The 57,671-nt window shown below is 48.3% G+C and carries 45 protein-coding genes and 1 riboswitch (2 of these 46 cut by a window edge); of the genes, 33 read left to right on the top strand and 12 right to left on the bottom strand.

The window, feature by feature from the left end; translation table 11 throughout:
* Window positions 1–704: the final stretch of a hydroxylamine reductase gene (hcp, locus tag POREN0001_RS03990; protein WP_040580657.1), read on the top strand. It extends 949 nt beyond the left edge of the window; 704 of the gene's 1,653 nt are visible here — the last part of the coding sequence; its start codon lies off the left edge, out of view; it ends in the stop codon at window positions 702–704.
* Between the two features lie 20 nt (window positions 705–724).
* A complete protein-coding gene (gene ric, locus POREN0001_RS03985) occupies window positions 725–1,471 on the top strand; it encodes an iron-sulfur cluster repair di-iron protein (RefSeq protein ID WP_040580619.1) in 747 nt (248 codons plus the stop codon).
* 28 nt (window positions 1,472–1,499) lie between these two features.
* On the opposite strand, the gene hcpR is transcribed toward ric, so the two are convergent.
* The 6 genes from hcpR to POREN0001_RS03955 all read right to left on the bottom strand — a co-directional run bounded on the left by hcpR (window position 1,500) and on the right by POREN0001_RS03955 (window position 7,049).
* Complete coding sequence (hcpR, locus tag POREN0001_RS03980; RefSeq protein WP_004333250.1) at window positions 1,500–2,189, bottom strand: nitrosative stress-sensing transcriptional regulator HcpR; 690 nt, start codon at window positions 2,187–2,189, stop codon at window positions 1,500–1,502.
* 107 nt (window positions 2,190–2,296) lie between these two features.
* Window positions 2,297–2,803: a threonine/serine exporter family protein gene (locus tag POREN0001_RS03975; RefSeq protein WP_004333340.1), complete on the bottom strand. Its 507-nt coding sequence runs from the start codon at window positions 2,801–2,803 to the stop codon at window positions 2,297–2,299.
* A 27-nt stretch (window positions 2,804–2,830) separates the two neighbouring features.
* Window positions 2,831–3,613 carry a threonine/serine exporter family protein gene (locus tag POREN0001_RS03970; RefSeq protein ID WP_004333257.1) on the bottom strand — a complete coding sequence of 261 codons (783 nt, stop codon included), beginning with the start codon at window positions 3,611–3,613 and terminating at the stop codon, window positions 2,831–2,833.
* A 102-nt stretch (window positions 3,614–3,715) separates the two neighbouring features.
* Window positions 3,716–5,080: an MATE family efflux transporter gene (locus tag POREN0001_RS03965; protein WP_004333274.1), complete on the bottom strand. Its 1,365-nt coding sequence runs from the start codon at window positions 5,078–5,080 to the stop codon at window positions 3,716–3,718.
* Window positions 5,081–5,124: 44 nt separating this feature from the next.
* A complete protein-coding gene (locus POREN0001_RS03960; protein ID WP_004333173.1) occupies window positions 5,125–5,526 on the bottom strand; it encodes a rhodanese-like domain-containing protein in 402 nt (133 codons plus the stop codon).
* A gap of 23 nt (window positions 5,527–5,549) precedes the next feature.
* Window positions 5,550–7,049 carry a potassium/proton antiporter gene (locus POREN0001_RS03955; protein ID WP_004333207.1) on the bottom strand — a complete coding sequence of 500 codons (1,500 nt, stop codon included), beginning with the start codon at window positions 7,047–7,049 and terminating at the stop codon, window positions 5,550–5,552.
* A 655-nt stretch (window positions 7,050–7,704) separates the two neighbouring features.
* Between POREN0001_RS03955 and POREN0001_RS03950 the strand changes: the two genes are divergently transcribed.
* From POREN0001_RS03950 to porW, 6 genes are all read left to right on the top strand, one after another.
* Window positions 7,705–9,147, top strand: coding sequence for a leucine-rich repeat domain-containing protein (locus POREN0001_RS03950; protein ID WP_004333299.1), 1,443 nt, complete (start codon window positions 7,705–7,707; stop codon window positions 9,145–9,147).
* Between the two features lie 45 nt (window positions 9,148–9,192).
* A complete protein-coding gene (locus POREN0001_RS03945; RefSeq protein ID WP_115321443.1) occupies window positions 9,193–10,632 on the top strand; it encodes a leucine-rich repeat domain-containing protein in 1,440 nt (479 codons plus the stop codon).
* Between the two features lie 31 nt (window positions 10,633–10,663).
* On the top strand, window positions 10,664–12,016 hold the full coding sequence (locus POREN0001_RS03940) for a saccharopine dehydrogenase family protein (RefSeq protein WP_115321442.1): 1,353 nt from the start codon (window positions 10,664–10,666) through the stop codon (window positions 12,014–12,016).
* 69 nt (window positions 12,017–12,085) lie between these two features.
* The gene (locus POREN0001_RS03935; protein ID WP_004333198.1) at window positions 12,086–13,759 is read left to right on the top strand and encodes a diphosphate--fructose-6-phosphate 1-phosphotransferase; all 1,674 of its coding nucleotides are present in this window, start codon (window positions 12,086–12,088) and stop codon (window positions 13,757–13,759) included.
* A 108-nt stretch (window positions 13,760–13,867) separates the two neighbouring features.
* Window positions 13,868–14,323, top strand: coding sequence for a hypothetical protein (locus POREN0001_RS03930; protein WP_147286687.1), 456 nt, complete (start codon window positions 13,868–13,870; stop codon window positions 14,321–14,323).
* A 16-nt stretch (window positions 14,324–14,339) separates the two neighbouring features.
* Window positions 14,340–17,609, top strand: a complete 3,270-nt coding sequence (gene porW, locus POREN0001_RS03925; protein ID WP_004333295.1) for a type IX secretion system periplasmic lipoprotein PorW/SprE — start codon at window positions 14,340–14,342, stop codon at window positions 17,607–17,609.
* 110 nt (window positions 17,610–17,719) lie between these two features.
* On the opposite strand, the gene POREN0001_RS03920 is transcribed toward porW, so the two are convergent.
* From POREN0001_RS03920 to POREN0001_RS03910, 3 genes are read right to left on the bottom strand one after another with little or no spacing between them, the layout of a single operon-like run.
* Window positions 17,720–18,706, bottom strand: a complete 987-nt coding sequence (locus tag POREN0001_RS03920) for a sirohydrochlorin cobaltochelatase (RefSeq protein WP_004333282.1) — start codon at window positions 18,704–18,706, stop codon at window positions 17,720–17,722.
* The gene (locus POREN0001_RS03915) at window positions 18,703–19,413 is read right to left on the bottom strand and encodes a precorrin-2 C(20)-methyltransferase (RefSeq protein ID WP_004333180.1); all 711 of its coding nucleotides are present in this window, start codon (window positions 19,411–19,413) and stop codon (window positions 18,703–18,705) included. Before POREN0001_RS03915 ends, POREN0001_RS03920 begins: the two co-directional genes overlap by 4 nt.
* A gap of 15 nt (window positions 19,414–19,428) precedes the next feature.
* Complete coding sequence (locus tag POREN0001_RS03910) at window positions 19,429–21,693, bottom strand: TonB-dependent receptor (protein WP_224208853.1); 2,265 nt, start codon at window positions 21,691–21,693, stop codon at window positions 19,429–19,431.
* 161 nt (window positions 21,694–21,854) lie between these two features.
* On the opposite strand from POREN0001_RS03910, the gene POREN0001_RS03905 reads away from it, so the two are divergent.
* Complete coding sequence (locus POREN0001_RS03905) at window positions 21,855–23,249, top strand: YihY/virulence factor BrkB family protein (RefSeq protein WP_040580613.1); 1,395 nt, start codon at window positions 21,855–21,857, stop codon at window positions 23,247–23,249.
* 215 nt (window positions 23,250–23,464) lie between these two features.
* Here the strand turns inward: POREN0001_RS03905 and POREN0001_RS09550 are convergent, their stop codons facing one another.
* The 3 genes from POREN0001_RS09550 to POREN0001_RS03890 all read right to left on the bottom strand — a co-directional run bounded on the left by POREN0001_RS09550 (window position 23,465) and on the right by POREN0001_RS03890 (window position 29,381).
* The gene (locus POREN0001_RS09550; protein ID WP_004333169.1) at window positions 23,465–24,781 is read right to left on the bottom strand and encodes a hypothetical protein; all 1,317 of its coding nucleotides are present in this window, start codon (window positions 24,779–24,781) and stop codon (window positions 23,465–23,467) included.
* Between the two features lie 23 nt (window positions 24,782–24,804).
* Window positions 24,805–27,585 (bottom strand): TonB-dependent receptor, encoded by a 2,781-nt coding sequence (locus POREN0001_RS03895; protein ID WP_004333314.1) that lies wholly within the window; start codon window positions 27,583–27,585, stop codon window positions 24,805–24,807.
* Window positions 27,586–27,860: 275 nt separating this feature from the next.
* Window positions 27,861–29,381 (bottom strand): tetratricopeptide repeat protein, encoded by a 1,521-nt coding sequence (locus POREN0001_RS03890; RefSeq protein WP_004333272.1) that lies wholly within the window; start codon window positions 29,379–29,381, stop codon window positions 27,861–27,863.
* A gap of 296 nt (window positions 29,382–29,677) precedes the next feature.
* Here POREN0001_RS03890 and POREN0001_RS03885 point away from each other — a divergent pair, with 296 nt between their 5' ends.
* From POREN0001_RS03885 to POREN0001_RS03760, 24 genes are all read left to right on the top strand, one after another.
* Window positions 29,678–30,706 (top strand): glycosyltransferase family 2 protein, encoded by a 1,029-nt coding sequence (locus POREN0001_RS03885; protein ID WP_004333226.1) that lies wholly within the window; start codon window positions 29,678–29,680, stop codon window positions 30,704–30,706.
* 75 nt (window positions 30,707–30,781) lie between these two features.
* A complete protein-coding gene (locus POREN0001_RS03880; RefSeq protein WP_004333222.1) occupies window positions 30,782–31,843 on the top strand; it encodes an agmatine deiminase family protein in 1,062 nt (353 codons plus the stop codon).
* Between the two features lie 5 nt (window positions 31,844–31,848).
* On the top strand, window positions 31,849–32,763 hold the full coding sequence (locus tag POREN0001_RS03875; protein ID WP_052296679.1) for a carbon-nitrogen hydrolase: 915 nt from the start codon (window positions 31,849–31,851) through the stop codon (window positions 32,761–32,763).
* A gap of 29 nt (window positions 32,764–32,792) precedes the next feature.
* Complete coding sequence (gene zupT / locus POREN0001_RS03870; RefSeq protein WP_004333306.1) at window positions 32,793–33,614, top strand: zinc transporter ZupT; 822 nt, start codon at window positions 32,793–32,795, stop codon at window positions 33,612–33,614.
* 202 nt (window positions 33,615–33,816) lie between these two features.
* Window positions 33,817–34,015: riboswitch (cobalamin riboswitch) on the top strand.
* A 578-nt stretch (window positions 34,016–34,593) separates the two neighbouring features.
* Window positions 34,594–36,066, top strand: coding sequence for a 4-hydroxyphenylacetate 3-hydroxylase family protein (locus POREN0001_RS03860; protein WP_040580609.1), 1,473 nt, complete (start codon window positions 34,594–34,596; stop codon window positions 36,064–36,066).
* A 23-nt stretch (window positions 36,067–36,089) separates the two neighbouring features.
* Complete coding sequence (locus POREN0001_RS03855; protein ID WP_004333297.1) at window positions 36,090–36,404, top strand: NifU family protein; 315 nt, start codon at window positions 36,090–36,092, stop codon at window positions 36,402–36,404.
* 80 nt (window positions 36,405–36,484) lie between these two features.
* Window positions 36,485–37,774 (top strand): acetyl-CoA hydrolase/transferase family protein, encoded by a 1,290-nt coding sequence (locus POREN0001_RS03850; RefSeq protein ID WP_004333217.1) that lies wholly within the window; start codon window positions 36,485–36,487, stop codon window positions 37,772–37,774.
* An 8-nt stretch (window positions 37,775–37,782) separates the two neighbouring features.
* A complete protein-coding gene (locus POREN0001_RS03845; protein ID WP_004333277.1) occupies window positions 37,783–38,898 on the top strand; it encodes a 4-hydroxybutyrate dehydrogenase in 1,116 nt (371 codons plus the stop codon).
* 49 nt (window positions 38,899–38,947) lie between these two features.
* Entirely contained in the window at window positions 38,948–40,306 is a 1,359-nt protein-coding gene (locus tag POREN0001_RS03840) for an aldehyde dehydrogenase family protein (RefSeq protein WP_004333231.1), read from the top strand.
* A 1,268-nt stretch (window positions 40,307–41,574) separates the two neighbouring features.
* A complete protein-coding gene (locus POREN0001_RS03830; protein ID WP_004333291.1) occupies window positions 41,575–43,476 on the top strand; it encodes an InlB B-repeat-containing protein in 1,902 nt (633 codons plus the stop codon).
* Window positions 43,477–43,965: 489 nt separating this feature from the next.
* Window positions 43,966–44,496, top strand: coding sequence for a transglutaminase-like domain-containing protein (locus POREN0001_RS03820; RefSeq protein WP_004333191.1), 531 nt, complete (start codon window positions 43,966–43,968; stop codon window positions 44,494–44,496).
* Between the two features lie 192 nt (window positions 44,497–44,688).
* Window positions 44,689–45,189 carry a hypothetical protein gene (locus POREN0001_RS03815; protein ID WP_040580642.1) on the top strand — a complete coding sequence of 167 codons (501 nt, stop codon included), beginning with the start codon at window positions 44,689–44,691 and terminating at the stop codon, window positions 45,187–45,189.
* Between the two features lie 394 nt (window positions 45,190–45,583).
* Entirely contained in the window at window positions 45,584–48,319 is a 2,736-nt protein-coding gene (locus POREN0001_RS03810; RefSeq protein WP_004333279.1) for a TonB-dependent receptor, read from the top strand.
* A gap of 281 nt (window positions 48,320–48,600) precedes the next feature.
* Complete coding sequence (locus POREN0001_RS03805; protein ID WP_004333344.1) at window positions 48,601–49,605, top strand: endonuclease/exonuclease/phosphatase family protein; 1,005 nt, start codon at window positions 48,601–48,603, stop codon at window positions 49,603–49,605.
* A gap of 763 nt (window positions 49,606–50,368) precedes the next feature.
* The gene (locus POREN0001_RS09260) at window positions 50,369–50,599 is read left to right on the top strand and encodes a 4Fe-4S dicluster domain-containing protein (protein ID WP_004333224.1); all 231 of its coding nucleotides are present in this window, start codon (window positions 50,369–50,371) and stop codon (window positions 50,597–50,599) included.
* A 20-nt stretch (window positions 50,600–50,619) separates the two neighbouring features.
* A complete protein-coding gene (locus POREN0001_RS03800) occupies window positions 50,620–51,705 on the top strand; it encodes a 3-methyl-2-oxobutanoate dehydrogenase subunit VorB (protein ID WP_004333337.1) in 1,086 nt (361 codons plus the stop codon).
* A gap of 171 nt (window positions 51,706–51,876) precedes the next feature.
* Window positions 51,877–52,068, top strand: coding sequence for a hypothetical protein (locus tag POREN0001_RS03795; protein ID WP_040580603.1), 192 nt, complete (start codon window positions 51,877–51,879; stop codon window positions 52,066–52,068).
* A 13-nt stretch (window positions 52,069–52,081) separates the two neighbouring features.
* Window positions 52,082–52,876, top strand: a complete 795-nt coding sequence (locus POREN0001_RS03790; protein ID WP_004333347.1) for a thiamine pyrophosphate-dependent enzyme — start codon at window positions 52,082–52,084, stop codon at window positions 52,874–52,876.
* An 18-nt stretch (window positions 52,877–52,894) separates the two neighbouring features.
* Entirely contained in the window at window positions 52,895–53,440 is a 546-nt protein-coding gene (locus tag POREN0001_RS03785; RefSeq protein WP_004333203.1) for a 2-oxoacid:acceptor oxidoreductase family protein, read from the top strand.
* A gap of 138 nt (window positions 53,441–53,578) precedes the next feature.
* Entirely contained in the window at window positions 53,579–54,934 is a 1,356-nt protein-coding gene (locus POREN0001_RS03780) for a T9SS type B sorting domain-containing protein (protein WP_004333206.1), read from the top strand.
* A gap of 132 nt (window positions 54,935–55,066) precedes the next feature.
* The gene (locus POREN0001_RS03775; RefSeq protein WP_004333342.1) at window positions 55,067–55,615 is read left to right on the top strand and encodes an RNA methyltransferase; all 549 of its coding nucleotides are present in this window, start codon (window positions 55,067–55,069) and stop codon (window positions 55,613–55,615) included.
* Window positions 55,616–55,852: 237 nt separating this feature from the next.
* Window positions 55,853–56,434: a Spi family protease inhibitor gene (locus POREN0001_RS03770; RefSeq protein WP_004333219.1), complete on the top strand. Its 582-nt coding sequence runs from the start codon at window positions 55,853–55,855 to the stop codon at window positions 56,432–56,434.
* A complete protein-coding gene (locus POREN0001_RS03765; protein ID WP_083797834.1) occupies window positions 56,379–57,194 on the top strand; it encodes a C10 family peptidase in 816 nt (271 codons plus the stop codon). Before POREN0001_RS03770 ends, POREN0001_RS03765 begins: the two co-directional genes overlap by 56 nt.
* A gap of 12 nt (window positions 57,195–57,206) precedes the next feature.
* Window positions 57,207–57,671, top strand: partial view of a hypothetical protein gene (locus tag POREN0001_RS03760; protein WP_004333175.1) — the 5' portion only. 159 nt of this gene lie beyond the right edge of the window; only the first 465 of its 624 coding nucleotides appear in the window; its start codon is at window positions 57,207–57,209; the stop codon falls past the right edge of the window.

Below are 57,671 nucleotides of genomic sequence, written 5' to 3'. Positions count from 1 at the left end.
AGGCGAATGCCTCTTACAAGGATCGTGTCTTCACGACGAACTCAACGGGCTACCCCGGCTTTAAGTACATAGAAGGCGATGAGCAAGGGAATAAAGACTTTAGTGAGGTCATAGCCTTGGCAAAAACCTGCCAGCCCCCTACGGAGATTGAGCATGGTACGATTGTGGGCGGCTTCGCGCATCATCAGGTTCTCAGCATAGCCGATAAAGTAGTGGAGGCTGTAAAGAGCGGAGCTATCCGCAAGTTCGTTGTGATGAGTGGCTGCGATGGCAGACAGAGCGGACGTAGTTATTTTACCGACTTTGCCAAGGCTCTCCCGCAAGATACGGTGATTCTTACTTCGGGTTGTGCCAAATACCGTTACAACAAGTTGCCTCTAGGGAATATCGGAGGGATCCCTCGTGTATTGGATGCCGGTCAGTGCAACGATAGTTACTCGCTTGCCGTGATTGCTCTCAAGCTGAAAGAGGTGATGGGGCTAGACGACATCAATAAACTCCCCATCGTCTATAATATCGCATGGTATGAGCAAAAGGCGGTTATTGTGCTCCTAGGTTTGCTGAGCCTTGGGGTGAAGAACATCCACCTCGGTCCTACGTTGCCTGCCTTCCTCTCGCCTAATGTGGCTAAAGTACTCGTCGATAACTTTGGCATTGCCGGTATCGGCACCGTAGAAGAGGACATTCAAAATCTCATTGCTTAACCCCTTTAACAGATATAATTATGGCTGGAATGAATTATAAGACCGCTACGGTTGGCGCTATCGCTGCTTACGACTACCGCGCCGTCCCCGTATTTCATCGCTATGGGATCGACTTCTGCTGCCACGGCGAGGAGCCCTTTATAGAGGCCTGTGCTAAGGCAGGGGCTTCGGTAGAAGAGGTGATTACAGCCTTGGATCAAGCACTCCAAGAGCAAAGTGAAGGATCTTATTCTTACGCTTTTAAGGAGTGGGACAAAGATCTTCTGATGGACTATATCCTCAAGGTACACCACCGATTCATCCGCAGAGAGGGCCCTGTAACGCTTCAGTTGCTAGACAAGGTGGCGAGCGTACATGGTGAGAATCATCCCGAATTGATGGAGGTGCGGAGTCTCTTTGCCGAGTCTTTGCTAGCCCTCGAAGAGCATCTCCAGAAAGAGGAGCAGGTACTATTCCCCTATCTATACGACCTCTTCGCAGCATTGGCGGGGGAAGGCACGTTGGGCTCTTTCCACTGTGGTTCGGTGGTTCACCCTATCGGAGTGATGCTTACGGAGCACGACGGCGAGGGCGAACGCTATCGCACGATTGCCGCTCTCACCAATGGTTATACCCCACCTGCGGATGCGTGCGAAAGTTATAAATTGGTTCTTCAGCGGATTGCTCGCTTTGAGCAGCAGCTACACGAGCATATTCATTTGGAGAACAATATTCTTTTCCCTTGGGCTATTGATAGCGAACCCGCATGTAATTGGGAAGGCCAATAGTTCGATTATATCTATATAATATGTGTGCTTACTCCAACCCTGCCATCCGGTGCGGTTGGAGTATTTCTATAGACTTACCCTCTACGCGGAGCAATCCCTCCTCTTCGAGTTGGGCGAGGCTACGTGCCAAGGATTGCCGGTTCACGCCAAAGCGATCCGCCAGCTCCTTCCACGACGAGTCTATTTGCAGTCGTTTGTTGCCCTCTTTTAGGTAGATTTGGAGCAGGTAGTCCGCAATTTTCCCTTGCAAGCTCCGTAGGGAGAGTTGGTAAATTTTGCCCATGAGGAAAACGCTGATATTGGAAACGATGCCGATAAAGTTCGTCATCAGTTGGGGCGATTGGTGCATAAGGTCTCGGAAGTCTTCCTTGCCCATCCTAAAAAGTATGCTCTCCTCGTTGGCCATAAGCGTTACGGGGAGGGCGTTGTCTTCGGCAAAAAGAAGGGCCGGAGCAACGATTCTCCCGGGTGTTAGCGTGTCCATCAGTAGTTGTTTGCCCGAGGTGCCCACCATTTCCGCCTTGATGCCGCCCTTGCCTACGATGCGTAGGTCGCGCAGTTTGTCCCCCCCGATGGCGTATAGTTCCCCCCGCTTTAGAGTCTCTTTTTTACAGGGGCACTGACGGAGCAGATGAGCCACCTCTTCGGTGCTCATCTTACCGGCAAGCCCGCTCTTTTGCCAAGCCTCCAATAATAGATCGAAATCTCCTTCTGTCATACTCTATACCGTTTACTTTGCAAATGTAACCAAAGGGGGAGAATAGGGCATCTTTTTTTGGGGGGAGGTGGCGAAGCCGTCTCTCGAGAGGGGCCGGCTTCGAGGGGTTACGAGTCCTTAAACTTCCTACGAGATAGCGTGTAAGAGCTTTTGTAGAGGATAAAGACGGGTAAGATACTACCTACTCCCAATGTGAAGATAACCGTAAGGGCTATTACAAAGTTGGTCTGGAAGTCTTGCATGTATTGCACGGCAAGAGAGGGCTCTTTGTGGTGTATTACAAAGAGTACCAAGCTCAAGACGGCATTGTAGCAATACATACCGGGGATCATGGGCAATAGGGCAGGGATATAGAGTACCGTCATGGGGATGTGTACCCACCAGCGCCCGAAAATATAACTACCAAAGCCGATAAATATAGAAGCCAAAAGGGATGCGCCCACGATGTCGACTCCGAGGTGATTCATCAGATACCAACGAAGTCCATGCCCTAGGGCGGCTAGTATTATGATGGGAGGGAAGCTCCTACGAGGGGGAACCGATACCGCGGCAAAGCCTACCGCAGCCATGCCTGCAAAAAAGGCATCTTGGAGCAAACTCAGTAGTATATCCATAGTGGTATTGAAACGGAGGTGAGGAGACTATATCTTGGCAATGCTACCGGTTGCAACAAGGAGCGTGATAGCCATACCGGAGGCAATCGAAAGGATGATCAAGGCTCCGTGGATAAGTCGGGAGGTCCCTGATAGGGTATGCCCTTCTACAATATCTATAATACCATTGATTAGAGGTACTCCCGGGATGAGGTAGAGCACTGAGGTAGCCAAGGCTGTGGGGCCGGTTTCGGTAGGGCAGCCCAGATAAATCCCGAGGGCCGGTATGGCGATGGAGATAGCGGCGGCTAGCGTAATGGCTACGTAGTGGTTTAGCCCCCTACCGATGAGGAATTTTCGTAGATAGAAGCCGGCTGCCGTATCGAGCGCCACAAGGAGGCAGGCAAAGAGGTCGCCACCAAAAAGGGCACAGAAGCAGGCATTAGACATGGAGATAAGGAGCCATGCTTGCCAAAAGGGTTGCCTATTGGAGTGGGCAAGTACCTCTTGGTATCGCTTCTCGGCTTCGTTTATAGAGAGCTTACGATCGTGGATTTCCCAGCTGAGGGCACTTAGATCGGAGTTGAGTACAAACTTTATTGGGAGTGTAGGTATATCGATAACTTCGGTGATAATATCCCCTGTTTCCTCGTCGCGTACGGTTAGGGTCATGGTCTTCATCGAGAGGTTGAGGTGCGTTTCGCAGCCTAGAGCTGTACCTATACGCTTAGTATTGCGCACGGTACGAGACGTATGCACTCCCGAGCCAATAAGACGAGCTGAATAGTCGGCAAGGAATTGAGCAATACGTTTAAGATGATTAACTGTCATATGCTGAAAGCTAAAATCCTATCAGTGGTTTACCTAAAATTTTTCGCTGCAAAGATACAGCTTCCTGCCCAATATCGGGTTGTATTGCCTACTTGTGGGTACTTAGCTTTTAAGCTGAAGGCTCTCCTTGTTGCAATTTTTATAAAAATCCCGATAGAGCAATATCCCTATGAGAGTAAGGCTGATGGGGAATGCACTCCACACGGCAAGTAATTGCCACTCAGGGTAGTTTGCCATCAAAACGAAAGCAAATAGGTAGCCCAAAATAGGAGCAACCAACAGATGGCATAGGATAGAAATAGGTACCAGCTTGCGTACATGCTCCAGACCTCTGAGGGCATTGGCGTAGACGATTTGCAGCATATCTCCCAATTGATAGATCACTACCGGTATCAAGGTAATGGCAACAAGGGGGGCCAGACGCTCATCGGGGTTAAAGAGCAGGCTTACTTTGCCTCGGATGGCAAAGATCACAATCATGGCAACGAATGCCATAACGATACCAATTTGATGGGCGGCTTGAGCTACGTTTTTGGCCTCTTGGTAGTCTTCTATGGCTCTGTAGTGGCTCACCCGTATGGCGGTTGCCGAGCCTAACCCGTAGTACATGAGAAAGCCGAGTACGGTTACCGTATTCACCACTTGGTGGGCAGCGAGCGCGAAACTACCGATGCGCGCTACAAAGATTACGGCGATGGTAAAGGAGGCTGTCTCCAGCCCCAATTGGATGGCAACAGGGGTGCCCAATAGGGTAAGGGGTTTGAGTATGGAGCGATCTAGGCGTCCTGCGAAGAATCCGTTCCGCTCTTTCCCTAGAGAGCGATCGGAAAAGAAGCTCAGCCCTAGGAGTACGACCATGGCAATACGGCTGATAAGCGTTGCGATACCGGCTCCGTACAGCCCCCACTCGGGTAAGCCCATGCGTCCGTAGATAAGTCCCCAATTGAGTAGAATGTTAATCCCTACACCGGCTATGGTGATGTACATAGGTAGGCGAGTGCGACTCATGCCATCGTAGAACTGCTTCAGCCCATTGAAGAGCATCGATACCACAAAACTAATGACCTGTAGGTAGTAGTAGGGTTGAGCTAGAGGCATCAATCGAGACTCCAAGTTGAAGAATTCGAGGAAGGGCGAGAGGCCTAGAGCGATACCCCCTAAGGCCAATGCCAGTAGGGTATTGAGCAGCATACTACCCTTGAGGTAAAGGCCTGCACGCTCCGGGCGGTTAAGCTTGTGCGACTCCGCAACGAGAGGGGTCAAGCCGTACGAAAAGCCCATTCCCAACACGAGTAATAGGTTGAGAAAGTTATTGACAAAGGCTGCTGCAGCTAATTCGTCTAGGCTATGATTACCCACCATAATGTTGTCGACAAAGCTGACTAAAACAATAGCAACTTGCCCGATCATGATGGGGATCCCTATCGAGAGTAGTGGTTTGTAGTGTGCGCGTTGGAGGCGTAGCATAGTGGAGGATCGAGGTGTGTTGGTGGGGGAGTGTATGCTCTTTTTTATTCGTGAGCGGAGTAGGCGAGATATCCTCCGGAGAGGTTGTAGATGGGACCCGAGAAGCCTGCTTCGCTGAGTTTTTGAGCTGCTATGGCACTCCGTTTACCTGAGCGGCAGTAGATGGCTATGGGCTTCTCCTTTTTCAGAAGTTGTGTAGCTTTTGGGATGAAATCTTCGGCCAAAACATCTATGTTAATGGCGTTCCCGATATGCCCTTCGTTGTATTCTTTTGGGGTGCGAGCATCTACCAGTTGTATGTCGGGTCGCTCTATTATTTTCTTGAAAGTGGGCACATCGGTATTTACGATTTGAGGAGAGTTCCCTTTTTTGGGGAGCGTGCAACCCAAGATAGCTCCAATTATAACTAAGGCTACAAGGCTGATGAAAATGTAATTGCTGTTCATAGGGGTAGTATATCTGTACTTTGTTATTGTAATAGGCTCTTTCGAATGCGCTCTATGAGTTGGTGGTGTCCGTCGTCGCTTGCGGACTGCTGGGAGTGCTCCGAAACGATAAGTAGAATATCTCCCACATGAAGTTTGAGCGCGCCCTTAGGCACAATAAATCTATTTTTGCGCCGTACCAATATAACAAGTTCAGTCTCTAATAGTTCGATTTGACGCAGTTCATCCCCTTTGGCAAGCATCTCTTTGCGTACTTCTCTCTCCTGCATTTGCGTCCCCAGTTCGTCGGGGATCTCTACACCTATAAAGTTCCCCTCGGGGGGAGCCGGCTTTGCCAATCCTAGTAGTCGAGCCATGGGGGTAATGGTCATTCCCTGGATGAGTAGGGAGAGAAGAGTTACGATAAAAACGATGTTGAACAGAATAGAGGATCCCGATACGCCACTCACCACCGGATAGGTAGCAAAGATGATCGGAGCAGCTCCACGGAGTCCCACCCAAGAGAGAAAGCCCTTGCCCTTGAATCCCAAGCGGCGGAAGGGGAGGAGGGTGATATGCACAGCCAGAGGGCGACCTACCACCATCATAAAGAGCGCAATGAGTACGCCCAATACGCCCACGGAGAGTAGTTCGTTGGGGTTGACAAGCAGCCCTAGCATGATAAAGAGGATGATTTGCACGAGCCAGGTGATGCCGTCGAAGAAGTGATTGATGCTACCCCGGTGGCGCAACTTGGCATTCCCCAATACAATTCCCGTGATATAAACGGCAAGGTATCCATTCCCTTGGATTATGTTTGTAAGGGCAAAAGAGAAGAAGAGAATGCAGAGCAGCATAATGGGGTAGAGGGTACGGTTGGGGATTTCTGTGCGATTGACCAACCAGACCGCCAACCAACCGAAAAGTAGCCCCAAGGCTCCCCCTAGTACAAATTGCTGGACGAAGTGTAGTAGTAAAGCCCCTATCGAAAGTTCCGATTGTTGCAAAAATCCGATGAGCGCAATGGTGAGCATATACGCCATAGGGTCGTTACTCCCGCTCTCTAGCTCTAGGATGGGTTTGAGATTGTGCTTGAGGTGTACACGTTGAGAGCGCAGTAGAGCAAAGACAGAGGCACTGTCGGTACTCGACATGGTGGCTGCCAAAAGGAGCGAGAGCGGAAGACTCAGCGTTACCCCAAGAGCAAAGTCCTTAGTGAGTAGGTAGATAAAAAGTCCGGTAAAGAGGGTCGTAAGCAGTACCCCGAGGGTAGAGAGCAATAGCCCCGGTAGCATAATGGGGCGGATCTCGCGCAGCTTTGTGTCCATCCCTCCCGTAAAGAGGATAATGGCCAAGGCCACCATGCCAATGTGTTGTGCTATCTGTGCATCCTCAAATTGGAACCCGAATCCATCACTCCCGAAGAGCATTCCCGTAAAGAGAAAGAGCAAAAGGGCCGGAATGCCATACCGAGAACCCACTTTCCCGATGATGATACCCGCAAATACGATAACCGATGCGAGTAGGATGAGGTATTCTATCATGCCCTGCAAAGATAGCAAAAAAATCACCCTGTGGAGGGGTAACCTGCTAGAGGAGAGAGGAAAGGGGGGAGAGGTCTGGGGTAGAATAGTATATGAGAGGGGTGGTTTTGAGAATCTCGGTGAGACGAGGAGAAAAGGTAGCTAAAGGGGGAGGTCGCTTTTCTTTTTAGGTCTATTCTCCTGGGAATGCAGGGCAAAAACGGCTCCGAAAACTGCCTGATTTCCCAAACTTTTTAGGCTGGTTTTGAGGTGTAAAATTAGCTGTGGAACGAAATTTTCTTGCCCTATTTCGCTCGAATTTTAGGGCAGCGTTTTTAGCGCGTTTCACACGGTGGTTTCCTCCCCCTCCCTCCATACCCATTTTGGGAGAAGACTTTAGGGTACGGCTGTGTGTATGGAAATAATTTGTAATCTAAGAGGTTTTTGGTGAGTGTGAGGTAGGCAAAGTGGCTGAATTTCCCCTCCTTGGATATTGTAGATATATAATAAATGTATATATTTGCACCATATTAGTGACATGCAGAAGGCGATTTGTTCCCTGATGGGCTTAATGTAAAAGATGATTTCTAGTAGGAAACGGTAGGTATGGAGCGGAGGATGCGAAGGTCTCTACCTCTGTTGCCGTATTTGTTTATGGAATAAAACACACAGAGAAATGATGAAAAGAAGACTGATATTTCTATTGCTCTTTTTGGGGCTGGTCTGTTCTCCTGAGGTATGGAGTCAGGAGGGTTTCTTCGATGCGAGGGTGAGCAGGTATGGTGAGTTGGAGCAAGTTTTGGGCGACAAGTGGAACACCATAGATTCGTTGGTGGTGCATGGCCCCATCAGTGCTCCCGATTTCAAAACTATAGTTCGTTGCGCAAAGGATGGAAATCTGCGAATCGTCAATTTGCAGTATGCGCAGGTTGAGAACCACAAGATCCCCGACGAAGCTTTTGTTGATAGAGATTGGTATACTTCCGGTCACTATTTGGACATTCGTCGCATCATTCTTCCTGATGATATTACGGAGTTTGGGGCTTTTGCTTTTACGAGGATGACGTTGAGTCAGATCAATCTTCCCTCTTCGTTGCGTAAGATGGGGCACTTTTGTTTTGATGGTAATCGATGGCTTGAAGGAGACCCTTTGGTAATTCCTGAGGGCGTGACAGAAATTCCCACCCGATGTTTTGCCCGGTGTAATAGTATTAAAAGGATTATTCTACCCTCCACCCTCAAAACCATTAATATGTTGGCATTCTATTACGTAAGGGTAGAGGAGATGAATTTCCCCGAGGGGTTAGACAGCATCGGCTTGTCCGCTATATATGCTACACATCTTAGGGAGATAGTTCTACCCAATACCGTCAAAAGGGTAGGAGATTCGTCTTTTTCCAACAACCTGAAACTAAAGAGAATTGTCCTGCCCGAAGGGTTGACCGAGATCCCAGAATGTTTTTTGTCTTTATGCGATATGTTGGAGGAAGCGAACATCCCCACAACTGTTACAAAAATTGGTCGTAGTGCTTTCCAGTGCTGTTCCGAGTTGAAGGTCAATCAGCTTCCTCCGAAACTGAGGTGGGTTGGCTACGACGCATTTGATTCCTGTCCCCTTGATTCGATTGTTTTTCCCTCTACTGTGGAGTATATTGAAGGCGGGGCATTTAGAGACCTGCATCATCTTCAGAAGATATATTCTCTCTCTCCCAATCCTCCTCATTGTACCGAAGATCATGCGAATCCTGGGATGGGTCCATTTCATGGCTTTACTCCCAATGATATTCCTGTTTACGTCCCTATCGGCTCAGGGGAGAAGTACCGGCAGGCATTCGGCTGGAACTACTTCACCAATATTATAGAAACGGATAAGTTTCCCTTAGGGGTAGAGCCTCCATTGGTGGAGGGGGTTGGGAAGTACACGGTATATGGAAGGGATGACAGTCTCATTATCGAGCTTCCTGAGGAGCCTTCGTCCCCCATTCTCTACTCTATCTACACAGTGGAAGGGAAAACGATAGCTCAGGGATACCTCACGGGCTCTCACGTGCTACAGCTCCCGTCAGGGGGTGTTTATGTAGTGCGAGTTGGCACTTCTATTCACAAAGTATCTCTGTAATCCCTCATGCTCTGTAGATTTATTTAGGATGTAAAACATATGAAAATGATGAAAAGAAGAATAGCTCTTCTACTGTTGTCTCTTATCTTCGTTTGTTCTCCAAAGGTGTGGAGTCAGGAGCGTTTTTTTGATGCGAGGGTAAGTGGATATGGCGAGTTGGAGCAGGTTTTGGGCGACAAGTGGAACACCATAGATTCGTTGGTCGTACATGGCCCCATCAGTGCTCCCGATTTCAAAACTATAGTTCGTTGCGCAAAGGATGGAAATCTGCGAATCGTCAATTTACAATATGCACAGATTGAGAACCATAAGATTCCAGATTCTGGATTCGTTGACTGGAACTGGTATACTTCCGGACACTATCTAGACATTCGTCGCATCATTCTTCCTGATGATATTACGGAGTTTGGCTACTGTGCATTTATAGGGTTGACGTTGAGGCAGATCAATATTCCCTCTTCCTTGAGAAAATTAGGGGCAAGTAGTTTTGAGGATAATCGATGGCTTGAAGGAGACCCTTTGGTAATTCCTGAAGGCGTGAAGGAGATACCTATTCGATGTTTTCAGTGCTGCGATAGTCTTAAGAGGGTTGTTCTGCCTTCCTCCCTTAAGACCATTGACCTACTTGCATTCTATTACGCAAGGGTCAAAGAGCTGAACTTCCCTGAGGGGCTCGATAGCATTGGATTCTCCGCTATATACGCTACTCATCTCACGGAGATTGTTCTGCCTAGTACGGTAAAGAGAATAGGAGGTGCTGCCTTAGCTGACAACAAACGGCTAAAGAGGGTTGTCCTACCTGAAGGACTTAACGAAATTCCCGAAAGACTTTGCGGATTATGCCACAATTTAGAAAAGATTAATATTCCCGAATCTGTAACCAAGATAGAGAGGAACGCTTTTCAGTTATGCTATAAACTTAAAACCGACATTCCATCAAATTTGACTTGGGTAGGTTGGGATGCTTTTGATTATTGTGCTCTTGATTCGATTGTTTTCCCCTCTACTGTGGAGTATATTGAAGGCGGGGCATTTAGAGACTTGAATCACCTCCAGAAGATATATTCTCTCTCTCCCAATCCTCCTCATTGTACCGAAGATCATGCGAATCCTGGGAAGGGTCCATTTCATGGCTTTACTCCCAAGGACATTCCTGTTTACGTCCCTATCGGCTCAGGGGAGAAGTACCGGCAGGCATTCGGCTGGAACTACTTCACCAATATTATAGAAACGGATAAGTTTCCCTTAGGGATAGAGCCTCCTTTGGAGGAGGGGCTAGGGAAGTACACGGTATATGGAAGGGATGGCAGTCTCGTTATCGAGCTTCCTGAGGAGCCTTCGTCCCCCATTCTCTACTCTATCTACACAGTGGAAGGGAAAGCGATAGCTCAGGGATACCTCACGGGCTCTCACGTGCTACAGCTTCCGTCAGGGGGTGTTTATGTAGTGCGAGTTGGCACTTCTATTCACAAAGTATCTCTGTAATCTCATCTCTTTATATTATGCGGCACTTGACATGGGATTTCCTGTTCAAGTGCTGTTTGGGGTATGGAATATATCTCGGTATTGTGGGGTATGTTATTCAGAGGATAGTTCTTTTTCTCTATCTTTGTGGAGCATAAAAATAACAGAGCATAGAAAGCAAACAACTATAACTATGGCAAGAGTCTTGATAATTGGTGCCGGAGGCGTTGGCACCGTCGTAGCTAAGAAAGTGGCTATGAACCACGAGGTCTTTACCGATATAATGCTGGCAAGCCGTACCAAGAGCAAATGCGACAAGATTGCTAAGGAGATCGAAGAAACCCTTGGTGGTGTGAAGATACAAACGGCTTCGGTAGATGCCGATAAGGTGCCCGAGCTGTGTACTCTATTTCGCAGCTTTAAGCCCGACCTTGTAATAAATGTAGCTCTTCCCTACCAAGACCTTACCATTATGGATGCCTGCTTGGAGTGCGGAGTAAACTACCTTGATACCGCCAATTATGAACCTCTTGACGAGGCAAAGTATCAGTATAGCTGGCAGTGGGCCTATCGCGAACGATTCGAAAAGGCCGGCCTTACCGCTATCCTCGGATGTGGTTTCGACCCCGGGGTGACGAGCGTATTTACAGCCTATGCCGCTAAGCATCACTTCGACGAGATCCACTACCTCGATATTGTGGACTGCAACGGAGGGGATCATCACAAGGCATTTGCTACGAACTTTAATCCCGAGATCAATATCCGCGAGATTACCCAAAAGGGTAAGTACTACCTCAATGGTGTGTGGATAGAGACGGAGCCTCAAGAGATTCATCGTCCACTCCATTACCCCGGTATCGGTGTGCGTGAGAGCTACCTGCTCTACCACGAAGAGCTCGAGAGTTTGGTGCTTAACTTCCCCTCCATCAAGAGAGCACGCTTTTGGATGACCTTTGGTGAGGAGTATCTGACCCATTTGCGCGTAATCCAAAACATTGGTATGGGAAGCATCGAACCGATCAATTACAACGGTATGGAGATTGTGCCCATCCAATTCCTCAAAGCCGTGCTACCCAATCCTCAGGATCTCGGGAGCAACTACACGGGCGAGACCTCAATAGGTTGCCGTATCCGTGGAGTGAAGGATGGTAAGGAGCACACCTATTATATATGGAACAATTGTAGTCACCAAGCCGCTTTCCGTGAGACCGGGATGCAGGGCGTGAGCTATACAACGGGGGTACCTGCCACGGTGGGAGCCTTGATGTTCGCACGAGGGCTTTGGAATAAGCCCGGGGTGCACAACGTAGAGGAGTTCGATCCCGATCCATTCCTCGAAGAGGTGGCCAAGCAGGGTTTGCCATGGCACGAACATCTCGATGTAGATATTGAGTTTGAAGCCTAATATGTAGTCAAAGAGTGGGGTGCCCGGCATGATGCTAAGGTGCCCCACGTTGTTTTGAATCTTTGCCTTATGACCTATATTCGTCTTGATAAGTTGCGCGCTATCTATAAGCCTCAACTCCCCGAGGTGCTAGAGCACCCTACTAAACTTGATGTCTCTACCAATGCAGCGACTCCTGACGAGCGTATTGCGGCTCTTTTCCCTCATACGGCACAGCTCCCCGTAGTCTCTTTGGCAGAAGCTGGGGCAGAGGCAGAAGCTACCAGCCCTCTTACGGTGGGGGTTTTGCTCTCAGGGGGGCAAGCTCCCGGGGGGCATAATGTAATAGCCGGCATATTTGATGCCCTCAAGATGCATCATCCTGCCTCCATTCTCTATGGCTTTATCATGGGCCCCGGGGGGCTGCTCCGAGGCGAAGCTCGGGAGCTTACGGCAGACGTTATTAACTGCTACCGCAATACGGGTGGCTTCGATATGATTGGTTCTGACCGTACAAAACTTGAGACTAAGGAACAGTTTGAGCAGGTACTCCTCCATGCTCATCGCTTGGCTTTGGATGCTCTTGTGGTTATCGGTGGGGACGACTCCAATACCAATGCTGCCTTGCTTGCCGAGTACTGCCGAAGCGTAAACGACCCTCTCTGTGTGGTGGGCTGCCCCAAAACGATAGACGGCGACCTCAAAAATGGTTGGGTAGAGACGTCGTTTGGTTTCGATACTTGCGTTAAGGTTTATGCCGAGTTGGTGGGTAACATCCAGCGCGATTGCTACTCCTCGAAGAAGTATTGGCACTTTGTCAAACTCATGGGACGCTCGGCCTCCCACCTGACCTTGGAGTGCGCTCTTATGACCCAACCCACGGTGGCCATCATCAGTGAAGAGGTAGCCGCTCGAGGGCTTACCCTGGGAGACCTAGTGCGTCAGCTTGCGGATGTTATCGTGGATCGCTCACGGCGAGGTATGGACTTTGGCGTGGTGCTTATCCCTGAGGGATTGATAGAGTTCGTGCCCAAGGTACGTCGCCTCATTGCCTCGCTCAACCGGGTGTTGGCAGAGAATGGGCATAAGCTCCATCTTGTGAAGGAGAGTCAGATTATCAACTACATTGCCAGTAAACTCTCGGATGAAGACGAGGAGACTTTGCGCTCACTCCCCGAGGAGGTGGCTCGCCAGCTTGCCCTAGAGCGAGACCCCCATGGTAATGTACAAGTGTCGCGTATTGAGACGGAATCTCTCATTGTCACTCTCTTGGGGCAAGAGCTGGAGAAGCGTCGCTCACAGGGCGAGTTTGAGGGGAACCCCTCTCCTCTGACCCATTTCTTTGGGTACGAGGGTCGTTGTTCCATGCCCTCCAATTTCGATGCCTCTTACTGTTATGCTCTTGGCCGTACCGCTGTTGCTCTTGCAAAGGAGGGCTGCTCCGGATACATGGCTACGGTGGGCAATTTGGTTCATCCCCCAAAAGAGTGGATACCTAGAGGGATCCCCCTTACTGAGATGCTGACCATAGAGGAGCGAAATGGTGTGGACAAACCGGTTATCGCCAAGGCGTTGGTAGATATAGAGGGGGCTCCATTCCGCTACTTCCGCGACCACCGCAAGGAGTGGGCAGAGGGGATTGCCTTCCGTTATCCCGGCCCCATTCAGTACTTTGGCCCCTCTGCTGTGTGTGATGCCACAACCATCACGCTACGCCTAGAGCACGCCCTAGAGCCGGAAGAAGATATCGAGACTATTTGGTAATTCGTCTATTTGTATCTCGCCCCTCTCTCGGAGAAGTAGTATTCTTTCCCTCACCCGACATCGGGGTAGAGGTCTCTATTATCGTAGCTCAATCGCTATCTTTGCTCTATGATGTCAACTAAATTATTGGGCATCCTCTTGGGGGTTGCTCTGCTCATTTGGATAATCTTTCGCTGGGGGCGGCGCCACGGCGCGATGGATGAGCACAAAAAAGATATAGCTAAGGGGCTGGATTCTTGGGGGCAATCGGGCGAGAAGTGCTCTGTTTGCACCTGTGGCGAGGGCTCCTGTAGCAAAGAAAAGGCGGCGCCGAAGATTGATTATTACGACGACGAAGAGCTAGACCGCTTTGCCTCTCGGTCGCATGGCGATTACACCCCCGAGGAGGTGGAAGAATTCCGTAGCGTACTCGTTACACTCTTGCCCGAGGATGTGGCCGGCTGGATGCAGAGCCTTAGCCGTCGCTCCATAGCCCTCCCGCAGTCCCTTTTGGGCGAGGCCGAGGAGCGTTTGAGAGCTGCTTCGGAAAAAATGGAGGCGACTTCCCAACCGCCGATTCGCTAAAATACCGTTGTTTCGTATGCGCCGTGCTTCGTTTGTCTCCGTAGTTTGCTTGTGCTTAGCCCTCTTTTTGGGGAGTTGCTCGGTGCGGCGCAATAATGCTTCAACCCGCTTTTACCATAATCTGACTACGCGCTACAATGTCTATTTTCATGGCAAAAATGCTTTTGACGAGACCTATAATAGTTTTGTGGCGAGTTACTCCGAGAGTTATTCTCGGCAAATATTCCTTGACCCGATAGAGGCACAGCGGGGGGCGCTTAAGGAGCAAAAAGGAGGGGCGTTTGACCCGGCTTTGGCCAAAGGGCAGACGGCTATTAAACTCCACAGCATCCGCACAAAACCGGAACGAAAGGGGAGACCCTCAGCCCGCGAAGCCGAGTTTTACAAGCGTCGCGAATACAATACCTTTTTGCATAATGCTTGGCTCCTTGTGGGGAAATCGCAGTTTTACAATGGCGACTTCCTTGATGCCATGGCCACCTTCTCGTACATGTCTCGCCTCTACGCCACGGAGCCAGCCATCCGAGACGAGGCACGTCTCTGGCAGGCGCGCAGCTATACCGCTATGGGCTGGCTGCATGAGGCGGAGGAGATGATTAGGACATTACAAACAGACGCTTCGTATCTCAGAAAAAGTCAGGTCTACGACAAGACCTTGGCAGAGGTAGCTCTCTCTAAGGAGCGAATTGACGAAGCTATTGAGCCTCTGTGGCGTGCTATTGCTAAGGAAGAGAGCCGAACAGAAAAGTTGCGTATGCGTTACCTCTTGGGGCAGTTGCTTGTGCAATCGGGGCGTCCTGGTGAGGCACAAAAGGTCTTCCGCTCCCTATTGAGCAAGGCTCCGCCCTTTGCTTTGGAGTTTGCTACGCAGCTCCGCTTGGTAGAGATAGAGGCGGAGAGGAATGTGCGTAGGGCTATCACGACAACGGAAAAGATGGCACGTCGTGGGCACAACAAGGAGGTATTAGATCGCCTTTACCTTACACAGGGAGATTTATACCTAAGGCAATTGGATTCTCTCTCGGCACTAAAGTCTTATAACCTGGGGGTAGAGAAGAGTACGGAGCATGGGGGAGACTTTGCCCTATGTGCCGTGGCAGCCGGTCAGATATACCTGGCAAAGCGAGATTGGGACGAGGCGCAAAAAAGTTTTGCTACCGGGGTGGCAGCTCTCCCCAAGTCGCACCCAAAGAGCGAAGAATATACCACGCTCTCTAAGCAACTTGATGCCTTGGCACTCCATGTGCGTGCCGTGGCAGAGCAGGATAGTCTGCGCCATCTTGCCTCTCTCCCCGAGGTGGAAAAACTCCGCATTATAGATAGTGCCATTGCCGCTTATGAGAAGGCGCAACGAGAGCGAGAGCGTGATGAGCGGATGGCTGCTCGGCAAGAAGAACAAGATGCTATCAACGAGCAACTCGGTAGTAACACCCCATCAGGGGTATCTAAAACTCCGGATCAGGGGATGCCTACTTCGGGTGAATTTTATTTCTACAATCCCCAGCTCATTGCTCGTGGAAAAGCTCAATTCAAACAGAAGTGGGGCAATCGCACGTTGGAAGACAATTGGCGCCGCCGTCAGAAGAGCGTGATGCCCTCGGCCTCCTCGCCTGCTTTTGAGTCGCAGCCCACTCCGGAGCAAGCCGATTCGCTAGCTTCGGATACTACCGCCTCTCCTTCGGGGGCTCCCCAGGACTTACCGCCCAGCCAAGACCCAACCAAGCGAGAGTATTATTTGACTCAGCTACCTACTACGCCCGAGGAGCTTGCGGCCAGCGACGTTATTATCCAAAATGGACTCCTAGGGATGGCTCAAGTATTCCAAGAAGAGATGGAGCTTTTTGACGAAGCTACGTATGCTCTAGAGGAGTTGCTCCGCCGCTATCCTAATTATGAAGAGCGTTTGGGCGTTTACTATCAGCTCTATATGCTACTAGAGCGCCGTGGCTTGACAAGTGAAGCTCAGGCTTGGCGAAGAAAAATATTGGCAGAGTTTGCCGAAGAGCCATTGGCTAAGGCGGTGGCTTCTCCGCACTATCTTGAGCAACTCCGCACGGCTCAAGAGCAAGAGGAGAGGCTCTACAACGAGGCCTTTGCTGCCTATTTGAGTGGTAATCCTATGGCGGTGAGAGCTTCTGCTACGGAGCTACATACAGAATATCCGCTCTCGCCTTTGATGCCTAAGATGGACTTCCTCAAAGCCCTCTCTTATGTACTAGAGGGAGAGGAAATCGCCTTTAAGCAGGCTTTGGAACAGCTCCTGAAAGAGTACCAACGCGACGAGGTGTTGGAGCTGGCTCAGCAGATGTTGCGAGAGCTGACAGGCGGTAGAAGCATTAGCAAGGGAGGCTACTCCGGACTCAATTACGAGTTGTCGTTTGCAGGGGATGGTGAGTCGGTGCCGGATTCTCTCTACACCTATCGCTTGCCGCTTTTGCGCTCTCCGCATAGTGTGGTATTGCTTTGTGCCGATGCAAATGTGGAGTATCATTCGCTCCTTTTTGCACTTACTTCATTCAATTTCTCACGCTATACCGATCTTCCTCTAGAGGTCTCTCTGGAGCGACTTTCGCCCATCCAAAGAGTGACTATCAGCGGCTTCACTTCCGAGCGGGATGCTTGGAACTACGTATGCGATGCCTATAGTCCCGAGGGGTATATGCCTGTCTTGCCGGGCGATGCCCTCCTCTTTGCCATGGATCAGACGAGCTATAAAGCACTTCTCTCCGGAGCTTCTTTGGGGCATTATTTCGACTTCCTTGCCGATAGCATTGCCCCCCGTCAGGCAGCGGTTGCCTTGGCACTGAGTCGCTACGAAGAGATTGCAAAGGCTCGTGAAGAAGCCGCTGTAGCCCCTGCCAAAGCGATCGAAACACCCCAAGTGACTGCACCCGTAGAAGCAGAGAAAGCACCCGAGCCCAAACCCGAACCCAAAGAAGAGGAAACGCCTATTTACCAAGTAAATGAAACCGCTCCCATCTCCTACGAAGATGTAGAGAAGGCAGCACGTGAGCGCAAGCAGCGTGAGCGCGAAGAGGCAAAGGCCAAAAAGAAGAAAGAAGAAGAGGTCAAACGGCAGCGAGAAGAGGAGCGGCGTGCCAAAGCTGCAGAGCGCAAGCAACGAGCGGAAGAGCTCAAGAAAAAGCAGGAAGAGGAGCGACGTGCCAAAGAGGCTGAGCGCAAACAGCGGGCGGAAGAGCTCAAGAAAAAGCGAGAGGCGGAGCAACAAGCCAAAGCCAACGAGCGTAAACAGCAACAGATAGAGCGCAAGAGTGTAGTGCGCTAATGGCCGAGCTTCTTCATACCTACCTCCATCGGGATATAAAAAAGGCTTCTACTTATCCGAAAAGTAGAAGCCTTTTTGCTGATAACGAGAGAGGGAATAGCAGAGAGGTGTTATCGCTTGCGAGTGATTTGCTTCTCTAGCTGTCTCTCTAAAAATTGTACGACCTCGGGCATCTCAATAAGTCCTATAAGTCGGCAATCTTCTTTGCTGCATTGGTACCCTGCTTTTACTAGTTCTGCGCGCCAGCTCTTCGCCTCGGGCGTATCTTCGTCGCCCCCTCGCATATCGTTGTGGGCGTGATCTCCGGCAATGGTCATGAGAGGGATGCAGATCACTCTGCCCCCTTTTATTCCCTTTTTTTGCATTCGTGCGATGGTATCTTCTAGTAGATTCCCCTCGGTGTCAATGGTCGCAACAAAGCAGCGTGGAGCCTGTTTTTGCAATTCTTGCTCGAATAGAAGATGTATCTCTTCTCGCCCTCCAATATCGTATTTCTTGGGAGTCCCATGTCCCATAAAGAGTAGAGTAGCTCCAGACTTTAGTTCACGCTCATAGCTTTTGCAGAGTATCTTGGCTACCTCGGGAGCGTGGTCGAGTAGTGGCCCTTGTAGTGCAACATCTATAGATGGATGCGCTTGAGTAAAAGTATTTACCTCTTGTGCGAGATCGAGATATTCTTTGCCTTGGGCTACATGTAGAGATTGCACTACTATAGAGGTGTAGCCCGCTTGTGCCAGAGCCGCGAGCCAAGTGTGTGGGGAATAGAAGTCGCCCAGTCCCTTTTGTTGGCAACGTTGGATGCACATCCCCGAGGTAAAGGCGAGGTATACGTCTTGCGGAGCATTTTTCCCCGTGGAGGCGGAGTTAAAAGTGCGAGTTAACTCTCTTTGTAGGGCATTGTAGGCATTGTGTGCCTCTTGCCACGTGCTACCAAAAGCGACGAGGAGGATGGCTTGACTTCCCTGCCGTAGGGAGGTGATTTTTTGTGCTAGCTTGGCTTGTTTTTCCTTTTCTTGGCTGATTCTTTTTGAAGCACAAGCCTGCAATAAAAAGATTCCTGCCCAGAGAATGAATAGGTAGTGGCTGATACGTTTCATCGGTTTGTACGGGATTGATGCGATTTGCAGATAAGTAGGGAAAAATAGGTAAAGGGATGCGCTTGTATCGCCTCTAGCTCATGGAGGTAGAGGGCGTTGGGGCGTTCGATAAACTCACAATAGTAGTATTGGATGTAGGGCGCAAAGTGGGGCATAAGGGCTTTTAGCTCGGCCTCGCATTGCGATAGCTTCATAACGATAAGGGTGCCGCCCCCATCGGCTACACTCTGTAGTAGCTCCCGAGAGACTTTGCCCGGGGAGACAACCAACATTTCGTTCCCCTCTACGAGAGAAATGTTGAGGGCAGAAGCTGCTGCAATAAACGAGGGGATGCCTGCATGATGCCGTATAGAGATGCCTCTCTCCTCCAGTTGGGTAGCAATATAGTGGGTGGAGGAATAAATGCTCACATCGCCCTCTGCCACAACGGCAATAGAGTGCTCTTGCTGCGCCAGCTCCGTTACCTCTTGGGCCACTTGGGCGTATGCCTTAAGGGCTGCTTCTCTATTGTGGCTCATGGGTAGGGTATATCCTCTTAGCTTTTCGCTAGAGATCCCGAGTTGTACTAATAACTCTCGGGCTTGACTTTTGCCTCCCATTTCAGGGTAATACACGTACTGCACGGCATGCAACGCAGCAAGCGCACGTGCCGTTACAAGGTGAGTACCCCCGGGCCCCAAGGCTACAAACTCTACGACAGAAGCCATGTTGCCCCTCTCTAATTAGCGGCGATAGTGGAGCGTTAGACTCACGTAGGGAGAACGCCCCGGCTGTAGGCTGGCATAGGGTTTAGAGGTGTTCCAGGGGCGAGCATCACGCCAGTCCAAAATGTTTTCTACTCCGGCTCCCAAGGTTATTTTGTAGTCTCCCAACGTAAAGTCGTGGGTTGTTACAAAATCGAGTAGGTGGAAAGAGGGCGAGTAGTAGTCGTAGGTTGCGGAGTAGCGTTCGCCTTGACCATAGGCCAAGACCCCGAGTTTGAGATCGTATAGCCCCCAAGAGTGCCCCCAATTGAGGCGAGCATTGCCGAGTATCCCCACACTCTTATCAAGTTGGATAGGATCGGGATGAGGGTTCTTTTTCGTGGCCATGGGTGTAATGTTTTTGCCATCGAGTAGGGAGAGAGAGCCGGCAAAGTCGAAGCCTGCCCCTAAGTAGGCGTGGGCAGATAGGTTGAGCCCTAATACTCTGGCTCGGTCGATATTGTCGCGCATTTGCACCTCGTCATACTCTTTGAGGTAGGGAGCTGCCTCTTCTTTGGTGAGTGTACGGTAATTGATCATATGCGAGATATGATTGAAAAATGCCGTTGCCGAGAGCGAAAAACGACGATGTAGATACTCTAGATTTACCGAGAGGTTGTGGCTTTCTTCGGGCTTTAGGTTGATGTTTCCTAGGGTTAGACGATTGCTGCTTTGAGCCACTTCCGAAGAATAGATCTGTTGGAGCGTAGGAGCCTTGAAGCCCGTAGAGTAGGAGACCCTACCACGCAATCCTCCGCTTACGCCCATGATGGATAGCGAGGGGGATAGGTGGCTGTGGAATGTTTCGTTGAAGGAATAGCGCAGCCCTGCCACTAGCTCTAGCCCGGGTGCGATGGTCCATTCGTCTTGAGCGAAAGCCGAGGCGGTGTAGGTGCTTTTGTGGTCGTAGGAGTCGGTAGCACTGCTGAGAGCATCATTAAGGTACTCCAAACCGGTGCTGAGTTTGTTGTTGCGACTCAGTTTGAATACCCCGGACACATCCCCCTTGTAGTACTGTATTCTCTTGCGTTCTAAGCGGTCGCCTTGCTTATTTTTCTTGGTGTCTTTGAGGTAGATGAAGCTGGAGCTGTAATTGTCCGCAGCAAAGTTTGCCGTAACAAAAAGGCGCGGAGAGATGATGTATTGCATACCGGCACCATAGGCATAGGCGCGGTGGTTTACATTGTAATCGTAGCCTTCGATAGGACGCCTACTCATGTTGTCGTAGAAACTTCCCTCCGCCCTAAAGGTGAGATTGGTAAGGGGGGAATAGGAGAAACGTTGCTGAACGAGATGATTCCCATAGCCTAGAGAGGCTTGTTTCATCGTGGGTTCTTCTTTTACCTTTTTGGTCTTCTTGTCCACAATTTCTGCTAAGGGCGATAGTTGCCAATTGCGGGCTTGGCGGTAGAGGTATGAGGTACCGGAGGTGAGTTTCCCGAGGTTAAGATCGAGGGTGACAGCCTCGCTTATACGCTGATGGTTACTTATTCGGGTAGTGGAGGATACCTCTATTCCATTTTTATCGTCGTCGGTAATGATGTTTACCACGCCGCCTACAGCATCGCTCCCATAGAGGAGAGAGGCCGAGCTATTCAAGATCTCTATACGCTTGACATTAGCCATATTGATGCGTTGTATAGCATCGTCGGAGATCATCCGCTGCCCATTGAGTAGGAAGAGTATATAGCCGCTTTTGAGTCCGTTGAGCGAGACTTCGGTACCCATGGCGTTGCCGGAGAAGGAGAAGGACGAGGAGAGTTTGGAGAGAGCCTCCTCGAGGGTGGAGATATGCGCTGAGGAGAGATCTCGTGCGGTAATCACCTGTACGGGGATGGGAGTCTCTGCCATACGTCTGTGTGTGCCGGTACTTGTTACCACCACTTGCGCCAATTGCCGATTCTCTTCTACCATACCGATGTGTACGTTTGAGGTAGTTTGGGCAAATGTGGCGTGCTCAGATCGGTAGCCAATGGCGGAGAAGCGAAGAGTTTGTTCGCCATCGGGGAGATTTTTGAGGATGAACTCTCCTCTCGCATTACTCGTGGCTCCCTTCAGGCTGTGGTCTACACGGATGGTAACACCGGGGATCGGCTGACCCGTAGCTTTGTCGGTAACCTTACCGCTAATGGTGATTTGCGCTTGTAGGTTGAGCGCAGAGGCGAGGAGGAAAAGTGAGAAGAATATTCTCTGTAAAGTAGTTTGGTTCATAATCTGTACAACGTCATTATAGCGGGGTCTCATCCCTGTATCTTAGTTGGGCAGAGCCGGAAATCCAAGTCGGAGAGGCACTTTCTTCAAATGCCTCTTGCCTTATTCCGTTTGCTCTTTGACGGGACAAAGGTAGCATTTTGCTGCGCTATTATTACTATCTTTGGTCGGTCTAAAGACGAAAAGTATTCTGTATGGCAAAGAAAAATAAGGTGAGAAGATGGGTTCGCGTAAGTCGAGTGCTTCTCGTTGACTTCATGGATTTTGTGTCGAGAGACATGTGGCATATTGAGACATCTGAGGTGGTGGGTTTCCGTCGTATCTACATCAATTCGCTCAAGTCCCTATACATGGCAATAAAGGGTTTTGTGCAGGGCGACCTCACGAGCAAAGCCTCTGCGCTCACTTATAGTACGGTACTTGCCATTGTGCCGATGCTTGCCGTCTTGGTGGGGATTGCCAAAGGCTTTGGGGTACAAGATGCAATTTCGGACTTCCTTATAGAGACGCTTCCCACTCATACTGCAGAGATCTCCAAGTCGTTGGGCTTTGTCGAGAATTATTTGTCGCAAGTAAAGGGGGGACTCTTTTTGGGGATTGGTCTTGTCTTTTTGCTCTATACGGTCTTCAATCTTCTCTCCACTATTGAGAATGCTTTCAATCGCATTTGGGAGACCACCAAGGGGCGAACCTTCAAAGACAAGGTGACGAGTTACTTTACCATGATCTTCCTTTTGCCCGTCCTGATCGTGCTATCTTCGGGTATTACCATCGCCATGACTACCATCAAGAATACCTTTATGAAGGATTTCTTCCTCCTCGGTAGTATGACCACGTTCCTCATCAATTTGGTGCCTTTTGTCCTCACCGTCTTCTCGTTTGTGGCCATATTTATGGCGCTGCCCAACGTGAAGGTGCGCTTCGTGCCGGCCCTCATCTCCGGTACTTTGGCGGGAGTTGCCTTTCAGGGGTTCCAGATGCTTTACATCGGAGGGATGCTGTGGATCTCGAGGTATAACGCCATCTACGGGGGATTTGCCGCCTTCCCGCTATTGCTCCTCTGGATGCAACTGACCTGGATTATCACGCTCTTTTGTGCCAAACTCTGCTACGCGATACAGAATGTGAATAAGTTCACCTACGAAAAGGAGGTAACTAAGGTCTCGCGTCGCTATACGGACTTCCTTACCGTGCTTATCATGGCACATATTGTGCAACGCTTTGTAGATCCCAAAAGCCAAGAACCCTATACTGTGGAGCAATTAGCGGACCAATGCCACATCCCCGTGAAGCTTACTACTATGATTGTACGGCAACTCTTGGCTCTCAACCTTATTGTGGAGGTGAAGTACACCAAGCAATCGCGAACGGGCAACTACTATCCTGCGGTAGACCCTGAGACGCTCACCGTGGGCTCTCTTATTGCGCGACTTGACAGCGTTGGGAGCGAAAACTTCAAAGTCGATCGCCGGAAATATGCCCGAGAGTGGGAGCTAACCCTAGCCTCTAGAGCTTCCCTCCAAGAGGAGTCTACCCATGTTTTACTCAAGCATCTACCCTTAGGGCGTGAGAATCTCCGCCCTATATAAAACTCCCTCTTGCCCTAAAATGCAAAAGAAATAGCCTAGTTTCTGAGAAGAAACTAGGCTGTTTTTGTATCAGAACTAACTGATTTCTGATCAATCCAATCTATTGTATCCCATTCCGTCAGGGAGTTCCCACATACGGGGCGATTGCCGATATAGGTAACCGCTCCACGAGATTATAAATACTGACGGCCCATAGTGATTTTTCAATATGTACCTTAGAAAATGTATTGTATTCCTGCCTGATATCCCACATAAAGCTGTTGTCGCAAGGATGCTGTCTGCTTTTCCCATATTGATTTGGAAGAGAACAACCCTTCATCGCCTACACTCCTAGACTGCAGATAATTGAGACTGAGACCACCAGAAAGCCCCAAATGTTGCCCTATTCGAATTGATGGAAGTAGTGCATAGCCAGCCTTGAAAGTACTACTTCTTGAAAACCCGATATTCTGTATTGTCACTTCATTGTTTATTCTCAGCCACGAATAGCAATTGAGATGTAACCCTAAGCCGGCAATGGTAGTTAGGGTCTTTTCATGAGCCTTGTAGTTATAACCCAATCCGATAATCCCATAAGTAAATCTGCTTCCTGTACGCAATGAAATAGCAGTTGTTCCTATTTCATCGTGTTGTATGGTTAAAGCGTATTCCCCATTTTTGATAAGGTTGAGAAGCCCTATCGGATAGTCGCTTTCTTCCGCGATGTTGATTAAAGAGGCAAATTGAACTCCTGAAACCTTTTTTGCAAAATTCACTACTCCAGAGAATTGAGAACCGATAACCTCGTTTCCCATATTTAGGATACCGGAGAATTGAACACCATCATAATGGGTTTTCGAGATATTAGCCATTCCTGCAAGTGAAACCCCTGCTCCCTTATTACCGATATAGTTGCATAATCCGGCCCACTGTATTCCTTGGGCATCATTTCGTATTATGTTGGCCAATCCTGAAAAAGTAAAAGCTCTCTCGTTCATCGAAAGTCCAACCAGAGTATTAAAGGAAATGGTGTTGGTATATTCTTTAGCTTCCAATCCATTTGTACTTATTGGAGGGAAAACTCCGAGTTGTACAAAAGAGGATTTCCCCTCAATAGACTGTGCATATCCGGGAGTTATGGACGCAGTAATAAAAACAAGAGATGATAATACTATTTGTATAACCTGTTTCATATTCGGTATTCTCCGTTGTTTTCCCTCTTGAAGTCGGAGAATTTCACTCACAGGAGAGATTGCTTGAACTGACAATGCAAATGTACTTGATTTATTTGGAAAAGATACCGAGCGATTGTGAGATTGCATGGTATCTTTTGGGCGACTAGCAAGGGGCGAACATCCAAGAACATTTTTATGAAGGATTTCTTCCTGCCTGGGGGTTCGTTGCTCCTTTGCTTGTAACCTGACTATTCCTGCATCAGACTCACATTGGAATCTGTTGTTTCCCTTCCTGAAGTTGTGGTTTTCCACACTTGGAAACCTTTCTTTCCACGTTTGGAAAGCTAGTTTTCCAAAGGAGGAAAGTTGGCTTTCCATACTTGGAAAAAGGTAGAGTGTAATTAGCGTGGAGGAGGACCGCCGAAGTGACGCTCCCCGAAGTCGCTGCGAGAGCTTCCCTTACCAAAGCTACTGAAGCGGTAGATAAAGTGTACCATAAAGTACCGACCCAGCACATTGGTACGGCTGTCGGTTGCATTGAGGGCAGTCACCTCGCGAGAGATACCGGTCTCACTATTCAGGAGGTCGTAGCCCTTGAGGCGGATGGTTGCCGCCTTGTTTTTGAGGAAGCTATAGGAGAGAGCTGTATTCCATAGCCACGAGTCCTTTTTATATCCCGTTCCGTAGCCTTGGTTGGTTTGGTAGAGGATGTCGCTCTCAAGCTTTAGCCCGAAGGGCAGGTCGTAGGAGCCTTCGAGAGCCGACTCGTAGTCCCACGCCGTGCGTTTGGCTTGGCTGCTGAGTGAGTTAAGGGCCGTATTGAAGGAGAGCCCGCCTCGCAGGCGAAGGTAGAGATTGCCCTTGGCAAAGGAGAGAGCAAGCGAGGGGCTTACGCTCCAGTTGTCACTCTTATTGAGTTGCTCCGTGCTTGTTGCGGCATCGACGATATAGCTATTTTGATGATTGAACATACCGCGAAGCCCGGCATTGAGGGTCAGCAAGGAGGAGAAAAAGGGCATGGAGCTCATCCCAAATAATCGTACGGAGCTATTGCCATCTACATTGCGATAGCTAATGTGCTGCTGCCCGGTCGTGTTGTCGTAACGAACTACAGAGGCTATGCCGTTGAGCTCGTAATTCGCTTCCATAAAGAGGTTGATGGCAACGCGTGTAGTGGGGTTGAAGCTACGGAAGAAGGAGTGTATTTGGTGCGTGAATGAGGGTTTGAGGCCGCTATTCCCCTCGGTGATGCGAAGTAGGTCAGTGGGGTCTACCGTGGGGATCATATAGGAAACACTCGGCATCTCCGTGCTCCCTCTATAATCGAGTCGCCACATCGTTTGCCTGTTGGGCTGGAGGTTGATGCGGAGATTGGGCACGAAAAAGAGTTGCCGATTGACCCAAGACCGGGTGAGGTATTGGGTGGTCATCTTGCCGGGCTCGAGCCCCAGACCTGCCGTTATATCGAAGCCACTGGTGCGGAATTGCAGGTTGAGAGACCCTCTATAGGCATCGAGTTTGCTGGTAAATTTAGAGGAGTATTGAGGGTCGAGTAGGGTGTATTGGCCCGATGCGTCGGGGGTGAACACTTGGCGGTTTCCCTCACGTGTATTGTGCTTCCACTCGCCTAGTACTTGCAAAAAGAGGCGAGAGGTAAGAGGCTCTACGTAAGATAGGCGTAGCGTGGTAGAGAGGGTGTGGCTGTCGTCTTGTTGTAGCAAGTCTCTATTTTGATTGATGCCGCTGCCTGCCCCGAGCCCGGAGAAGGAGGCGAGGTAGTTGCCTTCGCTCTGATTGCCGTTGTATCTCGTGCGAATGCCTAGGCTCAAGACACGTCCTTTTCTGCTTAGGCGACGGCTTACATCTAGGTCACCCCCTAGCGAAAGGAAGTCGCTTGAGGCGTTGTATTGCGTCTGAGCCGTGCTGATGGGGTTCGCTTGATCTTCCCACGTAGAGGTTGTATTGTACCCCAATTCGTAGTTCTTATTCCACCAGACGGAGGGGCGGAAGACGAGCTCTGTGAGGGAGTCTATCTTATAGGTAAGGCGTAGTTGAGAGCCCAGTCCATGTGTAAAGGAGCGGAGGTCTTGCTTCTCTTGAGAGAAGAGACTTGCCGCATTGGTGCGGAATTGTTCCGTAAGTTTTTCGCTCAGGGCAACGCGGTCTGTGTAGCCATAGCGTCCGTTGCCTTCTAGGTCGAGGTTAGATAGCAAACTCCATGCAATGTCTCCGGCTACAGAAGAGGAGGTGGCAATCCCCTGCTGAGGTCTGCCGCGGCGTCGGAATCCACCCCCTCCGTCGGTGTCGAGTTCTCCGGAGCCGCGGTCGTTGGTGTTGTTGCTCCCGGCAATGAATGTGAGGCGGTTCTTTCCCGAGAAGTTGTTGATGGTGGCATTGGCTTCGTAGCGGTTGTTCGTTCCATATCCGGCGAAAAGATTGCCAAATAATCCCGTTTTGTGGGAAGCTTTGAAGGTGAGGTTTAGTACCGTCTCTTCGTCTCCATCATCGAAGCCCGTCATGCGAGATTGCTCGCTAGAGCGGTCTAGTAGTTCGAGTTTATCTACGACTTCGGCAGGGAGGTTCTTGGTGGCTACTTTGGTGTCTCCGGAGAAAAACTCCTTGCCCTCTACAAGTATCTTGTCTACACTCTTTCCGTTGATGGTAATACTCCCTGAGGAGCTAACCTCTGCACCGGGGATTCGCTTGATGAGGTCTTCGAGCATAGCTCCTTGCCCCACGTGGTAGGCATCGGCATTGAAAACCACCGTGTCGCCCTTGATGGTCATATCCGCGGCGCGCCTCTCTACAGTCACGGTATTGAGGAGCTGGCTATCCTCTTCGAGAACAATGCGGAGACTGCCCGAGTAGGGAATCTTGAGTATGGTTGTGTATTCTTTATAGCCCACGAAGGATACACGTAAGGCGTAACTCCCCGGGGAGAGATTGCGGAGTCGGAAATTCCCTTTGGCATCGGTAGTGCTACCGGTTACCTGCTTCCCTTGCTGGGTAAATAGCACGGCATTCCCCCCTACGATAGTCTCTTGCCGGGTGTCGAGCACCGTGCCCGAGAGGGTGTACGTTTGGGTCTGAGCGACTAGGGGAAGGCTGAAGAATAGGGTAGTGGCTAGTGCAACGAAAAAACGTTGCAGATGGTTTGTTATGGTTCTGGGGCTATCTATCATCTTTTTCTTCTCTTTCGTTACGAGGCATTTGCGTTCAAAACCTCTACAGAACTAGAGATGAAAAACGATTCTCGAGGTTTAATTCCCCCTTTCCCCTTGTGCATTCGGGGCCGACGCATAATAGCGCAAAATTTGCACATCCCCCTCAAGTACCCCAAGAAAGAAACTAGGCTACTGCACCCCATACGGGGTTTCCCATCTAAATTCGTAAGAGAAGAGAACGCTCTAGAAGAAATACAACGTGATTAAACATGAGGTCCAAAACTATGCGACAATCACCCTTTGGCGAGTTTCTCTATGGCACTTAGTAGCTTTCGGGCTTTAGGATGCTCGGGGTATTTACCTAGGATCGCCTTTGCCTCCTCAAGATCCTCCTTCGGCTTTCCCAGTAGGTAAAAGCCCATCACAAGTATTCTAGCATGGTCAATTTCGTAGGCTCTGGGATGGCGATTCGCTAGTTTTTGGTAAATGTCATGTGCCTCTAGGTAAGTCTTCTCGGCATCCTCTTTCTTCTCTAGTCTTAGATAAAGGATCGTAAGGTTCTGTTGTGTCACCGCTACATCTGGAAGGTATGCTCTCGGATTCTGCTGGGCCAACTTTCGACGTATCTGTAGCGCCTCTTCCTGGTAATCTTGGGCTTTCTTTAGGTCGTTGGTGTCGCGGAGTAAGACGCCCAAGTTATTTAGGGATGCCGCTACATCTGGGAGGTATGCTTCTGGATTCTGCTGGGCTAACTCTCGGTGTATCTGTAGCGCCTCCTCGTAGTAATCTTGGGCTTTCTTTAGGTCGTTGGTATCGCTGAGTAAGACGCCCAAGTTATTTAGGGATGCCGCTACCTTTGGGAGGTATGCCTCTGGATTCTTTTCCATCAACTCTCGACGTATTTGTAGCGCCTCCTCGTAGTGGTGTCTTGCTTTCTCAAAGTCATTGAGGCTTTGGAGTAAGTAAGCATACTCGAAGTGATGCTCAACAGTCGGGGATAGCTCGATTAGACGCTCGTAGAAGCTACGAGCCTCCCCAAAGGAGAACTGGATTTGAGCCGCCTCAATCAGTTCCTTGAGGACTCTGACCTCGTTCTGCTGCTCTCGGGTCTTGAACTCTTCGTAAACAGTTGTCAGGCTCTGCTCGCTCTCTCCCGTCAGTACCTTCTTGATCTCGTCTAGGGTGTCGGCAAGATAGCTGTCTCCAGCCTCCCTTAGTCGCTTGATTTCTTCGGTGATCTTACTGGTGTGCTCGAAGAGAAATCGGACAAACTCTGCAACCAGGCATTTCGCACCCTCCGAGTGGATGCGTCCGTTGCTGAGCATCCCCTCAAGTGCCAGCTCTGTAGGTTCTAGTCCTTGCTCTAGAGGGAGTTCTTTGAGGAGCGCTCGGATGTACTGTGGGGCCATGTTGAGTCCTTCCATTCGACTCATCAAGCCTTGTATCGACTCTTGTGTCTTGCCGTGTTCTCGAAGATTCTGCTCCTCGATTTTTGCCTGCTTGTCCGCTCTGTCCATCATCAGGGAGTTGTGTGCTGCAGCTTGCTCGCTCAACCTTTTCTTGAAGCAGACGATAAATGCTTGGGTATCCGCATCAAGACTTTCGTAGCTCGTTGGGTTTTGGAGATACTTCTTCGATGCCTCCCTTAGGCGGAGTTTGTCACTAGAGGACGGGGTGTGCTTAGACCAATCAGCAAGTGCGAGTTGAAAGGCTTCCTCAAAGCCATCATTGACCGCTGAGGTGTAGAGTTTCTTGACTTGGCGCCAGACGTACCCTACTGGTTTGAGGGCATATTCTATTATAGTTAAATCCATTGTGTGATAGTGGAGCTATAAGGGTTAAACGTTTCAAAGGTAATAAAATTTCCCCTAATTTAAGGAGCGATGGCAATAAATCTATTGCGTGTACATTCCCCACCATCCCGTCTTTTATGCAAATCGAAGGGGGTAAACAGCGATCAATCGACCTTGCCCCAAGAGCTCGAGAATAGCTCCCCGAAGCAAGGTCTATAGACGATTATGCGTCAGCCCTGCTTGTGCATTCTTTATGGAGTACATCTACTAGTAAAGTGTACCTTTGTGCCCAAGAATAGATTGTGTAGAGTACCCCTATGGCTGTTATATCCTTGATTATCCCGGTGTATAATGTGGAGCGTTATTTAGCACGCTGCCTTGATAGTGTACTCAATCAGACCTATACTGATTGGGAAGCTATCTGCGTGAATGATGGAAGTCCCGATGGCAGCAGGGCTATTCTTGGCGCGTATCAAGCAAAGGATGCTCGCATTAAGATTGTGGATAAAGAGAATGGAGGGCTCTCCGATGCACGTAACAAGGGACTAGAGCAAGCCCGTGGGGAGTATGTGGTATTCCTCGATTCGGACGACTTCATTCACCCCCAGACCTTAGAGTTTAGCTTGGCTCTTGCCAAAGCCAATGGGAGCAATATTGTAACGTGGTACAAAGATCCCTACTACCGACTCACCACCATCCTGAGGAGAAAGTTGGGCTTTGATGTGGATAAAAAGCTGCCCAAGAGCTATTATAAACGCTACCAACTTGAGAATGTAAATCAGCTCACAACGTCGGATGTTTTTGCCCATTTTACGGAGCAATCGCACTCTAATATCAAGATGCCTCTCAAGCACTTCTATGTGTGGCGGTTCCTAATCCGTAGAGAGCTACTGACCGACTTCCAGTTCATCAAGGGGATCACTTTTGAGGATTTCCCTTGGACAAGCGAACTCATGCTCCGCAACAAAGGGCGCGTCACCATCACCTCCCTACCTTTTTATTACTACTATCCCAACGAGGGCTCGATAGACCTCTCCACCAAGCGAGCACGCAAGATAAACGATTGGATAACCGGCCTAGAGCATGCCTACAAACTCTACGAGGCCGAAGCCGAGGAGAGCCAACGCGTCCGATGGCAACGCCAATGTATGTGGGTAGTTATCCGGGGGAGGATAGAGCGGCATTTGAAAGAGATACAAGAGGAAGATTTGTGTGGTTCTCTTGCTCGGCGTCTGCAGTCCGTTGTAGAATTAGGCTGTCTAGATCATCCTTTCGATGCTCGCTCCAAGGCCTGTAAAGAGCGTATTCTTTCCTTCGTAGAGCAGCATCTCCCACCCTCGCAATAGCAAGGTAGTCTGCTGGATTATTGGGCTATAATGCCTAATTTCGTGCTAGAAAAATAAGTCGATATAGACCGCTATATGCACAGAGCCTCCCTATCACAAGGATTGTGCCCCGAGTGGGCGCCCCAAGATGCCGTACTTATCACTTGGCCTCATGCTGCTAGCGATTGGTGTGAAATCCTCCCCGAGGTCGAAGCCAATTACCTAGCTATGGCTACAGCTATCCTTCGCTATGAACCGTTGGTGGTTGTCCTCCCCGAGGGGCAAGAGATAGGTCATTTGTTTCCCTCCGATTTAAGAGCAAGACTTGTGGAGATTCACCTCCCGAGTAACGACACATGGGCTAGAGATTATGCTCCACTTTGCTGCCTTATGGAGGGGAAGAAGCGAGTTGTAGACTTCCGTTTCAATGGATGGGGGCTTAAGTTTGCCTCAAACTACGATAATATGATCTCCAGACGTCTTCATGCTATGGGCTTCTTTGCCAAGGATGCGGAGTGGTGCGATGAGCAAATGATTGTGCTGGAGGGCGGTTCGATAGATGCCAATAGTAGAGGCGAGATGGTAACTACTCGTCGTTGCCTTACAGAGCCTAATAGAAATATATTCCCCGAGCAAGAGGCGGCTTTGAATAGCCTGCTTTTGTCCACTTTGGGGGCGCAGAAGGTCATATATATAGAGCATGGAGCAATTGAGGGAGACGATACGGATGGGCATGTAGATACACTTGTTCGCTTTATCAATGATGATACACTGGTATATGTTGCCCCTACCGATCCCAATTCGATTAATTACCACGAGTTGAAGGCGATGGAGGAGGAGCTTTTGCAGCACGAAGAGATAAAAGAGCGTGGCTATAGGCTGCTGGCCCTGCCCGATGTGGGTACTCTTCGCGACGAAGAGGGCGATCCGCTCCCTGCTACGTATGCCAACTTTTTGTTCGTTAATGGAGCTCTGCTTGTTCCCACCTACGGTGTACCTCAAGACGAAGAGGCTTTGGAGATTTTGCGAAGAGCCTTGCCCGAGCGAGAGATTGTGGGGGTCAATTGTCGCACCCTTACCCGTCAGCATGGTAGTTTGCACTGCGCTACAATGCAGTTTCCCCGTGGTTTTATTGCCTCGGAGTACCTCCCCAAATAAGCCCCATGAGCAAGACTAAAAAGAGAAATCACGTGAATACGTTAAAGATAGGAATCATACAGCAAGCCAATACGGCCGATCGTGCCGCTAACAAGCAACGCTTGGCGCAGAAGATAGAGGAGCTATCGAAGAATGGCGCCCAACTGATTGTGTTACAAGAGTTGCACAACGGGCTTTACTTTTGCCAGACAGAGGAGGTCTCCGTTTTCGATCAGGCCGAGTCTATCCCCGGTGAGAGTACAGAGTATTTTGGGGCTGTGGCTCGTCAGTATGGTGTGGTATTGGTGCTATCGCTTTTTGAGCGTCGTATGGCTGGTTTGTACCACAATACGGCGGTGGTTATCGAGAAAGATGGCTCTATTGCAGGCAAATATCGTAAGATGCATATCCCCGACGATCCTGCCTATTACGAGAAGTATTATTTCACTCCCGGGGACTTAGGGTTCACCCCGATAGATACCTCTGTGGGTCGCTTAGGGGTCTTGGTTTGTTGGGATCAGTGGTATCCCGAAGCTGCTCGGGCTATGGCTCTACGTGGAGCCGATCTCTTGATTTACCCTACCGCCATTGGCACAGAGAGTAGCGATACGCCCGAAGAGCAAGAGCGCCAGCGTGAGGCGTGGTGTACCGTACAGCGAGGGCATGCCATCGCCAACAACCTACCCGTAGTCTCTGTGAACCGTGTTGGCCACGAGGCGGATCCCTCGGGTCGCACGGGCGGAATCAGCTTCTGGGGATATAGCTTTGTGGCAGGGCAGCAGGGCGAGATCTTGGCACAACTGGGCCGTGAGGAGGCGACCGCTTTGGTGGAGGTCGATCTTGATCGCACGGAGCAGGTGCGCCGCTGGTGGCCTTTCTTCCGCGATCGGCGGATCGATGCTTTTGGTACGCTTACTCGGCGTTGTGCCGATGAGCCCTAACGATGAGCCCTTGTATCCTGGTTTTGAGTATGCTTGATCATCAAGTCCTTTTTGCCTTTTTCCTGACGCTCCTTGCCGGTATTGCTACCGGTATTGGTAGTACCATTGCTTTCTTTTCTAAGCGGACAAACACTACCTTTTTGTGCGTCTCTCTTGGCTTCTCGGCAGGGGTGATGATGTATGTCTCTTTTGTGGAGATGTTCCCTACTTCGCTGGAGATGTTCCAAAAACTTTACCCGGCACGCCTAGCCGCTCTTTACACAGCTCTCTCCTTTTTTGGAGGAATCCTATTTATAGCCCTTATTGACAAATTGATCCCCCAGCGCGAGAATCCGCACGAAATGCACGGGATGGAGGAGCTCCCCTCCAAGTCGCACGGGAAGGAACGCAACGTATCGGAGCGTAAGTTGCTGCGTGTTGGGCTTTTTACCGCCCTCATATTGGTGATTCATAATTTCCCCGAGGGGATGGTGACTTTCCTCTCCGGGATGCAAGATTATCGGGTGGCTTTGCCCATCGCTTTTGCTATTGCTATCCACAATATCCCCGAAGGTATATCCGTCTCTGTGCCCATCTTTTATGCCACGGGCAATAGAAAACGCGCTTTTTGGCTCTCATTCCTCTCGGGTCTTGCAGAACCTCTTGGCGCCATTGTTGGGTATCTGTTGTTGGCTCCGTTCCTAACCGATAATACTTTTGGGATTATTTTTGCCGCCATTGCCGGTATCATGGTGTATATATCTTTGGACGAATTGCTCCCTGCGGCAGAGGAGTATGGAAAGCACCACCAAGCCATATATGGCCTCATTGCAGGGATGGCTGTGATGGCAGCAAGTCTGCTTATTTTGTAATCATACTCTCAATTCGATTCCCTATTTGGGAAAAGAAGATTTTATTCTCTCGGGCAAAAATGGGGATAATAAGAGGATAGGACGGGGAGATTCTGAGAGTTTTGTATGAACTCCAGCATCTCTAGGAGGAGAAGAGGGTGCAAATGGACTTGGCAAAACAAAAAAGAAGTGCTAACTTTGCAGGAGTTATGGTGAAGGCATTACTAAGCAGTGGAGCGAAGGCTCCCTCATGGTCATGCGTTTGAAAAGGGAATTCGGTGTAAATCCGAGACTGTCCCCACAGCTGTAACCTCGGTTTGAAGCCGGGCGGCAGTAGGTCACTTAGCGAAGTGCAAACAAGGCTTGGGAAGACGCTGTCTCGGAGAGGAAGTCAGAAGACCTGCCATAGCTCGTTTGTGAGACAAACCCGCTTATTCCGGGGGAATAGGAGACGGTGGGTGATAAAGAAGGGAGGGGCTTTTGCCAAAATGGATAGCTCCTTCGAGCATTGCAAGGTGCAAAAAAAATGTGTGCTTTGGCTCTAGTCGGATCTCCGTGTAGGGTACATGGGGTGGTGCTGGAGCACGATAAGTACTCGCGTATTGACGTGCCTTCGTGAAGTGTGCTTCCCCTCATACCAAACACTGCCTGCTAATGACGGCTCCCGCTTGGCGACGAGAAAGAGAATGTGTGCGCTTGTCTCGATACGCAAAGTAGGGGGCTTTTCTCTTTTTGGGAAACGGGTTTTCTCTTCCTTCTTCCTAAAGAAGATTAGGGGAGAAAGACCACTTACAGGATGGCTTAAAACCATAGTTTGCAGCTTCTCCTATTGTGATGATACTCCTTTATAGTACAGGAGTATACGTTAGCCGCCTCTCTACATCGTTTTGTTGGATTGTGTTGGATTGGAAATAGATAACTACAATATAAGTCGATGGGTACGCCTCCCTTTTCTTGTGGCGGTGTGCACTTGGCAATAAAAAGGAAAGGAATTAAAGTTATGATGACGAGAGAAGAGTACATCGAGAGCTTGCGCAAACTCGATCTTAAGGTTTACTTCATGGGTAAACGCATTGAAAACCCCGTAGATCACCCTATTATCCGTCCCTCGCTCAACTCTGTTGCTATGAGTTATGAGCTTGCACAGAAGGATGAATATAAGGAGCTAATGACAGCTACCAGCAACATTACGGGTAAGACTATTAACCGTTTCTGCCATATCCATCAGAACGCCGGAGACCTCGTTAAGAAGGTAAAGATGCAGCGCCTTATGGGTCAGAAGACCGCCGCTTGCTTCCAACGTTGTGTAGGGATGGACGCTTTCAACGCGATCTATTCTACTACTTATGATATGGATCAAGAGCTCGGTACCGAATACCACAAGCGTTTCGTTAAGTACCTTGAGATGGTACAAGAGAGAGACCTCGTGGTGGATGGTGCTATGACCGACCCCAAGGGAGACCGCAGTCTTAGCCCTTCACAACAGCCCGACCCCGACATGTTCTTGCATATTACAGAGATCCGTCCTGATGGTATCGTAGTATGTGGTGCTAAGGCTCACCAGACCGGTGCTGTGAATTCGCACGAACATCTCATCATGCCTACTCAGGCAATGAAAGAAGAAGATAAGGCTTACGCTGTTTCTTTCGCCATCGAAAGTGACGCTCCCGGTATCATCATGATTTATGGTCGCCAGAGCTGCGATACTCGTAAGATGGAAGAGGGTGCAGACATCGACCTCGGTAACAATACTTTCGGTGGTCACGAAGCTCTTGTTGTATTCGACAACGTATTCATCCCCAACGAACGCGTGTTTATGTGCCAAGAGTACAAGTATGCTGGGATGATGGTTGAGCGCTTTGCCGGTTATCACCGTCAGTCTTATGGTGGTTGTAAAGTAGGTGTGGGCGACGTACTTATCGGTGCTGCAGCTCTTGCTGCTGACTACAACGGCGTACCCAAGGCTTCGCACATCAAGGATAAACTCATTGAGATGATCCACCTCAATGAGACCCTCTATGCTTGCGGTATTGCCTGCTCGGCAGAAGGTAAGCCGACTAAGAGTGGTAACTACCTCATCGACCTCCTCCTTGCTAATGTCTGCAAGCAAAACGTAACTCGCCTCCCCTACGAGATCGCTCGCCTCGCAGAAGATATCGCTGGTGGTATCATGGTTACAATGCCTGCTGAGCAAGACCTTCGCGACGATATGCTCGGTCCTGTTGTTCGCAAATACCTACAAGGTGCAGCAGGTACGGATGTAGAAAACCGTATGCGCGTGCTTCGTTTGATCGAAAACATTACCCTTGGTACCGCAGCTGTTGGTTATCGTACTGAGTCTATGCACGGTGCAGGTTCTCCTCAGGCTCAACGTATTATGATTCAACGTCAGGGCAACCTCGAGGCTAAGAAGCAACTTGCTCGTGAGATTGCACACGTTGATGTTTCTAAGGATCACGTTGCCGGTAAGTAAGCCGTAGCACCCCTGTAAATCCTATGAATTTAGATTTTGATGCCGTACAAGAAGTGCTAGAGACACGAGTTGCTCCGCAGCTCGCTCTGCACGGTGGTGGTGTCAAGCTCTGTAGCATCTCCCCCGAAGGCGACATCCGTGTCGCCTTCAAGGGAGCTTGTGCTACTTGTCCCTCTATGACCGAGACAATGGATGCCCTTGTCATGGGTCAGCTGCGTGCAGCATTCCCCGATACTCCTTTCAATCTAATTTTAGTCTGGGATACCGATGAAGAGTTGCTCCAAGAGGCTCGCAATATACTCCGAGAGTTGCATCAAAAAGAGAGCAACGATAGATAGTTTTGTCCCCCATCCCCGACAAGTAAATAATACAATCCCCATATACTACTAGCGAATAACCCACATTAGATATAACCTCGATGGAAGAGTACAAAAGTAAAGTCGTATCGGCTCAAGAAGCTATACGTGCCATCAAAAATGGCGATTCCGTTGTTTTGTCGCACGCCGCAGGAGCTCCTCAGCTTATTAGCCGTGCTTTGGCAGACAACTACCAAAACTATCAAGACGTAAAGATTTTCCATATGTTGGTGCTAGGGGATGCTCCCTATTGCGCACCGGAGATGGAGGGGCACTTCAGGCATGTAACCAACTTTGTTGGTGGCAATACGCGTCAAGCTCTTGCCGATGGGCGTGCTGATTTTATTCCCCTTTTCTTCTATCAAGTACCTCGCATGTTTGAGAATGGTGCGATACCGGTAGATGTGGCTGTAGTGCATGTTTCCGAACCCAACGAAGAGGGATATTGCAGTTATGGGGTATCTTGCGACTATACCAAGCCGGCAGCCGAACGCGCTAAGGTCGTGATTGCCGAAATGAATAAGCAGATGCCTTTTGTTCATGGCGACAACCTTATCCATGTATCTAAGCTCGACTATATCGTAGAGGCAGACTATCCTCTCTACGAAATAGCCCTCCCCACGATTGGCGATGTAGAGAAAGCTATTGGGGATAATGTAGCACATCTTGTACAAGATGGCGATACTCTTCAGTTGGGTATTGGTGCTATCCCCGATGCTGTACTGCTCTTCCTCAAGGATAAGAAAGACCTTGGGATCCATACCGAAATGTTCTCAGATGGAGTGTTGGAGCTCGTGCGTGCCGGTGTGATTACGGGTAAGAAAAAAGAGATCGACAATGGTAAGCTTACGGCTACTTTCCTTATGGGTAGCAGAGATCTCTATGACTTTGTTAATAACAATCCCGATGTACGTCTTGCGCCTGTGAACTGGGTTAACGACCCCGTTACGGTAATGAATTTTGATCGTATGGTCAGCATCAATAGCTGTATTGAGGTAGACCTTATGGGTCAGGTAGCTAGCGAAACCATCGGTTACAAGCAATTCAGTGGTACAGGTGGTCAGGTAGACTACGTACGTGGTGCCTCTATGTCTGGTCACGGTGTCAGCATTATGGCTATGCCTTCTACAGCTGCTAAGGGTAAAGTATCCCGCATTGTTCCTCTACTTGCAGAGGGAGCTGCTGTTACCACTTCGCGTAACGACGTAGACTATGTAGTGACAGAGTTTGGGGCTGCTAAGCTCAAAGGAAAGAGTCTTCGCGAGCGTGCCGAAGCTCTTATCTCTATTGCACATCCCGATTTCCGTCCTCAACTCCTCGAAGAATTTAATAAACGTTTCCCTTCAAAATAAACCAATCCATGCAATTATTTAAGCTAAGCACTAAGTTGCATCGCTCGGAAACTTTTGCCGAGTTTGCAAAGGATTTTGAGCTCAATGAGCACGACCTCGTATTGACTAACGAGTTCATTTATCAACCTTTTATGGAGAAACTTGGTCTCCCCTGCCGCTTTGTAATGCAGGAGAAGTATGGCCAAGGAGAACCTTCTGATGAGATGATGAATAGCATCCTCCGTGACCTCGGTGGTGCTTCTTTCCGCCGTGTAATCGCCATTGGTGGTGGTACGGTTATCGACATCGCTAAGCTCTTTGTAATCAAAGACCTTACTGATGTAATGGATGCTTTTGACCACAAGATCCCCTTGATCAAGGATCGTCAGCTCGTTATTATCCCTACAACTTGCGGTACCGGTAGCGAAGTAACCAATATTTCTATTGCAGAGATCAAGTCGCGCCACACTAAGATGGGTCTTGCTGATGACGTGATTGTGGCTGATGATGCTGTTATTATCCCTGAGCTTCTTGCCGGGTTGCCTTTCCGCTTCTATGCAGCTTCGTCTATTGATGCTCTCATCCACGCTGTGGAGTCTTACGTATCGCCCAAATGCAATCCCTATACACGTGTATTCAGCGTTGCTGCAATGGATACCATTATTGATGTATTCAAGAAGATCGCTGCTACCTCTCCCGAAGAGCGTCACAAGTACGCTGCCGATATGCTTATCGCTGCCAACATGGCGGGTATTGCCTTTGGTAATGCCGGAGTAGGTGCTGTACACGCGCTCTCTTATCCCTTGGGTGGTAACTACCACGTGCCCCATGGGGAAGCTAACTACCAGTTCTTTACCGAAGTATTCAAGCTCTATCACGCTAAGGATCCTAAGGGGGCAATTGCTCCTCTAGAAGCACACTTGGCAGAGTTGCTCGGCTCTACAGTAGAGAATGTGTACGATGCTCTTGATGGCTTGCTCGGTCAACTTATCAGCCGTAAGCCCCTCAAGGAGTATGGTATGAAGCCCGAAGAATGCCGTGGCTTTGCCGAGTCTGTACTCGTTACTCAGCAACGTTTGCTCAAAAATAACTACGTTCCCTTTAGCGTAGATGAGATCGAAGGTATCTACAATCGTCTCTTTTAATTGGGAATAATCCATCGTATCATAAAACAATACATATAGAATAAATCCAATGGAAATCAAAGAAATGGTGGCTCTTGCTCGCAAGGCCCAAAAGGAGTACCAAGCTACTCACAACCAGCAATCTGTAGACAATATCTGCCGTGCTGCTGCTAAGGTAATTTACGAAAACGCAGAAATGCTTGCTCGCGAGGCTGTAGACGAAACCGGCATGGGTGTTTACGAAGACAAGGTGTCTAAGAATCGTGGTAAGTCTAAGGGTGTTTGGTACAATCTTCACGACAAGAAGTCAGTAGGTATTCTCAATATCGACGAACGTACGGGTATGATTGAGATTGCCAAGCCTATGGGTGTAGTTGGTGCTGTTACTCCTACTACCAACCCTATCGTTACTCCTATGAGTAACATCATCTTTGCATTGAAGACTTGCAACGCCATCATTATCTCTCCGCACCCCCGTTCTAAGAAATGCTCTAAGCATGCCGTTGATCTCATCCTCGAAGCTATTAAGCCTTTCAACGTACCCGAAGGTATGGTACAAGTAATTGAAGAGCCCAGCATCGAAATGACTCAGCAGCTTATGGGTGCTGTAGACGTAGTAGTTGCTACCGGTGGTATGGCTATGGTTAAGAGTGCCTACTCTAGCGGTAAGCCCTCTTATGGTGTAGGTGCCGGTAACGTACAGGTTATCTTCGACAGCGATATCGACTTTGAAGATGCTGCAGAAAAGGTTATCTATGGTCGTTCTTACGACAATGGTATCATCTGCACCGGTGAGCAAAGCGTTATCTATAACGAAGCTGATAAGGATGCTGTTTTCGCAGCTCTCCGCAAGCGTGGTGCTTACATCTGTACAGAAGAAGAAGGTAAGAAGATGCGTGACCTCCTCTTCCAAAACGGCGGTCCTATCAACAAGGACGTTGTAGGTCAAGGCGTTCAGAAGATCGCTAAGATGGCTGGTATCAACGTACCCGAAGGCTCTCGTGTAATCATCGTAGAAGCTAACGGCGTTGGTGAAGAAGATGTAATCTGCCGCGAAAAGATGTGCCCCGTAATGTGCGCACTCAGCTACAAGCACTTTGAAGAAGGTGTGGATATTGCATGCCGCAACCTTGCTAACGAAGGTAACGGTCACTCTTGTGCCATCCACTCAAACAACCAAGCTCACATCATCCTTACAGGGTCTAAGGCTACGGTTTCTCGTATCGTTGTTAACGCTCCTAGTGCAACAACGGCCGGTGGTCACATCCAGAATGGTCTTAACGTAACCAATACGTTGGGTTGCGGTTCTTGGGGTAACAACTCAATTTCTGAGAACTTTACCTACAAGCACCTTATGAACATCTCTCGCATCGCTCCTCTGAACCCTGCGATCAAGGTGCCCAACGACCAAGAAATTTGGGAACTCTAAGATATTCTCAGTGTAGAGAATAGGGGAGGTGTGATCTAGTATCTTACTCCTCCTACATTATAGAGGAAGTCGCTCCTTTTCTGGGGGTGGCTTCCTCTTTTTTTGTTGTGTATCCAAAGGTGAGGGGCTCGAAAGAATAGTCCCCAACGGACTCATGGAGGTGTGTTATAGGATGAGACTTATAGTGGATTTATTGTGGGGAAGTTGTTTTATCGTAGGGCAAGAGCCTCTTCTTTTGAATGCCCTATGATGCTGATCTCTCCCTTGATGAGGTATCGCTATAGGGATATCTTTTTTCGCCGAGAGGGGAGAGGAGTGAGAAAACCAGCCTGCAAGTCCGGCTCCTTTTAGCTGAAAATAATCCCGATGCTGCCCAAAACTTTTTTATTTTTCAGCCGGAATCGGGAGTCTGTTCTAGGTGGTAATAGAGAAGTTTTCACCTGAAGGTTTTTTTGTTATGGGGTTTCTCTTAAAGGGGGAGGAGGGGAAATCCCCCTATAGCTACTCTCTTTTTCTTGGGTAATTCCCTTGTCTCGCACACCTCAAAACTCTTTTCATTCTGCAAGAGGGTAGTTTTGATTCTCGGGAAGGGATGCTCTCTCTTAGTGTCTAAAATCCATTAAACCTGTCACTGCTAATCGGTTGTTAAACAGGAAATTGATAGGCGTTTTTAGATTAATTCCGTGAAAAAGGTCAGAATGAAAGAATGCAAGATTTTGCAATGTTTTTGACCGATTTTGCAAGATTTTATTCGTGAAAGTACCCTACCTTTGCCTCCAAGAAAACAGGGTTCGTCGTCGTAGGGGTACGAATCAGAATAGAAGAAAACGAGTCACCTATTTATAAATAAAAGTTAGGAGGCCATATGATAAAGAAAAGCACAAATCGTTCCGGAGAGCGTCGGGCGGAAATCCTTAGAATCCATGAAAACTGCATGGAGCTTCTCTCCATTGTGTATGAGAAGGTCAATGCGAAGTTCGCCCGGCGTGAAGAGGGGCAACGGGAAAGCAAGCCACAGCTACGACGAGCAATCGCTCCGAGCAATCTTGGGCTTGCTCCCTCCTCTCTTCTTGGCTACAGCTTGAGATCATCTTGCTTTCTTGCATAGAACAAAATCAAATGGACAAACAATAGAATCTAGTAGTAACACAGAAAAGTAAACCTAAAAAGGAAAGTGAAACTAGTCTTGCCTACTCCTCTCTCTTTAACTAAAAGGAAAAAGAGAAACAAAAGGGGAAAGAAAATCAAGACATAAATCGAACAACGACATGAAAAAAATGGTACACAGAGGATGGCTATACGTAGCCTCCGTAGCCCTATCAGTACTAGGGCTGGTAGCAATTTCCTACACCGCTTCGGCACAAAATCTTTGGGTGTTAGGGAAGAAGATTGATAATCCGCTCAACAACAGTGCTTCGGAGAGCCATTCTGGATACGATCTAGAGAGTGAAGAGAATTGGAACGGATATTGGTCTTGGGATCATAAAACCAAGATCCTTCACGTTAAAAACCTTGAAAGTAACATGGATGTACGCTCTTTCTACGCGGTGGATATCCCTGATTTTAAGATAGAAATAGAGGGAAGCTGTACGTTAGAGGGGGCTGAATCGACATTTTCTGCGATAGCCTGTCTAGGTAAACCTTCCTCTCCTTTCCGGATTATGGGAAAGGGGGAGAAAGCCTATTTGACCATCGAAATTACGAGAGAAGGTTCTACTGGGATTCTTATTGGAAATAAGAAGGATATGTATGTAGACAATTGTTATGTACAGATTGCTACTGCTTATTATGGAATCAGGGGTGAAGGGGATGGTTCCGAGGTAGGAATAAGGCTCCAAAATGGGGGTGAGATAGATGTTTGGAGTACTCAACCCTCTATTACATCCATCGGAGACTACATCGAAGTAGAGGAGGATGGAGACTGGGTGGATATCAACAAGAGCACAACGTATGCTCTGACTGCTCTGCATCCTGAACGTCCGTTGAAGTATGAGAGAGGGAGTATCGTGTATGCTTCTGGGGATGATGCCGGAACTGCTGTAAAGTCACACTGGGTTATGCTCTCCCCCTACTATCCCATCCGGATTGGGAACTTGAAGTTACGCAGGGCTAGAGTTATTTTGACCCCCGAAAAATACTCCACTGTTATCACCTCCGGAAGTGTGGAATACGATGCTAAGAATCACTCGTTGACCCTTGACAATGCCGCTATTCCTAATGGGGTTGTCTCTTATCACCCTTCTAAACCCTTGACAGTTAAGTGTAAAGGAGCAAATAAGGTGGGTGTAATCCCAGGAAATGCGGCTATCACAACAAAAGACCATTCCAGCCCGACGATTATGGGAATCACTGAGAGAGCCTCTCTCAAGATATATCCTGCCATGATGAATAATATGTTTCTGCCAGGGATTTGTGATGATACTAAAAAAGGAGATCTCTTGATCAAAGATATCGACCTTGAGGTAGAGAACTATGCAAGAAGCTGTATTTGCGCCACTGGGAGTAACAAAAGGATGGTTTTGAAAAACCTTAATGCAGAGCTTAGTACAAAGGGTGTTTTGATCGAAGGATTTAAGACGTTGGTGATTGAGGATGCTTACATTGCCATGCCTTTTGGTGCTGTAGTGAAGGATGGAACCATCAAGCTTAATGGCGAGCCTCTTAAGGATGTTAGATGTAGGATTCAGAAGGGCAATGCTCCTACCTTTGCCGTAACTGCCCAAACCCCTCAGAATGGAAAGATTAAGATCAAAGGTTATGATGATCTAAAGAATGTTCCTTATAATACGGAGCTTACAGTAGAGGTGACACCAAATCAAGGCTATATGCTTGACAAACTTACGGCAAATAGTTTGGATATCACAGCTACGAAGAAGTTTTTTGTGGAGAGGGCAACTACGGTAAAGGCTACCTTTAAGAAAGACACTGCATTGGAGGATATTGCTAGTACGGAGGTACTCCTTTATCCGAATCCTACGGAAGAAACAACGACTCTCTCGGGTGTAGAACCGGGTGCGATGGTACAGGTCTTCTCAATTGATGGCGTAGAGGTGCTTCGTATAGTAGCTGATGAAGCAGGCGTAGCACGTCTCGACCTTGCAGGCGTAGTAGCTGGCAAGTACTTCGTGAAGAGTGGTAAGACAACGATGGTTTTACTTGTTACGAAATAAATTCTATTGACTTAGAGGAGAGAGGGGGAGGGCTGCCTTTTCCCTTGGGGAAGCTTCCCTTGCCACTCTTCTCTCCCTTTATCGGAGTCGGGGTTGTGGATTTGCCCACAACCCCGACTTCTTTGTTTTTACATCCTGAGGAGCAGCACCTTGTAACTAAAACGAGTATATTTGCGTTGTCAACTCAAGAGATCTCCCCCGTAAGTGAAACCCTCCAACTTCGGGAGATGGAGCAGTGGGAGGATATGTAGATGTAAAAAGCGATGAAAGGACTTTTAGTTGGGGCTGCTATTGGATTTATAGCAGGAATGATTGATGTAATACCAATGCTAAATCTTTATGGAATAAAAAAGAGAGGAGACTCGTTAGTGAGCTAGTTGCGTTACTGATTGGTCGAAGTTTTCGAGCCATAGTTTTGAAGCCTTCATTTGTGGGGGAAACAGCGGTGATGTGGTTTCGGGGATGATGAAGGACAATTCGATTGTGTAAATGGAAAAATATTTGAGGGAGACTCCTCTGCTCAACTTCTCGGACTCATCAATACAAAAATTGGTGGAAGATCGTAGATGGATAGAGTCCCCAGAGTTTGAGCGAATCAAGTCCATATACGAGTTCGTTCGCGACGATATCCTATTCGGATATAATATTGACGACAATATCTCTGCATCCAAAGTGCTGTCCGATGGTTATGGACAGTGCAATACAAAGGGGATATTGTTTATGGCTCTTCTTCGGGCTTGCCATATCCCATGTAGGATTCATGGTTTTACGATAGATAAGAGACTCCAAAAAGGAGTGATGACAGGGTTTGTCTATCGAAAGGCTCCTGATTGTATCTTGCACAGTTGGGTCGAAATATATTTTGAAGAGACATGGTACGAACTCGAAGCCTTTATTTTAGATAGGGCTTATCTTGACCAACTACAGAAAATCTATGTGGATTGCAGAGGGGCTTTTTGTGGATATGGAATTGCCGTTGCGGACTTCGAACATCCCATAATACATAATAGACTTCAATAGGAATAATACGTACATCCAGAGCGAAGGGATCAATCAGGACTTGGGAGTTTATGAATCTCCCGATAGTCTGCTAAAGGAGCACCGACAGGAAATCTCCGGAATTAGAAAGTTGGCATATCGTCATTTGGGGAGACATCTGATGAATTGCAATGTGAAGAAAATAAGAAACAGAAGAAGAGCAAAAGATATATGATGCATGACTTTACAACAGCGTTGTGTAGCAAGGTGAGAAATGGACGAATCCCCGAAGAATATGATTTCTTTGGTATTTTGATAGGGGAATGGGATATTGTATGGAATGACCATTTGGAGGAAGTCAATCCTAGAAAGGTAAAGGGCGAATGGATTTTCTCCCGAGTGTTGGATGGAACGGCTGTGCAAGACCTTTTTATTGTCCCCTCTCGTACGGAACGTTTGCGAAACAAACAGCCTGATGCCGAATATGGAACAACGCTCCGTATTTATAATCCTAAGATCCTGGCGTGGGATGTTTTTTATGGTTGTATGGGTGAGGCTATCCGACTTACCGCTCGAAAGGTCGGTGAAGAGATTGTCCTGACAGAAAACACAACAGAGCGAATGAGATATGTATTCTCCTCTATCACCTCATCCTCTTTCCTCTGGAGAAAAGAGATTTTATGTGAAAATGACGAATGGAAAATTATAGCAAAAGTAACAGCCGTGAGGAAATGATAGAAATCTTGTCAGTTAGTAAGTGTTATGAATTCCTCTCATAAGAATACAATCACCTATGAGTTTTCGTTGGCTTCTGAATGAAATGGGAGTGCTTTTGTGTTGTCATGGTCAATAGGATGATTGGGTGATGAAGAAAAATTTATGTGTAAAATTCAGTAGAAGGTTGCTATAGGGCAGGGTATTAAAACGATTCTCCTAGGGGGGGGTGTCTCTGTCATAGTGTTCTTGCTTTCTTGAAAATGCTGATGTTTTAGGTTTTTTTTGAAAGAAAATCTCTTCTCTTGATCGGGAGATTTTTGTTCATTCTCTTGATAATGGCTGGTACATGGCAAAAATGGGGTACCTTTGTACTCGTATAGAAAATATGAACGCATAGAAAGTACGAAAAACTATGAGACAGAATGTATTCCGTTTGCTCTGCGCTGTCGCGCTTATGATAGCAGGGGTAGGAGTGTCCTTTGCCCAGGTTGTGGTGACCGGTCAGGTATTGGATGCTGAGAATAATGCTCCCATTGTTGGAGCATCCGTAACTACGGGACAAGGATCTACCCTCAGGGGGGTGACCACCGACCTCAATGGTAAGTTCCGTATAGATGTACCTCATCGTGCCAAGATTACGATTCGTAGCATTGGTTACAATCAAATTATTTTGGATAAAGTAGGTACCGGAGCTAAGACTGTAGAGCTTGGGAAAATCTTATTGACTCCCGACGCTGTGAGCCTTGGTCAGGTAGAAGTGATTGCTTCTGTGGTGCCTAAGGATCGCAAAGTGCCCGTGCCGGTGAGCAATATTTCCCTCAAACAAATTGAATCCAAGGCCTTTAACACAGAGTTCCCGGAGCTTCTTAAGTCCACTCCTTCTGTGTACGTTACTCGTTCCGGAGGTGGTTTTGGGGATTCTCGTATCATGATGCGTGGTTTCGATACCGACAACCTCGGGGTACTTATCAATGGGGTACCTGTAAACGATATGGAAGGCGGTAAGGTGTATTGGAGCAACTGGGCTGGACTTTCGGATGTATCTTCGATGGTGCAAGTACAACGCGGTCTCGGAGCTTCTCGCCTCGGTATCTCCTCTGTGGGGGGTACTATTAATATCGTAACCAAGAACACTGATGCTAAAAAAGGCGGTAATGTCTTTATGGGGGTTGGTAACGATGGTTATGTAAAGTACGGCTTCAATCTCTCTACCGGTCTGATGGAGAATGGTTGGGCTATCACGGCTTCTGCCAATACTTCTTATGGTAATGGTTACGTAAAGGCAACAGACTTCCGTGGGTATAGCTACTTCCTCAATATCTCTAAGAAGATCAATGAGGCACACACCCTTTCGTTTACCGCTTTTGGTGCTCCTCAGTGGCACAATCAGCGTTCTTCTCGCCATCTCCAATCTCAATACGACAACCACCCCGATGGCACTCGTATGAACCTTGAGTATGGTTACCTTGATGGTAAGGTGCTTACTCCCCGCTACAACTTCTACCATAAGCCCCAGCTCTCTTTGAACCACTACTGGACAATTAATGACAAGTCCTCTCTCAGCACGGCTCTTTATGCCTCTATAGCTTCGGGTGGCGGTCGTCGTGTAGATGGACTTAAGGATAAGAATGGCTACTATAGCAACTGGATTGAAACCTACAAGGGGCAGCGTTCTTACAAAGTGATCAAGGACAATGCTGGTAATGTTATAGGTCCTAACCCCACGAACTTTAAGGCTACTCCCGATGGATTGATCGACTGGGAAGCTGTGTATGCTGCCAACGCTGCTAATGGAGACAAGGGCTCTCAGGTAATCCTTGGTAACAGCGTGAACAATCATAAGTGGTTCGGATTGCTTTCTTCTTATCGCAATCGCCTAGACGAAAACTTCACCTTGACCACCGGTTTTGATGGCCGCTACTATCGCGGAGACCACTATAAAGAAGTTTACAGCCTCCTTGGTGGTCAAAACTTCCAAAGTCTTCTCTTCCAATCTCAAGTAGATGCCGGGAAGACAGCGCTCAATAAGGGAGATAAATATGATTACCACAATATAGGAGAGGTTGTTTGGGCTGGTCTATTTGCTCAGGGAGAGTTCACGAGCGAAATGTTCGACGCTTTCTTGTCAGGTTCTTTGACCTACGAAGGGTATCGGTATCTCGTACCCGAAGGTTATAGTGTGACGAATCATGCTAACTTCCTCAAGAACCCTCTCTACGGACCTGACTTTGTAAAGCGTACGGCAAGTGACCGAGTAAATCTCATGCCTTGGAGCATCAAGGCAGGGGCTTCGTATAAGTTCCTTGATTATAACAATGTTTTCTTCAACGCGGGGTACTTCACTCGTGCTCCTAAGTTTGCCGGAGCATTCCTCAACTATTCGACTCAAGTGAATAAGCACCTCACCAACGAAAAGATCATGACGGTAGAGCTCGGCTACGGCTTCCAGAACGAAGTCTTCCGCGCCAACCTCAATGGTTACTTCACAAAATGGGATGACCGCTTCCTCCGTCGTAATAGTGTGTTAGAGAAGAATCAGTACTGGAACTTCCGTAACCTCTCGGCTCTTCACAAGGGTATTGAGCTTGATTTGGAATACCGTCCTGCTAAGGAACTCCGTCTTACCGGTATGTTCTCTCTTGGTGATTGGCGCTGGGGTGGTATCTCTAAGTACGATATCTACAACGAGTCTCAGGAGCTCTTGGGTGAAGGTCAGATCGACCTTAACGGCGTACACGTAGGTAACTCAGCACAGATAACTGCTGCCGTAGGTTTTGATTGGGAAGTATTCCCTCGCCTACATCTACGTGGTAACTACAACTACTATGGCAAGAATTATGCAGCCTTTGAGCCTACAAACCGTCTCACTAAGAAGGGTACTGAGGTAGAAGTCTTCAAGGGCGATTCTTGGAAGATGCCTAACTACTCTCTCGTAGACCTCTCTGCCAGCTACAACTTCGAGGTCTACAAGGGTATGAATGCAACAGTCTTTGGTGGAGTGAATAACCTCCTCAACACCAAGTATATTGCAGATGCTACCGATGGAAGCAAGGTTGATGCAACTACAGGCCTCCGCACGGGCGAAGACGCTCTTGTATGGTACGGCTTCGGACGCACCTGGCAAATGGGTATGCGTGTGAACTTCTAATAAGTCCAAAGAATGGGAGGAAAGGTTAGCCTTTGCCTCCTCCTCAATAAAAATGATAGATCTACCTTCGTCTATCTACAAGCCCTCCCTTTGTTGCAAGACTAAGGGGAGGGCTTCCCTTTTTCGTTCGCGTTCTCCGAAAGGGGAGGGGCTATTGAAAAGCTTTATACTATTATTATATACTTCTCTTCTGCAAAGGGAAGTTTCTTGATGAGGAAAAGACCATGATACATACGAACCGACGGCGGATTCGCGTATGTGTGCTTTGTTTACTACTACTGATGGCTAGACCCATAAAAAAGGCGCGAGGAGAACGGATTAAGGTAATGACCTTTAACGTAGAAAACCTCTTCGATACGATGCATGATGAGGGGAAGAATGACTATGAATATCTCCCCGAAGGAGCTAACGAATGGACTCGAGAGCGTTATCTCCGCAAGCTGCGCAATGTGGGCGAGGTAATTAGTGATGTGGGAGGAGTCGGATGGCCCCTACTGGTCGGTTTGGTAGAGGTGGAAAATGAAGTGGTTATGGACGATCTCTTGCACAGCACTCCGCTCGGGACAAGAGGATATGAATATGCCATTACCCATAGCCCGGATGAGCGGGGCATTGACGTTGCCCTACTATATATCAAAGACCTATTTTGCCCCGATAAGGTAGAGGAGTTTCAGGTAAAATTTCCCCATAGCCCCCATACACTCTCTCGCAATATCTTATACGTGCATGGTCATCTTTTCAATGGTGTGCCACTGCACGTTATGGTCGTACACTTGCCTTCGAGACGAGAGGGGAAAAGGGCTTCGGATCGTAAGCGAAAGGATGTAGTCTCTCTGTTGCAAGCTAAGTGCGATAGTATATTGAATAAAGAACCGGGAGCTTCCATCCTAGTGATGGGTGACTTCAACACCACGCCCCGTGACCCTATCACGCATGTTTGGGCACATCCCCTAGCCTCGAGGCGAACAGCCTATCGTGCTGATTTGATGTACGACCTCACCTCTCTTGTCCCCTCCGGAGTCATCCCCGGGAGCTATCGCTACCGAGGGGTATGGCAGCAAATCGACCGCATTGTGGTAAGTGGGAGCATGCTTTTGGCAGACAATCCCATTACCTACCTTTGGGAAAGTGCGCGTTCCGTGATGATGCGTCGCTGGATGCAGCAGGATGCCGATGGAGAGCTCTCTCCAAAGCGCACCTATGGAGGCCATTTCTATATGGGAGGTGTCAGCGATCATCTGCCTGTAGTGGCTCAGTTTGTTCTCGCTCGTAAAGAAGAGTCGTAAGTAGACTCCCTAGCTCCCTTGCCCTCGGCTTCTCATCTCTACGGGCAAGAAGACCAAGCCCCAGAGCTCAGAGCGGTTTTTACGTCTCTTCTCCAATCGTTTTAACCACTGAGAGACACATGCGAGATAGTAGGCTAAAAAGTGCTCAAAACCTTGCCCTAAATATTTCCCGTTCTAGGCCTAAAACGAAAAATTCCCTGCTTGGTTTTTATTTATTTTTCAGGCAGTAATGCACCCCTTTTCTAGGCAAGAAAAAATCCTCAAAGGAGCGGTATCTTTTTCTGCCCAACCTATTCTTCTTTTGCTTTTTCTCTTCAATTTTCCCCTTAAAATGGGGAATAGTAGCGATAAATAGCGACTCAATAGTTCGAATTGCTTAGTGCAGATGGCATTTTCTTATAAGAATGTCCTGAAAAATTTTTAATTGAACACCCTCCCTTTTTCGTTCTATTTTTGACATATTCTTACTAGTTACATCTTGAAAGTAATGAGTCATCATATAAAATTCTTATTGTCCCATTTGCAAGGAGGCATTCTAGCAACAATCTTTATCGCATTAAGTAGGTATGTATCGGATTTTAGTTGTATCTTTGGAGAGCGGATGAGAATGTATGAAAAAGGGCTTCCCCGGCATAGCTTCTCAGCTAGCGGATCAGCTCCCTTTCTTGTCCCCCTCTCTCAGAGGAAGAGTACGTGTGCGTAAGAAAGGTCGTAAAGGAAGAACAGAAAGAGAACATATAATTCTAATAGACAGATAGATATAATGGCGAAAGTTAGAGGAGCTGTTGTAGTCAATCAACAGCGTTGTAAAGGTTGCAATCTCTGCGTTGTGGCTTGCCCTACGCAGGCGATTAGCTTGCATCCCGATCACATGAATGACAAGGGATATCACTATTGTTACATGAGCAATCCTGAGGCTTGCATTGGCTGCACTAGTTGCGGTATGGTATGCCCCGATGGTTGCATCTCAGTGTATAAAGTAACTCAGAAATAAGCTAAGGACTACAAAGAGATATGGCAGCAGAAATTAAACTGATGAAGGGCAATGAGGCACTAGCTCATGCCGCTATTCGTGCAGGTATGGATGGTTATTTTGGCTATCCTATTACTCCTCAATCCGAAGTACTTGAGACTCTCACTGCAGAAAATCCTGAAGATGTTACCGGTATGGTGGTGCTACAGGCCGAGAGTGAAGTCTCTTCTATCAATATGGTCTATGGCGGTGCCGGTGCCGGAAAGAAGGTGATGACCTCTTCTTCTAGCCCTGGTGTTAGCCTTATGGCAGAGGGCCTTAGCTACCTTGCCGGTGCAGAACTTCCCTGTCTTGTTGTAAACGTTATGCGTGGGGGTCCGGGGCTTGGTACCATCCAACCCAGCCAGGCAGACTACTTCCAAGCAACTAAGGGCGGTGGTCATGGCGACTATCACCTCATTGTACTCGCCCCCAACTCGGTACAAGAAATGGTAGACTTTGTAGACCAAGGTATCGAACTTGCATTCAAGTACCGCAACCCCGTGATGATGCTTTCTGATGGTATCATCGGGCAAATGATGGAAAAAGTAGAGCTCCCCGACTTCAAGCCTCGCCGTACCGATGCTGAAATCAAAGAGCAATGCCCTTGGGCTACTACCGGTGCTACGGGTGGTAAGCGTCGCATCATTACGTCACTAGAGCTCGACTCTGCCGTAATGGAGCAGAACAACGAACGCTTCCAAGCTAAGTATGCCGAAATCGCTAAGAACGAAGTTCGCTACGAAGAATATATGACAGATGATGCCGACTACGTGCTCGTAGCCTTCGGGTCGTCCGCTCGTATTTGCCAAAAGGTGGTACAGATTGCTCGTGAGAGCGGTATCAAGGTCGGTCTTCTCCGTCCTATTACTCTTTGGCCTTTTGCTTATGACGAAATTGCTCGCCTCAGCAAGCAGGTAAAGGGCTTCCTCTCTGTAGAGCTCAATGCCGGTCAGATGGTAGAAGATGTACGCCTTGCAGCCGAAGGTCGCGTGCCTGTAGCTCACTACGGACGTATGGGAGGGATGCTCTTCTCTCCGGACGAAGTACTTGATGCCCTCAAAGAACGTATCATTAACCGTAAGTAAAGAGAGTAACGAGAGATTCCTTGGCATATAGCACTCTCCCTTCTTTTAGGGAACGGCCATAGAGAGATACCTTATAGTATCAATCCACTCCCTAGAATGGGGTAAGGCACTGTAAGAAAGAAAGAGAGAGAGAGCAAGTCAAAAAAACTACTCCGGAGAGCGGGCGAGAATATGAAAGAGAAGAACCTCAAACGATGGATCACCATCTGCGACATAGCATTCTTTGCCCTGGTCGTACTGATGATCGCCCTTTTCTTTTTCTTTCGCTCCAATGAGGGGAATAGACTAGCCTTCCTCTGGGCTGCGATCCCTGCGGTGGTAGTGCGTGTTGCTAGCTATGTGCTAAGACATATAAACCGATAAACAAGATATTACAATGAATACGACAGACGAAAAGGTTCTCTCTTTTGAAGACATCGTAAAGCCGGAGAACTTGGTGTATGAGAAGCCTCGTCTTCTCAACGATAATACGATGCACTACTGCCCAGGTTGTAGCCACGGGGTTGTGCACAAGTTGGTTGCTGAGGTAATCGACGAAATGGGACTCGCAGAAGAAAGCGTGGGTATTGCTCCCGTAGGTTGCTCTGTGTTTGCCTACAACTACATTGATATCGACTGGCAAGAAGCTGCTCACGGTCGTGCTCCTGCTCTTGCAACAGCTATCAAGAGATTGTATCCCAGCAAATTGGTTTTCACTTATCAAGGTGACGGTGACCTCTCTGCTATCGGTACAGCTGAGACGATCCATGCTGCCAACCGTGGTGAAAATATCGTGATCATCTTCATCAATAACGGTATCTATGGTATGACCGGTGGTCAGATGTCTCCCTCTACCCTCGTAGGTATGAAGACGGCTACTTGCCCCTATGGTCGCGATGTAAAGCGCAATGGTTACCCCATCTCTATGTCTAACCTCTTGGCCGAGTTGGATGGTACTTGCTATGTAACTCGTCAGACGGTACACACTATGCCTGCTGTACGCAAAGCAAAGAAAGCACTCATTAAGGCTTTCGAAAACTCAATGGCCGGCAAGGGTTGCTCTGTAGTAGAGATCGTTGCTACCTGTAATACGGGTTGGAAGATGTCGCCTGCTAAAGCTAACGACTGGATGATGGAAAATATGGCTCCTAAGTACACATTGGGAGACCTAAAAGATGTAGATAACCAATAATCCCACGAGATAAGTAAGATGACACACGAAATAGTAATTGCAGGCTTTGGTGGTCAAGGCGTGCTCTCATTGGGTAAGATCCTAGCCTATTCCGGGCTAATGGAGAACAAGGAAGTTAGCTGGATGCCTTCGTATGGTCCCGAGCAGCGCGGTGGTACGTCTAACGTTACCGTTATCGTAAGTGATGAGAAGGTTAGCTCTCCGGTTGTGAACCAATACGACATCGTTATTGCGCTCAATCAACCCTCACTCGATAAGTTTGCTCCCCGCGTAAAGAAGGGTGGTATCCTTATCTACGAACCCAATGGTATCCATACTAAGACTACGCGCGATGATATCCGCATCTACTCGGTAGATGCTACCGAAGAAGCTCTCAAGTTGGGTAACGACAAGGCTTTCAACATGATTATCCTCGGCGGTCTTCTCAAGATCGTTCCCGTGGTAAAACTTGATAGCGTGGTGGCTGGTCTCAAGAAGTCTCTTCCCGAGCGCCATCATAAGCTCATCCCCATGAATGAGGAAGCAATCAAGATTGGTATGACTGCCATCAAGCAGGAGAACTAATCGAAGATCTTTCTCTCTTATTTTAAGTATCGGCACTCCTTGTCTCCCTCTTTCCTGGGGGAGCAGGGAGTGCTTCTTTATCTTCTCTTTCCCCTGTTGTAGCCATACTATTTTGCCTCTCTTGGGCGTTATTCTATCATGAAGAAGGTATTCTATTTTTTGCTCCTTCTCTGTTTTTCTTTTGGGTTGTCGCCTCATCTTTGGTCGCAATTCAGGGTAGAGGGAGCTCGCTATACAGAGGCAAAAGCACCCGAGGGGCAGCGAATGAAAGTGCTGCTTCTCAATGGGGTCTCGTCTGCCACCACGCTTTACTTTACGGCCAATAGCGGAGAGCAACTCATGACCTATACCGAAAGTCTGAGGGATGCTAAGCCGGTTGCAACGGCGCAGCACAATGGTATGGCGTGGCAGTTGGTCAATCCTCCCCTAGGATGTGGTTATTTCATACAACCCTCACAGGGTTTGCCCGATGCTTACTACTGGCTTATTGACTATGCAAAGCAGCCTTTCCCCAAAACTCCTTTTGTGGCCGAGGTCGATAGCGAAAGCCCTTGTGAGCGAGTAGTACTAAGGGCAGAAGGCGGGTTTACGGACCTCTCTTGTTATACTCCACAAGGCGTTTTGACGCCTATCGCTCGTACGTACAAAGTGCAGTATCAAGACCAAGAGTACGATGCCGCCAATACTATCTTTGTGGAGAAAAAAAGGGTGCAAATGCTACAGCCTCAGCAGGGTGTATTGCGTCTACTAGCCCCTCTTACGGATACCGAATTCACTCTCTTGGGCGATGCTTTTTCCGAAGAGTTGGGATACAATTTTGAACCCCTTCACACCCAAAAGCTATTGGGGCAGCGAGTGGAGGTGCATGGGGACTTACGTTTAGTTGGCTCTACTTCTAAGGCCGACTCTTTGCCCAAAGGCTCTCTACCTCGCTCTCTTTCGGCTCCGGCACAGATCGAGATGCATGCTATTGGCAATGCTCCGGTGGCAATGCTCTTTCAGTGGCGTATCGTGCGAGGGGAGGCAGCGAATGCAGGAAACTCGTCTGTAGTATTCCAGTATTCCGGAGCAGATTGTAGTTACACTTTTACGGAGGCCGGTGCCTATACGATCGAGCTTTCGGCGACCTCTCGCAACGGAGTTTGCAGTGCTTCCACAGACAAAGTCACCACCTCGGTGCAGACTTCTCGTCTAGAGGTTCCCAATGCTTTTAGTCCCACTTCGTCCCCCGGGATCAACGATGTGTTCCGTGTGGTACATACCTCGCTTGTGGAGTTTGATGGACGTATCTACAACGAGTGGGGCAACGAATTGTACCATTGGACGGATCCTAATGGCGGATGGGACGGCACCTATCGGGGGCAATCGGTCTCGGGAGGCGTCTACTATTATGTGATTTACGCCCGAGGAGCCGATGGTAAGGTGTACAATGAACGAGGCCATATCAACGTCTTAGATGGGGATCTGCAAAGCAGCCATCCAAATTCTTTCTAACGACTTTCCCAAATACTTTCCCCAGCAATTCCCCCTTTTTCTTCTTGTATCCATGTCCGATGATGGGAGAGAGAGGCGGTGCTTTAGGTCTAATTTGAGTACCTTCGCCCCCACATTGGCATAGTATAATATATGAGAAAACTCAAGATAGAGGAGATGCAACGGCTCGATGTAGAGCAGTTTCGCAGCGAAGAGAAGGTGCCCCTTACGTTGGTATTGGATAATGTCCGTAGCTTAAATAACGTAGGGAGTCTCTTCCGCACCGCAGATGCCTTTCGTCTAGAGGGTTTGATTCTTTGCGGTATTACGGGATTACCTCCCCATCCCATGATTCACAAGACGGCACTTGGAGCCGAACTTAGTGTAGCGTGGGAGCATGCAGAGTCTACCCTGGAGGCGGTAGAACAGCTCCGTAGCAAAGGGTATAAGATTTGGGCTCTAGAGCAGGCAACGGATAGTTTATGTCCCGAAGAATCTCCGCTCACTCCGCCCGAGCGAGTTGCCTTGGTCGTTGGAAACGAAGTGCATGGTGTAGCGGACGACGTTATTGCTTGCGTTGATCGTTGCATTGAGATCCCTCAATATGGCACCAAACACTCCCTTAATGTGAGTGTGAGTGCAGGGATCGCCATCTATTCTATTGTGGCAGAATATTTACGGACTATGCCCAACCCTGAATAGCTTCTCCTCCGAGACACACAACATACGCCCACAGAGGAGAGAAGTCACAAGGAGTATACACACACTTAACTAAACTCAAAAACTTTACAGATTAAACTCTTGGCAAAAAAGGCCCATAGGCAAAGAGATTGTCGAAGTATAGATTAAAATATCCTTCTCAAAAGGTTGAGTATTTCAATTTTATTCATACATTAGCAGCGGAATTTATTACCAACAAGAAAAGAAAGGATTTGTCGTATGATTACAAAGAAATCTGTACTCTACCTCTCCGCCCTAGCATTACTCTTGGGGTCTTGCGCTAGGGGCACAGTGTCGTCCAACGAAGTAGTGCCCAAGCTCCCCAAAGAACAAGCAAACCAAGAGGAGGAGAATTTCCAACGAAGCTCAAGCGAAGCCATTGCTGTTGCCCAATCATTTTTAGGTACAACGGGAGACTTGAGAAGCCTGAGTGAGGCTCATTTCGACCTTGACTTTGTAGTGCCTCCCTCCAAGCCTCAGCTGCGAGCTGCGGATGGTAGTGTCGTAACGCCTGTAGATACACCACTCTTTATTATTAATATGCCCAACGAAGGAGGATTCTTCTTAGTTTCGGGAGATACTCGTATGCCTGACCTCTTAGCTGTAACAGAGCATGGGAATTTGGACAAGAGTAATGCTGATGTACCTCCAGGGCTCGCCGTGTTTTTGTCTCGTCTACCGATTTACTATGAAAATAAACTGAAGGCTGGTAAGGGGATTATACCAGGAGATCATATAGATCCAGATGATGATGGTCCTTACAACCCACCTCACGATACTTTTTCTCGCTTTGGAGAATAAAGAATTAAAGCCGCTTGTCCAAACTCATTGGCATCAAGGAACTCCATTTAATGATCAGGCTCTTGAGATTAGGGGGGAACATGCAGCCGCTGGTTGTGTTAATATCGCATTTGCTCAATTGATCGCCTTCCACCGTAAACCTAATTCATTTCGAGGTCTTGATTTAAATTGGGATCTATTAACCAATCCAATGGCTTATCCTGATCACAATAAAGAATATACGACAATGGTTGCACTGCTTTGTCGCAATCTCGGTGATGCAACAGGTACATCTTGGGGATTAGCTAGCGATGGAGGTTCTGGAGCACATGAGAGTATGATCCCGAAGGTATTGGGTCGTGAAATGGGATACACATCTCCCTCTAAGGTAGAAGATTATTGTTCAAATTTGGTTTTAAGCTCTCTTCGGGAACAGCATCCTGTCCCAATTGTTTTGTCTGGATTTAGGGAGAATTCTTCTTTCGGATGGTGGATTTTCAAGATCCAAATCCCATCTAAAGGACATACTTGGCTTGTTGATGGATTTCTTGACCAGAAACGATTGGTAGAGAAGATCTCCAAAGAAACAAAGAAGGTGGTATCGTCTTATTGGCATCATCGTACCCTTATCCACTGTAATTGGGGGTGGGAATCTCTTTCGGAGGGATATTATGCTCCTGATGTTTTCAATGCTACAAGCCCCGTATTACGATCAGATTCCGATGATGGGACTCGTTACTATCAGTACGGACTTACATGTATCAGAGATATTAGACCCTAAATATAAAGTGCAATGAAAAAGGTTAGTATACTTATATTTTCGCTCACGATCTTGCTGGGAGCATGTGCTAAGGAGAAGAGGGACGCAGAGTGGCATAAATATGCGATTGAGACGTGCTGTATTCCCGAAGGCATTAGTTTGAAAAAGGTATTTGGAGAGGATGAATCTAAGCTTACTTGGTATCTTCAGTTCCATAGTTTGAGAAAATCTACTATAACAAAGGCTACAAATGAGGAGCTACTAGATCAGATCGCCAAAGAGCATGGAGAGGATGGATCGGGATTTTACGCCATCTCTCCGACCCTTCCGTGTGTGTACGGGGTGCAAAAAATAGAAGTAGTGGGTTGTAATGGAGGACGTGAAGCATCCTTATCCCATCTTGTAACCTTATCGAGTCTTAGTATTGAGCCCTTTATCCGAAGAGGCTACAAGAATGCTGATTCTGGGATGTGGACTCCTTTTGACCTACCATTGGAT

Source organism: Porphyromonas endodontalis ATCC 35406 (assembly GCF_000174815.1).
GTDB classification, from domain to species: Bacteria; Bacteroidota; Bacteroidia; order Bacteroidales; family Porphyromonadaceae; genus Porphyromonas; species Porphyromonas endodontalis.
The sequence above is the reverse complement of the archived record's forward strand: the minus strand, read 5'-3'. Positions and strand labels throughout refer to the sequence as shown.

Bases quoted from the DNA above. Each gene is read 5' to 3' on its own strand.
- ric (WP_040580619.1), top strand. From the start codon at position 725: ATGGCTGGAATGAATTATAAGACCGCTACGGTTGGCGCTATCGCTGCT.
- hcpR (WP_004333250.1), bottom strand. From the start codon at position 2,189: ATGACAGAAGGAGATTTCGATCTATTATTGGAGGCTTGGCAAAAGAGC.
- POREN0001_RS03975 (WP_004333340.1), bottom strand. From the start codon at position 2,803: ATGGATATACTACTGAGTTTGCTCCAAGATGCCTTTTTTGCAGGCATG.
- POREN0001_RS03970 (WP_004333257.1), bottom strand. From the start codon at position 3,613: ATGACAGTTAATCATCTTAAACGTATTGCTCAATTCCTTGCCGACTAT.
- POREN0001_RS03965 (WP_004333274.1), bottom strand. From the start codon at position 5,080: ATGCTACGCCTCCAACGCGCACACTACAAACCACTACTCTCGATAGGG.
- POREN0001_RS03960 (WP_004333173.1), bottom strand. From the start codon at position 5,526: ATGAACAGCAATTACATTTTCATCAGCCTTGTAGCCTTAGTTATAATT.
- POREN0001_RS03955 (WP_004333207.1), bottom strand. From the start codon at position 7,049: ATGATAGAATACCTCATCCTACTCGCATCGGTTATCGTATTTGCGGGT.
- POREN0001_RS03950 (WP_004333299.1), top strand. From the start codon at position 7,705: ATGATGAAAAGAAGACTGATATTTCTATTGCTCTTTTTGGGGCTGGTC.
- POREN0001_RS03945 (WP_115321443.1), top strand. From the start codon at position 9,193: ATGATGAAAAGAAGAATAGCTCTTCTACTGTTGTCTCTTATCTTCGTT.
- POREN0001_RS03940 (WP_115321442.1), top strand. From the start codon at position 10,664: ATGGGATTTCCTGTTCAAGTGCTGTTTGGGGTATGGAATATATCTCGG.
- POREN0001_RS03935 (WP_004333198.1), top strand. From the start codon at position 12,086: ATGACCTATATTCGTCTTGATAAGTTGCGCGCTATCTATAAGCCTCAA.
- POREN0001_RS03930 (WP_147286687.1), top strand. From the start codon at position 13,868: ATGATGTCAACTAAATTATTGGGCATCCTCTTGGGGGTTGCTCTGCTC.
- porW (WP_004333295.1), top strand. From the start codon at position 14,340: ATGCGCCGTGCTTCGTTTGTCTCCGTAGTTTGCTTGTGCTTAGCCCTC.
- POREN0001_RS03920 (WP_004333282.1), bottom strand. From the start codon at position 18,706: ATGAAACGTATCAGCCACTACCTATTCATTCTCTGGGCAGGAATCTTT.
- POREN0001_RS03915 (WP_004333180.1), bottom strand. From the start codon at position 19,413: ATGGCTTCTGTCGTAGAGTTTGTAGCCTTGGGGCCCGGGGGTACTCAC.
- POREN0001_RS03910 (WP_224208853.1), bottom strand. From the start codon at position 21,693: ATGAGACCCCGCTATAATGACGTTGTACAGATTATGAACCAAACTACT.
- POREN0001_RS03905 (WP_040580613.1), top strand. From the start codon at position 21,855: ATGGCAAAGAAAAATAAGGTGAGAAGATGGGTTCGCGTAAGTCGAGTG.
- POREN0001_RS09550 (WP_004333169.1), bottom strand. From the start codon at position 24,781: ATGGAAAGCCAACTTTCCTCCTTTGGAAAACTAGCTTTCCAAACGTGG.
- POREN0001_RS03895 (WP_004333314.1), bottom strand. From the start codon at position 27,585: ATGATAGATAGCCCCAGAACCATAACAAACCATCTGCAACGTTTTTTC.
- POREN0001_RS03890 (WP_004333272.1), bottom strand. From the start codon at position 29,381: ATGGATTTAACTATAATAGAATATGCCCTCAAACCAGTAGGGTACGTC.
- POREN0001_RS03885 (WP_004333226.1), top strand. From the start codon at position 29,678: ATGGCTGTTATATCCTTGATTATCCCGGTGTATAATGTGGAGCGTTAT.
- POREN0001_RS03880 (WP_004333222.1), top strand. From the start codon at position 30,782: ATGCACAGAGCCTCCCTATCACAAGGATTGTGCCCCGAGTGGGCGCCC.
- POREN0001_RS03875 (WP_052296679.1), top strand. From the start codon at position 31,849: ATGAGCAAGACTAAAAAGAGAAATCACGTGAATACGTTAAAGATAGGA.
- zupT (WP_004333306.1), top strand. From the start codon at position 32,793: ATGCTTGATCATCAAGTCCTTTTTGCCTTTTTCCTGACGCTCCTTGCC.
- POREN0001_RS03860 (WP_040580609.1), top strand. From the start codon at position 34,594: ATGATGACGAGAGAAGAGTACATCGAGAGCTTGCGCAAACTCGATCTT.
- POREN0001_RS03855 (WP_004333297.1), top strand. From the start codon at position 36,090: ATGAATTTAGATTTTGATGCCGTACAAGAAGTGCTAGAGACACGAGTT.
- POREN0001_RS03850 (WP_004333217.1), top strand. From the start codon at position 36,485: ATGGAAGAGTACAAAAGTAAAGTCGTATCGGCTCAAGAAGCTATACGT.
- POREN0001_RS03845 (WP_004333277.1), top strand. From the start codon at position 37,783: ATGCAATTATTTAAGCTAAGCACTAAGTTGCATCGCTCGGAAACTTTT.
- POREN0001_RS03840 (WP_004333231.1), top strand. From the start codon at position 38,948: ATGGAAATCAAAGAAATGGTGGCTCTTGCTCGCAAGGCCCAAAAGGAG.
- POREN0001_RS03830 (WP_004333291.1), top strand. From the start codon at position 41,575: ATGAAAAAAATGGTACACAGAGGATGGCTATACGTAGCCTCCGTAGCC.
- POREN0001_RS03820 (WP_004333191.1), top strand. From the start codon at position 43,966: ATGGAAAAATATTTGAGGGAGACTCCTCTGCTCAACTTCTCGGACTCA.
- POREN0001_RS03815 (WP_040580642.1), top strand. From the start codon at position 44,689: ATGCATGACTTTACAACAGCGTTGTGTAGCAAGGTGAGAAATGGACGA.
- POREN0001_RS03810 (WP_004333279.1), top strand. From the start codon at position 45,584: ATGAGACAGAATGTATTCCGTTTGCTCTGCGCTGTCGCGCTTATGATA.
- POREN0001_RS03805 (WP_004333344.1), top strand. From the start codon at position 48,601: ATGGCTAGACCCATAAAAAAGGCGCGAGGAGAACGGATTAAGGTAATG.
- POREN0001_RS09260 (WP_004333224.1), top strand. From the start codon at position 50,369: ATGGCGAAAGTTAGAGGAGCTGTTGTAGTCAATCAACAGCGTTGTAAA.
- POREN0001_RS03800 (WP_004333337.1), top strand. From the start codon at position 50,620: ATGGCAGCAGAAATTAAACTGATGAAGGGCAATGAGGCACTAGCTCAT.
- POREN0001_RS03795 (WP_040580603.1), top strand. From the start codon at position 51,877: ATGAAAGAGAAGAACCTCAAACGATGGATCACCATCTGCGACATAGCA.
- POREN0001_RS03790 (WP_004333347.1), top strand. From the start codon at position 52,082: ATGAATACGACAGACGAAAAGGTTCTCTCTTTTGAAGACATCGTAAAG.
- POREN0001_RS03785 (WP_004333203.1), top strand. From the start codon at position 52,895: ATGACACACGAAATAGTAATTGCAGGCTTTGGTGGTCAAGGCGTGCTC.
- POREN0001_RS03780 (WP_004333206.1), top strand. From the start codon at position 53,579: ATGAAGAAGGTATTCTATTTTTTGCTCCTTCTCTGTTTTTCTTTTGGG.
- POREN0001_RS03775 (WP_004333342.1), top strand. From the start codon at position 55,067: ATGAGAAAACTCAAGATAGAGGAGATGCAACGGCTCGATGTAGAGCAG.
- POREN0001_RS03770 (WP_004333219.1), top strand. From the start codon at position 55,853: ATGATTACAAAGAAATCTGTACTCTACCTCTCCGCCCTAGCATTACTC.
- POREN0001_RS03765 (WP_083797834.1), top strand. From the start codon at position 56,379: ATGATGATGGTCCTTACAACCCACCTCACGATACTTTTTCTCGCTTTG.